The organism is Streptomyces sp. NPDC050743 (genome assembly GCF_044456925.1).
GTDB lineage: Bacteria > Actinomycetota > Actinomycetes > Streptomycetales > Streptomycetaceae > Streptomyces.
On record NZ_JBITGJ010000005.1, the window covers coordinates 239,661 to 289,440 of the forward strand.

44 protein-coding genes, 5 tRNA genes, 1 other RNA gene and 3 pseudogenes (1 of these 53 running past the window's edge) are annotated in these 49,780 nt (G+C 71.6%); 25 read left to right on the plus strand and 28 right to left on the minus strand.

Annotation, left to right across the window (positions count from 1 at the left end):
- The 4 genes from ACIBJF_RS08550 to ACIBJF_RS08565 form a co-directional block, all read left to right on the plus strand.
- Positions 1-559: the final stretch of a sensor histidine kinase gene (locus tag ACIBJF_RS08550; RefSeq protein WP_399172950.1), read on the plus strand. It extends 1,097 nt beyond the left edge of the window; 559 of the gene's 1,656 nt are visible here — the last part of the coding sequence; its start codon lies beyond the left edge, outside the window; it ends in the stop codon at positions 557-559.
- 14 nt (positions 560-573) lie between these two features.
- Entirely contained in the window at positions 574-2,067 is a 1,494-nt protein-coding gene (locus ACIBJF_RS08555) for a glycosyltransferase (protein ID WP_399172951.1), read from the plus strand.
- Positions 2,064-4,253 carry a glycosyltransferase family 39 protein gene (locus tag ACIBJF_RS08560; RefSeq protein ID WP_399172952.1) on the plus strand — a complete coding sequence of 730 codons (2,190 nt, stop codon included), beginning with the start codon at positions 2,064-2,066 and terminating at the stop codon, positions 4,251-4,253. The genes ACIBJF_RS08555 and ACIBJF_RS08560 overlap by 4 nt, the downstream gene beginning before the upstream one ends.
- 201 nt (positions 4,254-4,454) lie before the next feature.
- Positions 4,455-5,213, plus strand: a complete 759-nt coding sequence (locus ACIBJF_RS08565) for a TetR/AcrR family transcriptional regulator (protein ID WP_399172953.1) — start codon at positions 4,455-4,457, stop codon at positions 5,211-5,213.
- 33 nt (positions 5,214-5,246) lie between these two features.
- Here the strand turns inward: ACIBJF_RS08565 and ACIBJF_RS08570 are convergent, their stop codons facing one another.
- The 4 genes from ACIBJF_RS08570 to ACIBJF_RS08585 all read right to left on the minus strand — a co-directional run bounded on the left by ACIBJF_RS08570 (position 5,247) and on the right by ACIBJF_RS08585 (position 9,755).
- Positions 5,247-5,717 carry a PPOX class F420-dependent oxidoreductase gene (locus tag ACIBJF_RS08570; RefSeq protein ID WP_399172955.1) on the minus strand — a complete coding sequence of 157 codons (471 nt, stop codon included), beginning with the start codon at positions 5,715-5,717 and terminating at the stop codon, positions 5,247-5,249.
- 49 nt (positions 5,718-5,766) lie between these two features.
- Positions 5,767-6,588, minus strand: a complete 822-nt coding sequence (locus tag ACIBJF_RS08575) for a YceI family protein (protein WP_399172956.1) — start codon at positions 6,586-6,588, stop codon at positions 5,767-5,769.
- A gap of 94 nt (positions 6,589-6,682) precedes the next feature.
- The gene (locus ACIBJF_RS08580; RefSeq protein ID WP_399172957.1) at positions 6,683-9,226 is read right to left on the minus strand and encodes an MFS transporter; all 2,544 of its coding nucleotides are present in this window, start codon (positions 9,224-9,226) and stop codon (positions 6,683-6,685) included.
- A gap of 13 nt (positions 9,227-9,239) precedes the next feature.
- Positions 9,240-9,755 (minus strand): MarR family winged helix-turn-helix transcriptional regulator, encoded by a 516-nt coding sequence (locus ACIBJF_RS08585; protein WP_399172958.1) that lies wholly within the window; start codon positions 9,753-9,755, stop codon positions 9,240-9,242.
- Positions 9,756-9,961: 206 nt separating this feature from the next.
- Here ACIBJF_RS08585 and ACIBJF_RS08590 point away from each other — a divergent pair, with 206 nt between their 5' ends.
- A complete protein-coding gene (locus ACIBJF_RS08590) occupies positions 9,962-10,159 on the plus strand; it encodes a hypothetical protein (RefSeq protein WP_399172960.1) in 198 nt (65 codons plus the stop codon).
- A 46-nt stretch (positions 10,160-10,205) separates the two neighbouring features.
- Here ACIBJF_RS08590 and ACIBJF_RS08595 read toward each other — a convergent pair whose 3' ends face one another.
- The 8 genes from ACIBJF_RS08595 to ACIBJF_RS08630 all read right to left on the minus strand — a co-directional run bounded on the left by ACIBJF_RS08595 (position 10,206) and on the right by ACIBJF_RS08630 (position 15,317).
- Entirely contained in the window at positions 10,206-10,976 is a 771-nt protein-coding gene (locus ACIBJF_RS08595) for a hypothetical protein (RefSeq protein WP_399172961.1), read from the minus strand.
- A 191-nt stretch (positions 10,977-11,167) separates the two neighbouring features.
- Positions 11,168-12,106: an RNA polymerase sigma factor SigF gene (locus ACIBJF_RS08600; protein ID WP_399172962.1), complete on the minus strand. Its 939-nt coding sequence runs from the start codon at positions 12,104-12,106 to the stop codon at positions 11,168-11,170.
- Between the two features lie 326 nt (positions 12,107-12,432).
- Positions 12,433-13,341, minus strand: coding sequence for an RNA polymerase sigma factor SigF (locus tag ACIBJF_RS08605; protein WP_399173035.1), 909 nt, complete (start codon positions 13,339-13,341; stop codon positions 12,433-12,435).
- 174 nt (positions 13,342-13,515) lie between these two features.
- Positions 13,516-13,809, minus strand: coding sequence for a Dabb family protein (locus ACIBJF_RS08610; RefSeq protein WP_399172963.1), 294 nt, complete (start codon positions 13,807-13,809; stop codon positions 13,516-13,518).
- A gap of 10 nt (positions 13,810-13,819) precedes the next feature.
- Complete coding sequence (locus tag ACIBJF_RS08615) at positions 13,820-13,999, minus strand: hypothetical protein (protein ID WP_365720501.1); 180 nt, start codon at positions 13,997-13,999, stop codon at positions 13,820-13,822.
- Between the two features lie 163 nt (positions 14,000-14,162).
- Positions 14,163-14,247: transfer RNA gene (locus tag ACIBJF_RS08620), tRNA-Ser, on the minus strand.
- A 45-nt stretch (positions 14,248-14,292) separates the two neighbouring features.
- Complete coding sequence (tadA, locus tag ACIBJF_RS08625) at positions 14,293-14,724, minus strand: tRNA adenosine(34) deaminase TadA (protein WP_351802690.1); 432 nt, start codon at positions 14,722-14,724, stop codon at positions 14,293-14,295.
- 56 nt (positions 14,725-14,780) lie between these two features.
- Positions 14,781-15,317, minus strand: coding sequence for a hypothetical protein (locus ACIBJF_RS08630; RefSeq protein WP_356301262.1), 537 nt, complete (start codon positions 15,315-15,317; stop codon positions 14,781-14,783).
- A 540-nt stretch (positions 15,318-15,857) separates the two neighbouring features.
- Here ACIBJF_RS08630 and upp point away from each other — a divergent pair.
- Positions 15,858-16,493, plus strand: coding sequence for a uracil phosphoribosyltransferase (upp, locus tag ACIBJF_RS08635; protein WP_399172964.1), 636 nt, complete (start codon positions 15,858-15,860; stop codon positions 16,491-16,493).
- A 43-nt stretch (positions 16,494-16,536) separates the two neighbouring features.
- Here upp and ACIBJF_RS08640 read toward each other — a convergent pair whose 3' ends face one another.
- The 6 genes from ACIBJF_RS08640 to ACIBJF_RS08665 form a co-directional block, all read right to left on the minus strand.
- Positions 16,537-17,166, minus strand: coding sequence for a LytR C-terminal domain-containing protein (locus ACIBJF_RS08640; RefSeq protein WP_399172965.1), 630 nt, complete (start codon positions 17,164-17,166; stop codon positions 16,537-16,539).
- Positions 17,167-17,270: 104 nt separating this feature from the next.
- Positions 17,271-17,567, minus strand: a complete 297-nt coding sequence (locus ACIBJF_RS08645) for a type II toxin-antitoxin system VapB family antitoxin (protein WP_004943146.1) — start codon at positions 17,565-17,567, stop codon at positions 17,271-17,273.
- 287 nt (positions 17,568-17,854) lie between these two features.
- On the minus strand, positions 17,855-17,983 hold the full coding sequence (locus tag ACIBJF_RS08650) for a hypothetical protein (protein WP_399172966.1): 129 nt from the start codon (positions 17,981-17,983) through the stop codon (positions 17,855-17,857).
- A gap of 73 nt (positions 17,984-18,056) precedes the next feature.
- Complete coding sequence (locus tag ACIBJF_RS08655) at positions 18,057-18,377, minus strand: hypothetical protein (protein WP_399172967.1); 321 nt, start codon at positions 18,375-18,377, stop codon at positions 18,057-18,059.
- A gap of 97 nt (positions 18,378-18,474) precedes the next feature.
- Complete coding sequence (locus ACIBJF_RS08660) at positions 18,475-19,143, minus strand: HdeD family acid-resistance protein (protein ID WP_399172968.1); 669 nt, start codon at positions 19,141-19,143, stop codon at positions 18,475-18,477.
- A gap of 123 nt (positions 19,144-19,266) precedes the next feature.
- The gene (locus tag ACIBJF_RS08665; RefSeq protein ID WP_399172969.1) at positions 19,267-19,878 is read right to left on the minus strand and encodes an HhH-GPD-type base excision DNA repair protein; all 612 of its coding nucleotides are present in this window, start codon (positions 19,876-19,878) and stop codon (positions 19,267-19,269) included.
- A gap of 128 nt (positions 19,879-20,006) precedes the next feature.
- On the opposite strand from ACIBJF_RS08665, the pseudogene ACIBJF_RS08670 reads away from it, so the two are divergent.
- The 4 genes and pseudogenes from ACIBJF_RS08670 (at position 20,007) to ACIBJF_RS08685 (ending at position 24,960) form a co-directional block, all read left to right on the plus strand.
- Positions 20,007-22,144, plus strand: a pseudogene (locus ACIBJF_RS08670) (penicillin acylase family protein).
- On the plus strand, positions 22,141-22,737 hold the full coding sequence (locus ACIBJF_RS08675) for a GNAT family N-acetyltransferase (RefSeq protein ID WP_399172970.1): 597 nt from the start codon (positions 22,141-22,143) through the stop codon (positions 22,735-22,737). The pseudogene ACIBJF_RS08670 and the gene ACIBJF_RS08675 overlap by 4 nt, the downstream one beginning before the upstream one ends.
- Positions 22,738-22,816: 79 nt before the next feature.
- Positions 22,817-23,141: pseudogene (locus tag ACIBJF_RS08680) on the plus strand (SDR family NAD(P)-dependent oxidoreductase); the annotation flags it as partial.
- A 55-nt stretch (positions 23,142-23,196) separates the two neighbouring features.
- Entirely contained in the window at positions 23,197-24,960 is a 1,764-nt protein-coding gene (locus ACIBJF_RS08685) for a copper resistance protein CopC (RefSeq protein WP_399172971.1), read from the plus strand.
- A 450-nt stretch (positions 24,961-25,410) separates the two neighbouring features.
- On the opposite strand, the gene ACIBJF_RS08690 is transcribed toward ACIBJF_RS08685, so the two are convergent.
- Together ACIBJF_RS08690 and ACIBJF_RS08695 are read right to left on the minus strand one after the other, a co-directional pair.
- Positions 25,411-25,632, minus strand: coding sequence for a hypothetical protein (locus tag ACIBJF_RS08690; RefSeq protein WP_399172972.1), 222 nt, complete (start codon positions 25,630-25,632; stop codon positions 25,411-25,413).
- Between the two features lie 270 nt (positions 25,633-25,902).
- Positions 25,903-25,990: transfer RNA gene (locus tag ACIBJF_RS08695), tRNA-Ser, on the minus strand.
- A 108-nt stretch (positions 25,991-26,098) separates the two neighbouring features.
- Between ACIBJF_RS08695 and ffs the strand changes: the two genes are divergently transcribed.
- The 6 genes from ffs to ACIBJF_RS08725 all read left to right on the plus strand — a co-directional run bounded on the left by ffs (position 26,099) and on the right by ACIBJF_RS08725 (position 35,362).
- An RNA gene (gene ffs / locus ACIBJF_RS08700) (signal recognition particle sRNA small type) lies at positions 26,099-26,195 on the plus strand.
- 78 nt (positions 26,196-26,273) lie between these two features.
- Positions 26,274-28,598: a DNA polymerase III subunit gamma and tau gene (locus ACIBJF_RS08705; protein WP_399172973.1), complete on the plus strand. Its 2,325-nt coding sequence runs from the start codon at positions 26,274-26,276 to the stop codon at positions 28,596-28,598.
- Positions 28,599-29,102: 504 nt separating this feature from the next.
- A complete protein-coding gene (gene purD, locus ACIBJF_RS08710; protein ID WP_399172974.1) occupies positions 29,103-30,365 on the plus strand; it encodes a phosphoribosylamine--glycine ligase in 1,263 nt (420 codons plus the stop codon).
- A 265-nt stretch (positions 30,366-30,630) separates the two neighbouring features.
- Positions 30,631-32,625: a hypothetical protein gene (locus tag ACIBJF_RS08715; RefSeq protein WP_399172975.1), complete on the plus strand. Its 1,995-nt coding sequence runs from the start codon at positions 30,631-30,633 to the stop codon at positions 32,623-32,625.
- 240 nt (positions 32,626-32,865) lie between these two features.
- Positions 32,866-34,347, plus strand: coding sequence for a N,N-dimethylformamidase beta subunit family domain-containing protein (locus ACIBJF_RS08720; protein ID WP_399172976.1), 1,482 nt, complete (start codon positions 32,866-32,868; stop codon positions 34,345-34,347).
- A gap of 115 nt (positions 34,348-34,462) precedes the next feature.
- Complete coding sequence (locus ACIBJF_RS08725; RefSeq protein ID WP_399172977.1) at positions 34,463-35,362, plus strand: phosphoribosylaminoimidazolesuccinocarboxamide synthase; 900 nt, start codon at positions 34,463-34,465, stop codon at positions 35,360-35,362.
- Between the two features lie 45 nt (positions 35,363-35,407).
- Here the strand turns inward: ACIBJF_RS08725 and ACIBJF_RS08730 are convergent.
- The 5 genes and pseudogenes from ACIBJF_RS08730 to ACIBJF_RS08750 all read right to left on the minus strand — a co-directional run bounded on the left by ACIBJF_RS08730 (position 35,408) and on the right by ACIBJF_RS08750 (position 36,944).
- A tRNA-Gly gene (locus tag ACIBJF_RS08730) sits at positions 35,408-35,480 on the minus strand.
- Between the two features lie 23 nt (positions 35,481-35,503).
- Positions 35,504-35,926: pseudogene (locus ACIBJF_RS08735) on the minus strand (DNA-binding response regulator); the annotation flags it as partial.
- A gap of 269 nt (positions 35,927-36,195) precedes the next feature.
- Positions 36,196-36,268 (minus strand) — tRNA-Gly (locus ACIBJF_RS08740).
- An 82-nt stretch (positions 36,269-36,350) separates the two neighbouring features.
- Positions 36,351-36,422: transfer RNA gene (locus ACIBJF_RS08745), tRNA-Gly, on the minus strand.
- Between the two features lie 204 nt (positions 36,423-36,626).
- Positions 36,627-36,944, minus strand: a complete 318-nt coding sequence (locus ACIBJF_RS08750) for an Lsr2 family protein (protein ID WP_031164632.1) — start codon at positions 36,942-36,944, stop codon at positions 36,627-36,629.
- Between the two features lie 310 nt (positions 36,945-37,254).
- Here ACIBJF_RS08750 and purS point away from each other — a divergent pair, with 310 nt between their 5' ends.
- The 7 genes from purS to purM all read left to right on the plus strand — a co-directional run bounded on the left by purS (position 37,255) and on the right by purM (position 44,775).
- Positions 37,255-37,527, plus strand: coding sequence for a phosphoribosylformylglycinamidine synthase subunit PurS (gene purS, locus ACIBJF_RS08755; RefSeq protein WP_399172978.1), 273 nt, complete (start codon positions 37,255-37,257; stop codon positions 37,525-37,527).
- Positions 37,524-38,204 (plus strand): phosphoribosylformylglycinamidine synthase subunit PurQ, encoded by a 681-nt coding sequence (purQ, locus tag ACIBJF_RS08760; RefSeq protein ID WP_399172979.1) that lies wholly within the window; start codon positions 37,524-37,526, stop codon positions 38,202-38,204. Before purS ends, purQ begins: the two co-directional genes overlap by 4 nt.
- A complete protein-coding gene (gene purL, locus ACIBJF_RS08765) occupies positions 38,201-40,459 on the plus strand; it encodes a phosphoribosylformylglycinamidine synthase subunit PurL (RefSeq protein ID WP_399172980.1) in 2,259 nt (752 codons plus the stop codon). The genes purQ and purL overlap by 4 nt, the downstream gene beginning before the upstream one ends.
- Positions 40,460-40,650: 191 nt before the next feature.
- Entirely contained in the window at positions 40,651-41,448 is a 798-nt protein-coding gene (locus ACIBJF_RS08770; RefSeq protein ID WP_399172981.1) for a sterol carrier family protein, read from the plus strand.
- A gap of 56 nt (positions 41,449-41,504) precedes the next feature.
- A complete protein-coding gene (locus tag ACIBJF_RS08775; protein ID WP_399172982.1) occupies positions 41,505-41,942 on the plus strand; it encodes an META domain-containing protein in 438 nt (145 codons plus the stop codon).
- Positions 41,943-42,143: 201 nt separating this feature from the next.
- Complete coding sequence (gene purF, locus ACIBJF_RS08780; protein WP_399172983.1) at positions 42,144-43,673, plus strand: amidophosphoribosyltransferase; 1,530 nt, start codon at positions 42,144-42,146, stop codon at positions 43,671-43,673.
- Between the two features lie 34 nt (positions 43,674-43,707).
- On the plus strand, positions 43,708-44,775 hold the full coding sequence (gene purM / locus ACIBJF_RS08785; RefSeq protein ID WP_399172984.1) for a phosphoribosylformylglycinamidine cyclo-ligase: 1,068 nt from the start codon (positions 43,708-43,710) through the stop codon (positions 44,773-44,775).
- 78 nt (positions 44,776-44,853) lie between these two features.
- Here purM and ACIBJF_RS08790 read toward each other — a convergent pair whose 3' ends face one another.
- Entirely contained in the window at positions 44,854-45,111 is a 258-nt protein-coding gene (locus ACIBJF_RS08790; protein ID WP_071380680.1) for a DUF3073 domain-containing protein, read from the minus strand.
- A 291-nt stretch (positions 45,112-45,402) separates the two neighbouring features.
- Positions 45,403-46,509, minus strand: a complete 1,107-nt coding sequence (locus ACIBJF_RS08795; protein WP_399172985.1) for a Leu/Phe/Val dehydrogenase — start codon at positions 46,507-46,509, stop codon at positions 45,403-45,405.
- A gap of 199 nt (positions 46,510-46,708) precedes the next feature.
- Between ACIBJF_RS08795 and ACIBJF_RS08800 the strand changes: the two genes are divergently transcribed.
- Together ACIBJF_RS08800 and bldC are read left to right on the plus strand one after the other, a co-directional pair.
- Complete coding sequence (locus tag ACIBJF_RS08800; protein ID WP_399172986.1) at positions 46,709-47,551, plus strand: hypothetical protein; 843 nt, start codon at positions 46,709-46,711, stop codon at positions 47,549-47,551.
- Between the two features lie 540 nt (positions 47,552-48,091).
- Positions 48,092-48,298, plus strand: coding sequence for a developmental transcriptional regulator BldC (gene bldC, locus ACIBJF_RS08805; RefSeq protein ID WP_003949541.1), 207 nt, complete (start codon positions 48,092-48,094; stop codon positions 48,296-48,298).
- 459 nt (positions 48,299-48,757) lie between these two features.
- Here the strand turns inward: bldC and ACIBJF_RS08810 are convergent, their stop codons facing one another.
- Entirely contained in the window at positions 48,758-48,949 is a 192-nt protein-coding gene (locus ACIBJF_RS08810) for a DUF6274 family protein (RefSeq protein WP_399172987.1), read from the minus strand.
- Positions 48,950-49,780 lie beyond the last annotated feature (831 nt).

The window sequence follows — 49,780 nt, forward strand, 5'->3', positions numbered from 1 at the left end:
CGGCCGGCCGCTGCAGTTCGAGCAGACCGATCTCATCCCGCTCGTCGTGGACACGGTCAGCGACTCCCGCGCGGCCGGCATGGACCACAACTGGCGGCTCGACCTGCCCGACGAACCCGCGCTCGTGTCGGCGGACGCGGCGCGCATCCAGCAGGTGCTGGTCAACCTGCTCGGCAACGCCCGCAAACACACCCCGCCCGGTACGACCGTGACCGCGCGCGTGCAGCGGCGCGGGCCGTGGATGTGCGTCGACGTCGAGGACAACGGGCAGGGCATACCGCCGGATCTGCTGCCGCACGTCTTCGAGCGGTTCGCGCGCGGGGACTCCGCGCGCTCCAGGTCGACGGGGTCCACCGGCCTCGGGCTGGCCATCGTGCAGGCGGTCGCGGCCGCGCACGGGGGTGCCGTCACCGTCGACAGCGTGCCCGGGCGGACCGTGTTCACCGTCCATCTGCCCGCGCTCGCCCCCGCCGTTCCGCGGCCCGCGCCCGAAACCGACTGGCAGGCGCACTCACAGGCACAGCACAGTGCCACCACATGGGTGCGACAGGGGGCTTGAGTTGAGTCGGTTCCATGCGAACCGACTCTTCTCCCGGCACCCTGCCGGCGCGGGAGCACCTCCCGGCCGGAGACGCCGGTACGCCTGTCCTGGACGTAGTGATCCCCGTCTACAACGAGGAGGAGGACCTCCAGCCGTGCGTCCGCAGACTGCACGAGCACCTCACGCGCACCTTCCCGTACGCCTTCCGCATCACGATCGCGGACAACGCGTCCACGGACACCACCCCGCTGGTGGCGGCGCGGCTGGAGGCGGAGATCCCCGAGGTCACCAACTTCCGCCTGGGGCAGAAGGGCCGGGGACGGGCCCTGAGGACCGTCTGGTCCGCGTCCGAGGCGCCGATCCTCGCCTACATGGACGTCGACCTGTCCACCGACCTCAACGCCCTGCTGCCGCTGGTGGCCCCGCTGATCTCCGGCCACTCGGACCTCGCGATCGGCTCCCGGCTCGCCCGCGCCTCCCGGGTGGTGCGCGGCCCCAAGCGGGAGCTCATCAGCCGGGCCTACAACCTGATCCTGCGCGGCTCGCTCCAGGCCCGGTTCTCCGACGCCCAGTGCGGATTCAAGGCCATCCGGCGCGATGTGGCCCAGGTGCTGCTGCCACTGGTGGAGGACACCGGCTGGTTCTTCGACACCGAGATGCTGGTGCTCGCCGAGCGGGCGGGCCTGAGGATCCACGAGGTGCCGGTCGACTGGGTCGACGACCCCGACTCCACCGTGCACATCGTGAAGACCGCCACCGACGACCTCAAGGGCGTCTGGCGGGTCGGCAAGGCGCTGGCCACCGGTTCGCTCCCGCTGGACCGGCTCACCCGGCCCTTCGGCGACGACCCGCGCGACCGCGATCTGACCAACGTGCCCACGGGACTTGCCCGTCAGCTCGTCGGCTTCTGCGTCGTCGGCGGCCTGTCCACCCTCTTCTACCTCCTCCTCTACAGCGTCTTCCGGCAGTTCTCCGGCTCCCAGATCGCCAACGCGCTCGCCCTGCTGGTCTCCGCGATCGCCAACACGGCCGCCAACCGCCGGCTCACCTTCGGGGTGCGCGGCCGGGGCGGCGCCGTACGGCACCAGGCGCAGGGCCTGGTCGTCTTCGGCATCGGGCTCGCGCTGACCAGCGGCTCCCTGGCCGCCCTGAACGCGGCCGGCTCCAGCCCGGCGCACTCCACCGAACTGGCGGTGCTCATCGCCGCCAACCTCGCGGCGACCGTGCTGCGGTTCCTGCTCTTCCGCGCCTGGGTGTTCCCGGACCACGGCGAGTCCCACGCCGGCTCGACGGTCGTCGCCTCCCACCCCCTGTCCTCGCCGAACTACAGCACGAGCACGACCCCGCCGCACGGCACGACCGCTCCGTACGCACCGCTGCCCCAGCGCCCGGTGCCGTACCCGCAGCCGTATCCGACGGCCACCCAGGTCCGCGCCGGTGAAGCCGCGGACGGCAGCTGGAGGGACGCCACCATGCGACTGCAGCCGGTGCGCCCTCACGACACCGATCCGGGGGACCCCCGATGACCACCCATTACGACCAGCCGACCGCCCGGCACAGCGGTACGGCCGACTGGGGCCCGCCCCCGACCGCTCCCCCGCAGGCCCCCGAGGCCGGTGAGCCCAGGCAGCCGGTCCTGCGCGGGCTGTGGCGCGGCCGCCCCGAGGACCCCCGCTGGGTGCGCCCGGCCTTCCTCGCCCTGCTGGCCGCCACCCTCCTGCTCTACCTGTACGACCTCAGCGCCTCCGGCTACGCCAACTCCTTCTACTCGGCGGCCGTGCAGGCGGGCAGCAAGTCCTGGAAGGCGTTCTTCTTCGGTTCGCTGGACGCGGGCAACGCCATCACCGTCGACAAGCCCTCGGCCTTCCTGTGGCCGATGGAGCTGTCGGTGCGGATCTTCGGCCTGAACTCGTGGGCGATCCTCACTCCCGAGGTCCTCATGGGCGTCGGCACGGTGGCGGTGGTGTGCGCGGCCGTACGGCGCCGGTTCAGCCCGGCGGCGGGTCTGATCGCGGGCGCGGTGCTCGCCCTCACCCCGGTGGCCGCGCTGATGTTCCGGTTCGACAACCCGGACGCGATGCTGGCCCTGCTGATGGCGCTGGCCTGCTACTTCGTCGTACGGGCTGTGGAGGATGGCCGGACGAAGTGGCTGGTGTGGGCGGGGGCCGCGATCGGCTTCGCGTTCCTCGCCAAGACCCTGCAGGCCTTCCTCGTCCTGCCGCCGCTGGCGATCGTCTACGCCGTCTGCGGTCCGGTGCGGCTGCGCAGGCGCCTGGTCCAGCTGGGCCTCGCCACCGTCGCGCTCGTGGTCTCCGGCGGCTGGTGGGTCGCGATCGTCGAGCTGTGGCCGGCCTCCTCGCGCCCCTACATCGGCGGCTCGCAGAACAACAGCTTCCTGGAGCTGACCTTCGGCTACAACGGCCTCGGCCGGATCAGCGGCGACGAGACCGGCAGCGTCGGCGGCGGTGGCGGCGGGACCGGCTCCGGCCGCTGGGGCGCGACCGGCTGGGACCGGATGTTCAACTCCGAGATCGGCGGCCAGATCTCCTGGCTGCTCCCGGCCGCGCTGATCCTGCTGGTCGCGGGCCTGTGGGCGACCCGGAAGCTGCGCCGTACGTCCGTGACGCGGGCCTCGTTCCTGGTGTGGGGCGGCTCGCTGCTGATCACCATGGTGGTCTTCAGTTACATGGCCGGCATCTTCCACCAGTACTACACGGTGGCGCTCGCGCCCTACCTCGCGGCCGTCGTCGGCATGGGCGCCGGGCTGCTGTGGGAGCGGCGCCGGGAGACCTGGGCGTCGATCAGCCTCGCCGCCGCGCTCGTGGCGGCGTCCGCGTGGGGATACGTCCTGCTCAACCGGACCTCCGGCTATCTGCCCTGGCTGAAGTGGCTGGTGCTGATCGGCGGCATGGTGGCCGCGCTGGGCCTGATCTTCGCCGGGCGGATCTCCCGGCAGCCGGCCCTCGGGGCGGCGGCGGTGGGCCTGGTGGCCGCGCTCGCCGGTCCGACGGCGTACACCCTCAGCACGGTGGACTCCGCGCACACCGGCTCCATCCCGACGGCCGGCCCGGCGGGCGCGAGCATGATGGGCTTCGGCGGCGGACGGGGGCCCGGCGGCGGCTTCGGCGGTGCGATGCCGGGGCAGCAGGGGCAGCAGGGCCAAGGCCAGCAAGGTCAGCAGAACGGCAACGGCTTCCCCGGTGGGGGCGGCTTCGGCGGTGGCATGCCCGGCCGGCAGGGCCAGAACAGCCAAGGTCAGCAGGGCCAGAACGGCAACGGCTTCCCCGGCGCCGGCCGGATGGGCGACGGCGGCATGGGCGGCGGCGGTGGCGCCGGCGGCCTGCTGAACGGCGCGAACGTCTCCTCGGCCGCCAAGAAGCTGCTGGAGGAGGACGCCGGCGACTACACCTGGGTCGCCGCGTCCATCGGTTCGCAGAACGCGGCCAGCTACCAACTCGCCACCGGCGAGCCGGTGATGGCGATCGGCGGCTTCAACGGCACCGACCCGTCGCCGACGCTGGCGCAGTTCAAGAAGTACGTGGCGGAAGGGGAGATCCACTACTTCATCGCCGGCGGAGGCATGGGCGGTGGCATGGGCGGCAGCAGCAGCGGTACGTCGTCCCGGATCACCTCGTGGGTCGAGAGCACCTTCAAGAAGGTCACCGTCGGTTCGGCCACCTTCTACGACCTCACGCAGAAGGCGAGCGGCTGAAACAGGGGGACCGGCTGACGGAACACCCGTGGTGTGCACCGCACGGCGATCGCTGTGCGATGCACACCACGTCAGCGGTCTGATCAGCGAACTGCTGGACCTGACGGCCTGAAGCCTCCCCGAGACGGGCGCGGTCCGCAGGCCGGCGCAGGCCCGCGCCTAAGGTTGGACCAGTGGCCGGAGTCTCAGGAGGATGCGCCGATGGTGAAGGCAGCGGGTCGGTCGGCGCGGGACAGTGTGTGGCTGCAGGAGAAGCCGCGGCGCGGCGGACGTGCCGGCCAGCCTTCCGGACTGGACCGGGAGCGGATCACCGCGACGTCGGTGCGGCTGCTGGACGCCGAGGGGCTGACGAAGGTCTCCATGCGACGGCTGGCCGCGGAGCTGAACGTCACCGCGATGTCCCTGTACTGGTACGTCGACACCAAGGACGACCTGCTCGAACTCGCCCTGGACGCGGCCTTCGGCGAGCTGCGGCTGCCGGATCCGGACGCCCAGGGCGAGGACTGGCGCGAGCAGCTGCGCGGGCTGGCCACCGAGTACCGGGCGCTGCTGGTGCGCCACCCCTGGCTGTCGCCGCTGGCGGGGCGCTATCTCAACATCGGCCCGAACTCGCTGGCGTTCTCCCGCGCGGTCCAGCGGGTCGTCCGCCGGGCGGGGCTTCCCGCGCACGGGGTGACGGGGGCGATCTCGGCGGTCTTCCAGTTCGTGTACGGCTTCGGCACGATCGAGGGCCACTTCTTCGCCCGGATCGCGGACACCGGGCTGAGCCCCGACGAGTACTACGAGCAGGCCATGGCCCTGGTGACCGAGGCCCCGGGGACCGCCGAGGCCGTCGAGGAGTCGAAGGACCTCATGGCGGCCCGGGGCGGGGACACGGTCGACGAGATGCTGGACCGCGACTTCGCCTTCGCCCTGGACCTGCTGATCGCAGGCATCGAGGCGATGGTCAGCCGAGGCTGACCACTCCGCCACCGATCCCCACACCTCCGGTGTCTACCGGTCCTCGGCCAGCCGTGCCGGAAAGCCGCCGGTCGCCACCGGTCCCCACCGTTCGGGTGTCACCCGGATGATGGACTTGCCCTGCTTGACCATCGCCGCCCGATACTCGTCCCAGTCGGGGTGTTCGCCGGCGATGTTGCGGTAGTACTCGACCAGGGGTTCCACCGAGTCGGGTGCGTCGATGACCTCGGCCGTGCCGTCGATCTGGACCCAGGGGCCGTTCCATTCGTCGCTCAGGACGAGCACGCTGACCTGCGGATCCCGCTTGGCGTTGCGGGTCTTGGCGCGCTCGGGGTAGGTGGAGACGACGATCCGCCCCGAGTCGTCGACCCCGCAGGTCAGCGGGGAGGCCTGCGGTCCGCCGTCGGCGCGTCGGGTGATCAGCAGGGCCCGGTGACGGGGCCGTACGAAGTCCAGCAGTTCGTCCAGCGATACGCGGGTGTTGGTAGCGATGTTCGGTGCCATGGGGGCAGCCTAGGGGCAGAGCGCGCCCCCGTGGCTGACCCTGCTGTGCCTACGCCTGGGGCAGCGAGTCGCCCTGGACCGCCTGGATGTCCAGCTCCACCTTCAGCGTCGTACCGACCGCCGCGATGCCCGCCTGGAGGACCTGGTTGTACTTCATCGCGAAGTCCTCGCGGCGCAGTTCGGCCGTCGCCCGGAACGCGGCCCGCGTGCCGCCCCAGGGGTCGGCGCCGGTGCCGAGGTAGGCGAGGTCCAGGTCCACCGGTCGTACGACCCCGTGCATGGACAGCTCGCCGTGCACGGTCCAGCGGTCGGAGCCGGCCTGGGTCAGGCCGGTCGAGCGGTAGGTGATCTGCGGATGCTGCTCGACGTCGAGGAAGTCCGCGGACTTCAGATGCCCGTCGCGCATGCCGTTGCCCGTGTCGATGGACGCGGCCTTGATCACCGCCTCCACGCGGGACTTGGTGACGTCGTCCGGCGCGATCTCGATCGTGCCGCCGAACTCGGTGAACCGCCCGTGCACGCTGGAGATCCCCAGGTGCTGGGCGACCGCGGCGACGGAGGAGTGCACCGGGTCGATGGTCCAGGGCCCGGGCGGCGGCAGCTCGGTGCCGCCCTGCCGGGCCAGCGTGACCGTGCCGACCTCGGCCCGGCCGCTGGCGGTGACAATCGCGGAGGAGGCCGCGGGCGCGTATCCGACGGCCGTCACGATCACCGTGTACGCCCCCGGCGCCAGCTCGGTGGCATCCCGTACGGCCCCCTCGGCGTCCGCCTCGGCGCGCAGCACCTGCGTACCGGTCATGTCGGTCACCGTGACGACCGCGTGCGACACGGCCCACCCGTCCCGCGTGCGGATCTTCGCGGTCAGTCCCATCCCGTTTTCTCCCTGCAAAGCCTTACAAATTGGTCGTATGAAACCGGCCCGTGGCGCACACACGACGGTATGTGTGCCACGGGCCGCGAGTGAACTACTCGCCGGGGTGGGCGAGTTCGATCTGGTGGCCGTCGACCCCGGTGCCGGCGACGGTCAGGGCCGTCGCCACCGGCGGGTAGCCCGTCGCGATGACGGTGTACTCGCCGCTGTCCAGGTCGGTGAAGGCGTACGCCCCGTCCGTGCCGGTGGTGGCGGTGCCGACCACGTTGCCCGCCTGGTCGACGAGCGTCACGCGGGCGTCGGCCAGCGGACCGTGCGGGGCCTTGACGACACCCTGGAGGCGGGCGCCGGCGTCCAGGTCGATCTCGACCCGGGTGACCCCGGTGGCGCCGATCTCGACCGGCAGGGCGCGCGGCCGGAACCCGCTCGCGTTGACGGCCAGGGTGACCGTGCCCGGCACCAGGTCGGTGAGGGCGAAGTCGCCCTGCTCCCCGGTGGCGGCGGTGGCCAGCAGGTCACCGCGCACGTCGGTGACGATCACCATCGCGCCCTTGACCGGCAGCGCGCTCCCGGCGGCCCGGACCACACCGGTCAGCCCGCTGGTGCCGCTGAGCAGGATGTCGTACGCCAGCGGTTCCTCGCCCACCACGACGGTGGAGGCCTGCGGCTGGTAGCCGTCGGCGGAGGCGATCAGGACGTACGAACCCGTGCCCGGGGCGTCGACGGAGTAGGAGCCGTCGGCCTGGGCGACCGCGCGGCCCAGCTGGCGGCCGGACAGCGAGATCAGGGTGACCGCGGCCTGCGGGACCGGGGCGCTCTCGGCGCCGCGGACGAAGCCGTGGACCGGGGTGCCGCCGCCCGCGCCGGTGCCGGGCTCGGCGACGGTGGCGACGGCGGTCATCTGCCGGGTGGCGGTCGCGGTGGCCGGCGCGCCCTGGAAGCGGTCCGCCGCGACGACGGGCTCGGCCCAGCCGGGCACCTCCTGGGCCGGAGCCTCGGCGGCGGCCTCCGCGGTGGCGGCCGGGACCTCGGCCGGAGCCTGCCCGTCGGCGGCCTGCGCGAGCGCGCCCTTGGTCTTCAGCGGGACCTCCTTGATGAACAGCGTGATCAGGAACGCGACGGCGGCGAGGCAGCCGGCGATGAAGAAGACGTCCGCGATGCCGTGGCCGTAGGCGCTCTCCAGCAGCGTCCGGATGGGCGCCGGGAGCTTGTTCATGTCCGGGATGCTGTCGGTGGAGCCCGAGCTGCCGGCCAGGGCGGCCTGGTACTTGGGGCTCAGCGCGGAGACGCCGTCCTGGACGTAGTGCGTGATCCGGCGGGACATCACCGCACCCAGCGCGGAGACGCCGACCGCACCGCCGAGGGAGCGGAAGAAGGTGACCGTGGAGCTGGCCGAGCCGAGGTCGGAGGGCGCCACCTGGTTCTGCGTGGCGAGCACCAGGTTCTGCATCATCATGCCGATGCCGAGACCCAGCAGGGCCATGAAGATGGCCATCTTCCAGTAGTCGGTGTCGTACCGGATGCCGCCGAGCAGCAGCAGGCCGGCCGTCACCAGGACGCCACCGCTGACCAGCCAGGCCTTCCAGCGGCCGGTGCGGGTGATGAACTGACCCGAGACGGTCGAGGAGACGAACAGACCGCCGATCATCGGGATGGTCAGGACGCCGGACATCGTCGGGGACTTGTCGCGGGCCAGCTGGAAGTACTGGCTGAAGAACACCGTGCCGGTGAACATCGCGATACCGACGAACAGCGAGGCCAGCGAGGCCAGCGTGATCGTGCGGTTCTTGAACAGGCGCAGCGGGATGATCGGCTCGCCGGCCTTGGACTCGATGAGCACGAAGATCGCGCCGAGCGCGATCGAACCGCCGACCATCGCGTACGTCTGCCAGGACACCCAGTCGTACTTGTCACCGGCGAAGGTGACCCAGACCAGCAGCAGGGAGACGGCGGCGGAGATGAAGAACGCGCCGGCCCAGTCGACCTTGACCTCGCGCTTGACCACGGGCAGGTGCAGGGTCTTCTGCAGCACGATCAGCGCGATCACGGCGAAGGGGACACCGACGTAGAAGCACCAGCGCCAGCCCAGCCAGGAGGTGTCGGTGATGACACCGCCGAGCAGCGGGCCGCCGACGGTGGCGACGGCGAAGGTAGCACCCAGGTAGCCGGAGTAACGGCCGCGCTCACGCGGGGAGATCATCGCCGCCATGACGATCTGCGCGAGGGCGGACAGACCGCCGACGCCGATGCCCTGCACCACGCGGCAGGCGATCAGCATGCCCGGGTTCTGCGACAGGCCGGCCGCCATCGAGGCGACGACGTAGATGACGAGGGCTATCTGGACGAGAGCCTTCTTGCTGTACAGGTCGGCGAGCTTGCCCCACAGGGGAGTGGCCGCGGTCATCGACAGCAGGGCGGCGGTGACCACCCAGGTGTAGGCGGACTGGCCGCCGCCGAGGTCCCCGATGATGTGCGGCAGGGCGTTGGAGACGATCGTGGACGACAGGATCGCCACGAACATGCCGAGCAGCAGCCCGGACAGGGCCTCCATGATCTGCCGGTGCGTCATCGGGGCGTTGCCTGTGCCTTCCCCGTGCTTGGCGTGAGCCCGCACACCGGCTGGTGTGGTCGTTGCCATGGGCTTCCTTTTCTTACGTGCTTGCGGGTGTACGGGTGGTCTCTTCGACTACGGGAGTGCTCTCCTGGACCAGGGCCGCGGGGATCCGGACCGGGGCGGACCGGCAGTCGCCGAAGGACGCGCGCAGCCGGGTCATCAGCCGGATCAGCTGGCCGACCTCGTCGTCGGTCCAGTCGGCGAGCCGCTCGGCGAGCAGATGCGTGGTCCGCCGGGACAGCTCCCGGAGCTCTTCCAGGCCCGCGGGCGTCAGCCGCAGGATGCGCGAGCGCTTGTCCGCGGGGTCCGGGTGCCGCTCGATCCAGCCGCGCGCGGCGACGTGCGCGACATGCCGGCTGGTGACCGACATGTCCACGGCGAGCAGCTCGGCGAGCTTGCTCATGCGCATGTCTCCGTGGCGGCCGAGCAGGGTCAGCACGGCGGCCGAGCCGGCCGGACAGCCGGGCGGCAGGATCCGCCCCAGGTCCCGTTTCACGGCTCCGACGGCACTGAGCTGACGCGCCAGCTCCTCAAACTGCGCCTGCCCGGCCATCACACCTCCCGTATCGTTGCTTGAGGCAACCATAGCCCTGTTTGGTTGCTGCAGGCAAATAAGCAGGGGATTCAGACGCGCAAAAACTTGGCAAAGGCAAGTATTGCAGTCGTAAATATGCAGGCCGGTGCGGGTGAGGTGCCCCCCTCTGTCCTGGTGGCCCCCCACTTGGGCGGCCCGGCCCGTCTTCGCTAAGGTCTCGGGCCATGGCTAACACCCAGGGCCCCCAGGGCAATTACGACCCCGCCGGCAGCACCCAGATGTTCCGCGCGTTCGTCGACGAGGCCCCCCAGGGCCGCCAGCAGCAGGCCGCGGCCCCCTCCGGGCCCCGGATCGGCCTGATCATCGGCGTCGTCGTCGCCATCGCCGTGGTGGCCGGTGTCGCCTGGCTGGCGATGAAGTAGGACCGCCTGAAGGAGAACCGGCCGAAGCAGGGCCGGCCTCCGGCGATCACTTCCACTGGACGGACACGTCCCGCGTCTCGATGTGCATGCCCAGCGGCACGCGCCAGGCGTCGACGCACACCGTCCAGGTGTGGTCCTCGTGCGCGCCCGGCGCGATCGGCACCGGGAGGTCCACCGTCGAGTCGACCGTCCCCCAGTCGATACCGAGCGCGCCGATGACGTGCGTCCCGAAGGTCACCGAGCCCGCCCGCACCGCCGTACCCCCGGAGTTCTCGAACCCGACGGTCACCTTCTGACACCAGCGCCGGTCCGCCGGCTGTGTCGTGGGGTCGCCCCAGGTGAGATCGGCGGGGGTGGGGGGCTTGCCGTTGCCGTTGCTGTCGCCGGGCGTGGGCCTGGGCGCCGGGGCGGGCGAGGTGGCGGGCGGTGTCGTACGACTGTCCGTGCCGGTCGGACCGGGGGTGGCGGGGGAGCTGTCGCCGCCGGGACCGGTGGCGGTCCGCTCCGGAGCGTGCGGGCCGCCCGAGGCAGCGGTATCGCCGGAAGCCGGCGCATCGCCAGGGGAGTTACGGCCGCTCCGCTTCCCGCTCGTGCTCCTGCCTCCGTCGAGCGGCACCAGCGTCACGGATCCCGACGGAGTGACCGAGCCCGGCCCGCGCTGCCCCGAGCCGACCGCGACGTAACCCCCGCCCGGGCCGTCGCCCTCGCACGCGGCCAGCACCCCGCCCAGGACGACGACGGCCGCCGACGCTGCCGTAACGGCGCCTCGGCGGCCACGTGTCCATGTCGCCCACGCATGCCCTGTCGCTCGCAGCATCGGGCCATGGTGGCTGACGTGTCGTCAGATGGGAACCCCTGAGGCGGCACCCGATCAGGGCCCACGCTTGGGGTTGCGATGGGGGCTACGCGCCCGCGGGGCGGGGGGAACCGCGCGACCGGCCTCGACGATGCCGCAGACGAAAGACGGCAGATCCCGGCACTTCCCCACTCGCCACCACCCGCGCAGCGCTAGTCGGAGATCAAGCCCTCCCGCAGCTGCGCCAGCGTCCGGGTCAGCAGGCGCGAGACGTGCATCTGGGAGATGCCGACCTCCTCGCCGATCTGGGACTGGGTCATGTTGGCGAAGAAGCGGAGCATGATGATCCGGCGCTCCCGGGGCGGGAGCTTGGCCAGCAGGGGCTTGAGGGACTCGCGGTACTCCACGCCCTCCAGGGCGGTGTCCTCGTAGCCGAGACGGTCGGCGAGCGAGCCCTCGCCGCCGTCGTCCTCGGGGGCCGGGGAGTCCAGCGAGGAGGCGGTGTAGGCGTTGCCGACCGCGAGGCCGTCGACCACGTCCTCCTCGGAGACGCCGAGCACGGCGGCCAGCTCGGTCACCGTCGGGGAGCGGTCCAGCTTCTGGGACAGCTCGTCGCTGGCCTTGGTGAGGGCCAGGCGCAGCTCCTGGAGGCGGCGCGGGACGCGCACCGACCAGGACGTGTCCCGGAAGAAGCGCTTGATCTCGCCGACGACCGTCGGCATGGCGAACGTCGGGAACTCCACGCCCCGTTCGCAGTCGAAGCGGTCGATCGCCTTGATCAGGCCGATGGTGCCGACCTGGACGATGTCCTCCATCGGCTCGTTGCGCGAGCGGAAGCGCGCCGCCGCGTAGCGGACCAGCGGCAGGTTCAGCTCGATCAGGGTGTCCCGGACGTAGGCCCGCTCGGGGCTGTCCTCGCCGAGGGTGGCGAGCCTCAGGAACAGGGAGCGGGACAGGGTCCGGGTGTCGATGTCCCCGGAGGCCGGCGGGGCCGGGAGGTCTGCGGCCGCCGGGGCGGTCGGGGACGGCACGGCGTCGAGGGCCGTGACGCCCTCGATGCCGTCGAGGACGTCGAGTGCGTCGAGCTCCTTGGGCGCTGCCTCGCTGGTCGCGGGCGTCAGCACCTTCGAGCTGCCCTGGTCTGCGGACATGCCACCCCCTTTGGGTCGCGGGACGGTCGTGGCGGCGCTGTCTTGCGAGCAACGCAGCCTTCACCTGAATACCGGCGCCGAAGGCCCGGCAAACGCGTCTCCCGCAGAATGTCACATGTCGGCAACACGCTGTAGTGACATGTCGACATGTGAGAAGTGAATCAGCCCTGGAAAGGCGGGGTCTGACGCTTTATAAGGGTCCAACTGTCGGCATCTGCGCTGGTGAGCGATTCGCTCTCGATGGTGATGCATCGATCGCGTTTGCGATGCAAGCGGTGATCCCACGCGTGCTTCCGTGCGCCTGCCGTGCTCCGCCCCGGGAGCCTCTACGCGTCGATGCGATTCGCCGAGCGCAGCCGCTGGAAGCTGCGGGCGAGGAGGCGGGAGACGTGCATCTGGGAGACGCCGAGTTCCGCGCTGATCTGCGACTGGGTGAGATTGCTGTAGTAACGCAGGAGAAGGATGCGCTGTTCACGTTCCGGTAGTTGGACGAGGAGGTGGCGGACCAGGTCGCGGTGTTCCACGCCGTCCAGGGCCGGGTCCTCGTAGCCGATCCGGTCCAGCAGGCCGGGCAGCCCGTCGCCCTCCTGCGCGGCCTCCAGCGAGGTGGCGTGGTACGAACGGCCCGCCTCGATGCAGCTCAGCACCTCCTCCTCGCTGATCCTGAGCCGCTCGGCGACCTCGGCGGTGGTGGGGGAGCGCCCGAAGAGCGTGGTGAGGTCCTCGGTGGCGCTGTTGACCTGCACCCACAGCTCGTGCAGCCGGCGCGGTACGTGGACCGTGCGGACGTTGTCCCGGAAGTACCGCTTGATCTCGCCGACCACGGTCGGCATGGCGAAGGTGGGGAACTGCACGCCCCGGTCCGGGTCGAACCGGTCGATGGCGTTGATCAGGCCGATGGTGCCGACCTGGACCACGTCCTCCATGGGCTCGTTGCGGGAGCGGAAGCGGGCGGCGGCGTAGCGCACGAGCGGGAGGTTCGCCTCGATCAGCGCCCCCCGCACCCGGTGGTGCTCCGGCGTACCCGGCGTGAGGTCCTTCAGCTCGGCGAAGAGGACCTGGGTGAGGGCGCGGGTGTCGGAACTGCGCCGTTTCTCGGGGGGTACGGGGGCGGGGTCGGAGGAGGGAGCGGGGGCGGCGGAGGGGTCGTCGGAGGAGGGGACGGAGGCGCAGGAGGAGGCGGGGGCGGGCGGTGCCTCCTCCTGGGGCGGCGCAGTACTGGCCGACACGGTCAACGCCACCTCTTCATCGCTCAATCATCGGTCAAAAGCGGTCATAGCATCACAAGACATGTGCACTGTGTGCAAGCACCGCATAACCCCGTGTTGTGTTCAAACTCCACCAAGTTGGGGAGTAAGACGCACGAAAGCCCCCCGCCGTTCCGGCGGGGGGCTCCCAGGTGGAAGTGGTCAGAATTCGTAGTCGGCGATCACCCACGTGGCGAACTCGCGCCACAGCGCGACCCCGGCCTGATGGGCCGGGTACTCCAGGTACCGCTTGAGGGCGTCGGTGTCCTCGACCGCCGAGTTGATCGCGAAGTCGTAGGCGATCGGCCGGTCGGTGATGTTCCAGGCGCACTCCCAGAAGCGCAGCTCCTCGATCTGCCCGCCGAGTGCCTTGAAGGCCTCCACGCCCGCGACGACCCGCGGATCGTCGCGCTCGACGCCCTCGTTGAGCTTGAAGAGGACCAGGTGGCGGATCATGGGACGTACCTCAGCTCTTTCCTCCGTTGGCGAGCCAGGTCATGAAGGTGCCGATGGCCTTGGCCGCGTCCGATATGCCCTCGAAGCCTATCTGGACGTAGTCGGCCGCCTTGGCCGGATCCGTGATGATCACGTACAGCGCGAAGACCACGAGCACGTATACGGCGATCTTCTTGGCGTTCACCGCCACCGCGGCCTCCCCTGTGCGTGCGCCTTGCGAGCCCCTGTTGCCGGGCGCGAGTGTAACCTTCGCGCTCTTTTCAAGGGACCAACGGGCCGCCGCCCGAGGTCTTTTGCGTCCCGTCCTCTCGACGCACGAAGGGCCCCGTCTTTCGACGGGGCCCTTCTTCGAGCGGTAGCGGAGGGATTTGAACCCTCGGTGACTTGCGCCACACTCGCTTTCGAGGCGAGCTCCTTCGGCCGCTCGGACACGCTACCGAGGGAGACCTTACAGCACAGGGGGGCGTGGTCAGAAATCGGTATTCAGCGGTCTCGGAAAAACTCGGTGAGGACGCGGGCGCACTCCGTCGCGAGGACGCCCTCGACGACCTCCGGACGGTGATTGAGCCGGCGGTCGCGGATCACGTCCCACAGCGAGCCCGCCGCGCCCGCCTTCTCGTCCCGGGCGCCGTAGACGACCCGGTCGACGCGGGACTGGACGATCGCGCCCGCGCACATCGTGCACGGCTCCAGGGTGACCACGAGCGTGCAGTCGGCCAGCCGCCACTCCCCGAGCAGGGCGGCGGCCCGCCGGATCGCGAGGACCTCCGCGTGGGCCGTGGGATCGCCGGTGGCCTCGCGCTCGTTGTGCCCGACGGCGAGCACCGTCGTACCGTCCGGGGACAGCACGACGGCGCCGACGGGGACGTCCCCGCCCCGGACGGCCCGTTCGGCCTCGGCCAGGGCGAGTCGCATCGCGGCACGCCAGCGGTCGCGTACCGGGTCCGGTTCGGCGGCCGGGTTCCGGGCGGTCAGCGGACGGTCTCCAGCACCTCCGAGGCGCCCAGGGCCTCGGCGATCGTGCCCAGTGCGTCCTCGGCGTCCAGCGAGCGCAGCTCCTTCTCGCTGATGCCCAGGTCGTCGAGGATCTGGCTGTCGCCCACCGGGCTGTGCGGAACGGCGTCGGCGGCGGCGCCCTCCTCGTCGTCCTCGTCGGACTCGGACTCGCCGTCCTCCGTGCCGTCGAGGTCGAGGGAGTCCAGGTCCGGGCCGTCGTCGGCACCCGGCTCCCGGCCGAGCAGCTCATCGGTGAGCAGCAGCTCGCCGTACGCGCTGCGCTGGGCGGCGGCCGCGTCCGAGACGTAGATGCGAGGGTCGTCCTCGCCGTCCACGCGGACGACGCCGAACCAGGAGTCCTCCTGCTCGATCAGCACGAGCACCGTGTCCTCCTCGGGAGAGGCTTCACGGGCCAGGTCGGCAAGATCCGACAGGGTCTCCACATCGTCGAGCTCTGTGTCGCTCGCTTCCCACCCGTCTTCGGTGCGCGCGAGCAGTGCGGCGAAGTACACCGTGACTCTCCCACTGGTCATAGGCGTGCCGGTTGGGGGTCCCCCCGGCGGAGGTACATGGGCGGAGAGAGCTGGGCTCCGAGCCCCACCCACTCGGAATCGTGGCAGAAACAAGGCGTTCAGGGGACGTCTTCGGCGCCCTGTGTCTTGCAGCCACCTGCGGATCGTACGCGGCTTTTCCAGCCGCTCACGCACGCCCACCTTGCAAACACCGGTGTGTGCGCGGATCTTCCTCAGCCTGCACTTGCTTACCGGGTCTTGCCCCAGCGGATTCCCATGAGGATTCCCAAGCGTGTCCCTCCCGCAATCGGTCTACCAGCGGAGCGTCCGCGTGCGCATCGCGTGGCGCGGCGGGGCGTCCGGCTCCGGTACGGCGGCACCGCGCACCGCGGGCTCACACGTCACACCAACCCAGTTCCGTCCCTCCCACTTTCCCTCGGACGGCCGTGTCGACGCCAGGGCCAGAGGGGTGCCGGCCGGGGGTCCGGCCGCGGGTACGCCGGGACGGGCGGCGGCCACGGCGCGGGTACCGTTAGGGGCATGCGTCTCCATGTCGTCGACCACCCCCTGGTCGCCCACAAGCTCACCACGCTGCGCGACCAGCGCACCGACTCCGCGACCTTCCGCCGGCTCGCCGACGAACTGGTCACCCTGCTCGCCTACGAGGCCACGCGGGACGTGCGCACCGAAGCCGTCGACATCCGGACCCCGGTCGCCCAGACGACCGGCGTCAAGCTCGCCCGCCCGCGCCCGCTGGTCGTGCCGATCCTGCGCGCCGGCCTCGGCATGCTGGACGGCATGGTCCGGCTGCTGCCGACCGCCGAGGTGGGCTTCCTGGGCATGATCCGCAACGAGGAGACGCTGCAGGCCTCCACCTACGCCTCGCGCATGCCGGAGGACCTCTCGGGCCGCCAGGTGTACGTCCTGGACCCGATGCTGGCCACGGGCGGCACGCTGGTCGCGGCGATCCGGGAGCTGATCAAGCGCGGCGCGGACGACGTGACGGCGGTTGTCCTGCTCGCCGCTCCCGAGGGCGTCGAGGTCATGGAGCGGGAGCTGGCGGGGACGCCGGTGACCGTGGTCACCGCGGCCGTGGACGACCACCTCAACGAGCACGGGTACATCGTGCCGGGACTGGGGGACGCGGGGGACCGGCTCTACGGGGCGGCCGAGTAGAGCCGCACATCGATACGGCCCGGCGCCCCTGACGGGGCGCCTCTCAGCAGCTCTTCTTCGTAGAGGCCTTCGGTGCGGGTGCACTCAGCTCGGTCAGCGCCTGCTCCGCGGCCGCCGGCTTGTCCAGACCCTTGAAGCCGTCCCCCAGGATGAGGTCGAGGTCGGCGCCCTTGCGGGCGTCGGTGCGCTGTTCGGCGCCGGCCAGCTGGGTCGCCAGCACCTGCAGTGAGGTCTTCTGGGCGGCGGCCGGTCCGAGCAGTATCCCGGCGCTCTTGACCTTCTTGTCGAACTCGCCGGGCGCGTTGCCCACGTCACCGATCTTGAAGCCGCGCTTCTTCAGCTCGTCGGCGGTGGACTTGGCGAGTCCGGTGCGCTCGGTGGCGTTGTAGACGTTCACGGTGATCTGGCCCGGCTTCGGCAGGGCTTTCACCTGTGCGGCCGTGTCGGCCTTGGGGTGGCAGTCGGTCTTCGGGCCGGCCGCCGAGGCCTTCTTGCCGCCGGTGAAGACGTCGATGAGCTGCAGGGTGCCCCAGCTGATCAGGCCGAGCACGGCGACGGACGCCACCACGGCGACCACGAGCCTGGCGCGTCGGCGCGGTGGACGCATCCGAGGGTATTTGTCCCCCGTGATCCGGTACTGGCCGCCCATGCCAGGGGGAGTGAGCATGCTCATGGGCGCAGCGTAGTGCGCCTGGGCGGCGCTGCCTATTAGATGATCAGTCGATGCCGCTCAGGGGAACCCGAAAGGGTCAAGGGGCAAGGGCGGTGTCGCGCCGGTCAGTCGAGTTCGAGCACGCGTGCGTGCAGCACCTGGCGCTGCTGGAGGGCGGCGCGGACCGCGCGGTGCAGTCCGTCCTCCAGATAGAGGTCGCCCTGCCACTTCACGACGTGCGCGAAGAGGTCGCCGTAGAACGTCGAGTCCTCCGCCAGCAGGGTCTCCAGGTCGAGCTGCTGCTTGGTGGTCACGAGCTGATCGAGGCGGACCGGGCGCGGCGCGACGTCCGCCCACTGCCGGGTGCTTTCCCGGCCGTGGTCGGGGTACGGCCGGCCGTTTCCGATGCGCTTGAAGATCACACGGAAAGCCTACCGGTCAAGACGTTCCGGGCGCAGCCATGGCGGCGGAGTGCGGCGCTTGAAAAGATGCCGCAAATGGGTCATAGATGCTGTTACCAGGAAACAGCTCCTGCGAACAGGTGGCCGAGACCAGTGGCGGCGGGACCGGGACCAAGACCGTCCGGCCGATCGCCGAGCGGAGTCCGGCGCGGCGGATTTCCCCCGTACGGCGGCCGGAAGACCGCCCGTTCGTACTTCGGCACGGCACGGCCCGGCGGAGGCGGTGGTCCGCCCCCGCCGGTGCCGGTTCAGCGGTTGCGTTCCTCGGGCGGCCGCTGCGGTTCGTCCTTGTGCTTCTGCTCCGGCTTGGGCGCCGCCGACCGCCGGGCCTCCGCGCGCAGCAGGGCGCGCAGGACGGCGTAGGGATCCATGGGCATGACTGTGCTGCTCCTTGCGTCTGATCGTGCGTCTGACTGACCGGTGACCCGCCTTTCGCGGGGACGCGGTCGGTCAGCAGCGCAGGACCACCGTGCGGAGCAGGGGCGGGGCGTACGGCACCCGCGGTGTGCCGGGGCGGGTCAGTACCGCCGGCCGGGCGGGCGCCCGGTCGGGGAGGGGTGCGGGCCGCTCGGGTCCGTCGGCCCCGTGGACGGCGGGGGCGGGCGGCCGGAGGACCGTGTCGAGGACGTCGTGCTCGAAGGCCTCGGCGGGCGCGCCCGGCGCGTGGGCCGCCTGGGCCTGCACATGGGCGACGGGCACCCACAGGGCGAGGAGCAGCACGAGCATCCGCAGCCAGGCTCGGCTGCGGGGGACGCTCGCGGTCCTGCTCACGTCGGGTGTGTCCCCGGCGCGTGGGGGGTGTGCAGCACGCCGGGGCCGAGATCCGCCCGCTCGGCGTAGGCGGGGGCCGCGTGGTCGAGGCCGGTGTTCACAGCGTCCGCGGGATCGCCTTGGCCCGGCCGCGGATGCCGAACGCGGTGACGATCTCCGCGAGTCCCACGACGAGCAGCCAGATGCCGGCGACGACGGTCAGCACGGCGACCGACCGGAACGGCGAGTCGATGAGCACGATCCCGGCGATGAAGGTGAGCACCCCCAGGCAGATCTGCCAGGCCCGGCCGGGCATCCGGGAGTCCTGCGCGGCGGCGATGGTCTGGGTGATCCCGCGGATCAGCCAGCCGATGCCGATCCACAGGGCGAGCAGCAGGATCGACTGCATGGGCCCGCGGAAGCAGAGCAGGCCGAGCAGGATCGACAGGGCGCCGCTGATGAAGGCCAGCACGCGCAGCGAGGTCGTCTTGTGCGTGCCGAACGCGGAGACCAGCTGGAAGATGCCGCTGACCACGAGGTAGACGCCGAAGAGGACGCCGGCGACCAGCAGGGAGTGGCCGGGCCAGACGAGCACCAGGACGCCGAGGATCAGCGAGGCGATCCCGGTGACCAGGACCACCTGCCAGGCTGCCTGGGACAGGGCGTGCAGGGGACCCTCGAACGGCGGCTCGGGTTCCCGCCGGTCGCCCGGCGGTGCGGTCGCGTGCACGTTCCGGTCGTCGTACTCACGGCCCCACTCCGGACCGGTGTTCGGTGCCTCGGTCATGGTTCATGCTGTGAACGGCGGGGGCGGACCGGCCATCGGGGAGGGCCGGTCGAGTGATGTCCAGGGCGCTCTTTCCCGTCGGGCGACCGGTGCGGCCGAGGGCCACCGCACCCACCCCCGCGTCTACCGGCCCGACTTGCCGGGGGCTTTCGCCGTCTTCGCCGCCGCCTTCATCTCCTGCTTGTGCGCGCGGACCTTGGCCAGCGACTCCGGCCCGGTGATGTCGGCGACGGACCGGAAGGACTCGCGCTCGCCGTACGCCCCCGCGGCCTCCCGCCAGCCCTTCGGCGTGACCCCGAGCTGCTTGCCGAGCAGCGCGAGGAAGATCTGTGCCTTCTGCTTACCGAACCCGGGCAGGTCCTCCAGCCGCTTCAGCAGCTCGGAACCGGTCGGCACATCCCGCCAGACCGCCTCCGCGTCCCCGTCGTAGTGCTCGACGAGGTACTGGCACAGCTGCTGGATGCGCTTGGCCATCGAGCCCGGGTAGCGGTGCACGGCCGGCTTCTCGGCGAGCAGCGCGGCGAAGGTCTCCGGGTCCATCGCGGCGATGTCGTGCGCGTCGAGATCACCGGCCGCTCCGACGCCGAGCCGGTCGGCGATGGTCCGGGGCCCCTTGAACGCCCATTCCATGGGGACCTGTTGGTCGAGCAGCATGCCGGTGAGCGCGGCGAGCGCGGACCGCCCGAGCAGCGCGTCGGCGTCGGGGTCCTGGGCGAGGTGCAGGGTGACGTCCATGCGTCGATGGTGGCGCGCCGGCGCGCGCGGCGCAGCCGGGGTGGCCCGACAGCCCCGCCACCTCTCGCGTACGATCCCTTCACGGAAAAGTTAGGCAAGGCTAACCTAAAGTAGAAGAGGGCTTCCGGGTGACCATCGAGACGTACCGCGACGCCTGGGGCATCCCCCACCTACGCGCCTCCAGCACCCTCGAACTCGCCCGCGCCCAGGGCCGGGTGACCGCGCTGGACCGAGCCTGGCAGCTGGAGGTGGAACGCCACCGCTCCCAGGGCACCTCGGCCGCCTTCCTCGGCGCCGGCGCCCTCTCCTGGGACGTCCTCGCCCGCCGGGCCCGCCTCGACGACACGGCCCGCCGCTGCTTCGCCGCGCTGGAACGCCGGGACCCGGAGACGGCCCACTGGGTCCGGGCGTACGTCGACGGCGTCAACGAGGGCCTGCCGGCCGGTGCCCGCCGGGCGCCCGAATTCGCCCGCGCCGGTCTCACCCCCGCCCCCTGGCAGCCGTGGACCCCGCTCGGCGTCTGGCTCGCCACCCACCTGCTGTTCGCCGGCTTCCCGGCCAAGCTCTGGCGCGAGCGGGCGATCCGGCACCTCGGCCCCGACGCCGTCGGCCTGTTCGCCACGGACGGCCCCGGCACCGCGGGCAGCAACGGCTGGCTCGTCTCCGGCGCCCGTACCGCCACCGGGCAGGCCCTGATCGCCGGCGACCCGCACCGCTTCATCGAGGACCCCGGCGTCTACCAGCAGATCCACCTCTCCTGCCCCGAGTTCGACGTCGTCGGCCTGGCCGTGCCCGGCGTCCCCGGCATCGCCCACTTCGGCCACGCCGGCACGGTCGCCTGGTCCATCACCAACGCCATGGCCGACTACCAGGACCTGTACCGCGAACGCCTGCGCCGCACCGGCGCAGGCGTCCAGGCCCTCGGCCCGGACGGCCACTGGCACCGGGCCGCCCGGCACACGGAGACGGTACGGATCGCTGGAGAGCCACCGGTCGAGATCGAGGTGATCGAGACGGCGCGGGGCCCGGTGATCGCCGGGGGACCGGAGGGCCTTCAGGCGCGCATCACCGCTTCCGCAGAGGACGACGAAAGTGGTCCTGGTACTGGTGAGAACACCGCCCTGGCGCTGCGTTACCCACCCCGCGTCACGGAAGATCTCGGCTTCAGCGCCCTCCTCCCCCTCCTCAGGGCCCGCACGGTCCAGGACGTCGACCGTGCCCTGGACGCCTGGGCCGAGCCGGTCAACGTCGTACAGGCAGCCGACACCGGCGGCGGCACGCTCCACCGCGTCGCCGGCCGCGTACCGGTCCGCGCGGAAGCCAACCGCCTCCACCCGGTCCCCGCCTGGCAGCCCGGCCACGACTGGCACGGCTGGCACGAAACCCCGTACGCCCCGGTCGAAGACGGCATCGCGGTGATGGCCAACCAGCGCGGCCTCGCCACCCCCCTCGGCGTCGAGTTCGCCCCGCCGCACCGCGCCGACCGCATCCGCGCCCTCCTCGACACGCGCCGCACCTGGACCGCCGACGGCATGCCGGTGATCCACACCGACACCCACCTCGCCTCCGCCGCCCCGCTCCTGGACCACCTCGCCGCCCTCGACGACCTCACCCCCGCCGCGGCCCGCCTGCGCGACCGCCTGCTCGCGTGGAACCGCCGCATGGACGCCGACAGCACCGACGCGGCAGCCCACGCGGCGGTGCGCGGCGCGGTCGTACGCCACCTCGCCGCCCACCCGGTGTTCGCCCCGCTCGCCGAGCCCCGGCCTACCCGGAGGTCCTGCTCCCCTGGCTGGCCCTCGTCCCGCGCATCGGCCACGCCCTCGAACATCTGCTGCGCGCCGAGGAGTTGTACGGCATCGACCGCCCGGCCGCCGTCCGCGCCGCCCTGGAGGAGGTGGCCGCCCAGCCCCCGGCCGGCACCTGGTCCGACACCCACCGCCTTGCCCCCTGGCGGGCACTGCCGCACCCAGAAACACGACAGGACCCCGAACCCGGACTCGCCGGGGACCACGACTGTGTGCTGTGCACCTCCGCCGTCCCCGGTCTCACCGACCGTGCGGCCCGTGGCCCGGCCGCCCGTTACGTCTGGGACCTCGCCGACCGCGCGGACAGCCGCTGGGTGGTCCCCTTCGGCTCCGACGGCGTCCCCGGCGCACCCCACCACCACGACCAACTCCCCTTGTGGCTCAAGGGAGAACTGGTCCCCGTCGTCACCGACTGGACCCTGCTGACCCCGCTGGAACCCACCGAGGAGAGCCGATGACCGAGCCCACCGCCCCGTACAAGCAGCACGTCGACGGCTTCGGCACCGTCCGCATCCGCCCCCTCGACCCGGCGTCCGACGCGGCCGTGATCCACGGCTGGGTGAGCGAGGAACGCGCCGTCTTCTGGGGCATGAACGGCCTCACCAGCGACCAGGTCGCCGAGACTTACGCCCACATGGCCGGCCTCGACACCCACCACGCCCACCTCGTCACCAAGGACGGCGTGCCGGCGGCCCTGTTCCAGACGTACGAGCCGGCCGCGGACAGGGTCGGCGCGTGCTACCGCGTCCGCCCCGGCGACCTCGGCGTCCACGTCCTCCTCGGCCCGGCCGGCCCCGACGGCCCGCGCCCCGGCTGGACTTCGGCGCTGCTGACCGTGATGACGACGTACGCGCTGCGGACCCTGGACCGGCGCCGGCTCGTGGCCGACCCGGACGTACGCAACACCAAGGCGATCGCCCGCTTCGAACGCCAGGGCTTCGTGCGCGGACCGGCGGTCGTCCTGCCCGAGGTGGACCTCCCCGACGTGTACCTGCCCGAGAAGCACGCCCAACTGGCCTTCCTGGACCGGGAGGTGGCCTTCCCCGGGTGACGGCGACCTCCGAGAACCTGGCCGCGCACTACGGCCTCGAACCCATCCCCCGCGAGGGCGGCCTGTTCCGGCGTACCTGGGAGTCCAGCCGATCCAGCCCCTGCCCGGCATGACGGCGGCCGAGTGGCGCACGGTCGTCGACACCGACCTCACCAGCGGATTCGCCTGCACTCAGGCCGCCGCCGCGCATATGCGGGCCCACGGTGGCGGCACCATCACCCACATCGCCTCCGTCGAGGCCGCCCGTCCCGCTCGCCAGGCCTCATCGACCGGGCGGGCCTGGCCGGAGGGCGTACCTCGCCGGCCTGCCGCCGCCTGCGTTTTCGTGGCCTCGCCGCCCCCGCTGGGGCAGCGGCCACGACCTGACGGCGGACGGCGGCGTCTCGGCCCGGCCGACCTGGTGAGCAAGGCGGCCGGTCTGTCCGTACGTTAGGGAACGCGGGCAAGGGAGGGGACGACGTGCAGCGCGACCGACACCGCCGGTCCAGGCGGCTGATCCTGCTCTGTGCGGGCCTCTTCCTCCTGTTGCTCGGCACGGCGGCCCCCGCGTCCGCCCACGCGGCCCTGCGCACGACCGACCCCGCCGACGGAACCCTGCTGCGCACGGCCCCCCGGCACATCACGCTGACCTTCACCGAATCGGTCGGCCTGCTCACCGACACCTTCCGCGTCTACGACCCCACCAACCACCGGCTGCGCACCGGCCCCGCCGAGCACGCTCCCGGCCGCTCGGACACGGCCCGCGTCTCCCTGCCCGGCAAGCTCGCCAGGGGCACCTACACGGTCGCCTGGCGGGTGGTGTCCGCGGACAGCCACCCGGTGTCCGGCGCGCTCACCTTCTCGGTCGGCACCCGCACGGCTACCGCCGCGAGCCCGGCCCCCGACGACCCGGAGAACCCCGCCACGGCGGCCCTCTACAACATCGCCCGCTACCTCGCCTACCTCTGCCTGGCCCTCCTGCTCGGCACGGCGGCGTTCGTGGCGTACTGCCGCCCGCCGACGGCGGCACCGCTGCGCGTCCCCGCTCTGGCCGCCGCCTGGACCCTCCTCGCCACGACGGCCGCCCTCTACCTCCTGCGTGCCCCCTACGAGGAGGGCACGGCACCCGCCCTCTCCCTGCGCTCCCTGACCCACACGGCCACGACCCGCCCCGGCGGCCTCCTGCTCGCACGCCTGGCCCTGCTCCTCCTCGCGGCGGCCGCCGTCGCCCTCCTGAGGGCCCGCCGCAGAAGGCTCCCGCGCCGTACGACGCTCGCCGTGGCGGGGGCCGTCTCCCTCCCGCTCGCCCTGACCTGGACCGCGGCCGACCACGCCTCGGCGGGCGTCCAGGTCCCGCTGGCCATCACCGCCGGCACCCTCCACCTGCTGGCCATGGGGACCTGGCTGGGCGGCCTGGCGGCCCTCCTGCGCACGTTGCCGCGTACCTCCCCCACCACCCTGGCCCGCTTCTCCCGCCTGGCCTTCGCCTCGGTGACGGTCCTGGTCGTGACCGGCGTCTACCAGTCCTGGCGGGGCCTCGGCTCCTGGCAGGCGCTCACGGACACGACGTACGGCCGCACCCTGCTGGCCAAACTCGCGGCGGTCACCGCGCTCCTCCTGGCGGCGGCCTGCTCCCGCACCTGGACGACCCGCCTGACCCGAGCACCCCGGGTCGCCGTCGCCCGCGTCCCCGAACCGGCCACGGTCCCCTCACTCCCACTGCCCCCGGAACGGCCCACGCCGCCGCCACCCCCGCCCTTCCACACCCTGCGCCGCTCGGTGCTGGCGGAGGCGGCCGTCGGCGTGCTGGTGCTGGCCCTGACGACTTTGCTGACCAGCACGGTTCCCGGCCGCGCGGCCACCGATGCGGCGCGGACGGGGACACCGACGACCGGCATCCCGACGGCCTCCGTCACCACGATCCCTTTCGACGTCGGCACCCCCGGCGGGCACGGCAAGGTGCAGATCACCCTGGACCCGGGCCGCGTCGGCCGCACCTCCGTCCAGGCGGTGGTCTACGGCCCCGACGGCGGCCTGTCCACGGTCCCCGAACTCCGGGTCACCCTCACCCTGCCCGCCCGGCACCTGGGTCCTCTCGACACCCGCGTCACCGACCGCGGCGGCTACTGGTCCACCGACTCCTTCGACCTCCCCCTCCCGGGCACCTGGACGATGAAGGCGACGGTGCGGGTGTCGGAACTGGACCAGGTGACGGTGTCGGCACCGGTGCGGGTGACACGGTAGGCAGGACGCGCCGGGCCCCGCGGGTCAGGGAGGGCCACCGGTCCGCCTGCGGCGAACCGCGACCAAACCGCGGCGACGACACGACGAGGGCCCCGACCAGGATCTGGTCGGGGCCCTCGTTCCGCCTGGTCAGCCCTGCCGGAGACAAGTCTGTCGGCGCCTGGTCGGGAGCGCGTACAGGGCCGTTCGCCTGCCGCGTGGCTAGGCCGCCTTGGGCCGCGCCGCACGTGTGCCCGGGGCGGGCTCCTGTGCGTCCTCGGGCGGCAAGGTCTCGTCTTCCCCGAAGTCAGGGGCCTGGAAGGGGTTGGTCGCCGGAGGCGGCGATGCCGCGGTGGAGCGGCGGGGTTGCCCTTCCAGGGCGGAGAACAGCGACGTCAGATCGATGAGGGGACTCTCTTTCGTTACAGGTCCCTGAAGGGGCCTGGTGTGCCGTGACCGGGCACAGCGGTCCTACAGCTTGGTCATCTTGGCGTAGGGGCTCAAGACACGTACTTGCTCCGAGCCGAAATCCACGAGCGCCGCGACTCCGGACTCGATGCCGATCACTCGGCCGAGGCCGTACATGTCGTGGGTGACCTGGTCGCCCACGGCGAAGTGCTTGGGAGCCGGTGTGACGGGGGCCTTGAAGGGGCTGGTAGGCAGATGACGCTTCGGCGCAGCAGGCTTTGTCATGACTCAGTATGAGCGTACGTGGATCCCGTTTGCTGTGGCCGTCGGCACAGATCCATACGGGAACACCTGCTTCATGCCACTGACCTGGGGTTCCGCGACCCGGTGAGACGAAACTGGAATCTCCCCCCTTCGCCCGGAGGGATCCTCGGCGTCCCGGACGCCCGCCCGCCGCATGCGTATGACGCGAGTCATGCCCCGGCAAGTCGCTCGGCAAGTGAGACCGACGAACGCCAGAGGGCCGGACCACTTTCATGGTCCGGCCCTCTGGGCTGGCGGAGGATACGAGATTCGAACTCGTGAGGGGTTGCCCCCAACACGCTTTCCAAGCGTGCGCCCTAGGCCTCTAGGCGAATCCTCCGCCGGAAACATTACATGACCGAGGGGAGTGCTCGCGAACTCGTTCCCGCCTCGTTCCCGCAGGCCCGCATCCGTTACAGCCCACGGGCCGCGATCGGGTACTGTGGAGCGCAGCCCCTCACGCGGCGCTATCTGACTGAACTCCCCCAGGGCCGGAAGGCAGCAAGGGTAGGTCGGCTCTGGCGGGTGCGTGGGGGGCCCTTGCGTTTCCGGGCCGCCGCGGACTTCGCCGGGGCGCCCGCGGCCGGGACCGGTTGTCAGTGGGCGCCTATAACCTCGTATGCGTGTCGTCTCTCGCGCTGTACCGCCGCTATCGCCCGGAGACCTTTGCCGAGGTCATCGGGCAGGAGCATGTCACCGACCCGCTGCAGCAGGCGCTGCGGAACAACCGGGTCAACCACGCGTACCTGTTCAGTGGTCCGCGCGGCTGCGGCAAGACGACCAGCGCGCGGATCCTCGCCCGCTGTCTGAACTGTGAGCAAGGTCCCACCCCGACCCCGTGCGGCGAGTGCCAGTCGTGCCGGGACCTGGCGCGCAACGGCCCGGGCTCGATCGACGTCATCGAGATCGACGCGGCCTCTCACGGTGGTGTGGACGACGCCCGTGAGCTGCGCGAGAAGGCGTTCTTCGGCCCCGCGAGCAGCCGGTACAAGATCTACATCATCGACGAGGCCCACATGGTCACGTCGGCCGGCTTCAACGCGCTGCTGAAGGTCGTCGAGGAGCCGCCGGAGCACCTCAAGTTCATCTTCGCGACCACCGAGCCCGAGAAGGTCATCGGCACGATCCGGTCGCGGACCCATCACTACCCCTTCCGGCTCGTGCCGCCCGGCACCCTGCGGGACTACCTCGCCGAGGTGTGCCAGAAGGAGGACATCCCGGTCGAGGACGGCGTGCTGCCGCTCGTCGTGCGCGCCGGCGCGGGTTCCGTGCGTGACTCCATGTCCGTCATGGACCAGCTCCTCGCCGGCGCCGGCGAGGAGGGTGTGACCTATGCCATGGCCACCTCCCTCCTCGGCTACACCGACGGCTCCCTTCTCGACTCCGTCGTCGAGGCCTTCGCCACCGGTGACGGGGCCGCCGCCTTCGAGGTCGTCGACCGCGTCATCGAGGGCGGCAACGACCCGCGCCGTTTCGTCGCCGACCTGCTGGAGCGCCTCCGGGACCTGGTGATCCTCGCCGCCGTGCCGGACGCCGTGGACAAGGGCCTCATCGACGCCCCGGCCGACGTCCTGGAGCGCATGCAGGCCCAGGCCTCCACCTTCGGCGCCGCCGAGCTGAGCCGCGCCGCCGACCTCGTCAACGCCGGCCTGACGGAGATGCGCGGCGCCACCTCGCCCCGCCTCCAGCTGGAACTGATCTGCGCACGCGTACTGCTCCCCGCCGCCTACGGCGACGAGCGCTCGCTGATGGCCCGCCTCGACCGCATCGAGCGCGGCGTCCAGTTCTCGGCCGGCGCCGGTACGCCCGCGATGGGCTACGCCCCTGGCCCAGAGGTCCACGGCGCCGCAGCCTCCGTACCGCCCGGCACCGGCCCGGCAGTGGCCCGCGCGGCGGTGCGGGCGGCGAATGGGCCGGGGGGTGCCGGGCCTGCCGCCGGCGGGCAGGGCGTTGCGGCTCCGGGTGTCAGTGGTCCTGGCGACGGTGGTCCCGCTGGCCCTGGTGGTCCAGGCGGTCCTGGCACAGGTGCTCCGGCTCCGGCCGCCCCCGCGCCTACGGCACCCCCGGCCCCGACGGCACCTCCTGTCCCGACAGCACCCCCCGCACCGGCTGCCCCAGTTGCCCCGGCCGCTGCCGCTCCCGGCGCCTGGCCCACGGCCGCTACGGCAGGAAGCGGCCGACGCCCCGGTGGCTGGCCCACGGCCGCGGCACCGGCGGGCGGCGCACCGCAGGGCCACACCGCTCAGGGCCACGCCCCAGGCCGTCCCTCGGCCGGCCAGCAGCAGCCCCCGGCGTCCTCGGCGGCCCCCGCGGCCCCGGCAGCGCCCGCGGCCGCCCCGACCGGTGGCCTCGACCCCCGCATGCTCTGGCCGAACATCCTGGAGGCCGTCAAGAACCGCCGCCGCTTCACCTGGATCCTGCTCAGCCAGAACGCGCAGGTGGCCGGCTTCGACGGCACCACCCTCCAGCTCGGCTTCGTCAACGCCGGTGCCCGTGACAACTTCGCCGGCAGCGGCAGCGAGGACGTGCTGCGGGCGGCGCTGGCCGAGCAGTTCAACGTGCAGTGGAAGATCGAGGCGGTCGTCGACCCGTCCGGTGGCGGTTCCGCGCCCTCGCCCGCCGGGGGCTCGGGCTTCGGCGGCGGAGGCGGTTACGGCGCTCCCGCCGGAGGCGGCGGTGGCCACGGCGCCCCGTCCGCACCCCGCCCCGCGGCTCCCCAGCCGACCCCGCAGGCGCCCGCGTCACCGCAGTCCGGCCCCGCGGCCACCCCCACCGCACCCACCCCCGCGCCTCAGCCCACGGCCGCCCCCGAGCCGCCCTCCGTCGCCCCCGAGGACGACATCCCCGAGGACGACGACCCGGACCTCGACGAGTCGGCCCTCTCCGGCCACGAACTGATCGTGCGGGAACTGGGGGCGACGGTGGTGGAGGAGTTCTCGAACGAGTAGCCGACGGGCGGGGCGCGGCGGTGCCAGTGGCCGACGGTGTCGGGGCGGCACGGCGAGTGGCCGACCGTGTTGGAGACGCGGCGGTGCCAGTGGTCGACCGGGTTGGGGCGGCGCGCGAGTGGCCGACGGGATCTAGCAGGGAGCGCGTGGTCGACCGGGATGGGCCGACGCAGAGAGTGGCCGACCGGGCCGAGGCGACTCCCCCCGCCCGGGCCTGCACCACACCGCACTGAGCCACGCACGCCACACTCCACCCCGAACGGCACCCTTCCAGCCGACGGAGCCGATTCCCCCGCCTCGCCCCGGCCCGCACCGCACCACGCACGCCGCACCCGCTCCCGAGGGCACCCCTCACAGCCAACCGAGTCGGGTGGGCGGCTGGGCAAAAACGGGGGTCTGGGGGCGGAGCTCCCAGGGACGGCCGCCCCGACACCGCCCCCTTTGGAGGAAACCCCAACAAACCCGCCCCCCAACCTTCGGCAACCTTGCCATTAGGCTGACCCCGTGAAGGTCCTCGTCATCGGCAGCGGCGCCCGCGAACACGCCCTGTGCCGCTCCCTGTCCCTCGACCCCGACGTCACCGCGCTGCACTGCGCCCCCGGCAACGCCGGCATCGCCGAGGTCGCCGAGCTGCACTCGGTCGACGCGCTCGACGGCAAGGCGGTCGCCGAGCTGGCCGCCGGCCTCGGTGCCGACCTGGTCATCGTCGGCCCGGAGGCCCCGCTGGTCGCCGGTGTGGCCGACGCCGTCCGCGCGGCGGGCATCCCGGTGTTCGGCCCGTCCAAGGAGGCCGCGCAGCTGGAGGGCTCCAAGGCCTTCGCCAAGGACGTCATGGCGGCGGCCGGAGTGCCGACCGCCCGCTCCTACGTGTGCACGACGGCCGAGGAGGTCGACGAGGCCCTGGACGCCTTCGGCGCCCCCTACGTCGTCAAGGACGACGGCCTCGCCGCCGGCAAGGGCGTGGTCGTCACCGACGACCTGGAGGCCGCCAAGGCCCACGCCGCCGCCTGCGAGCGCGTGGTCATCGAGGAGTTCCTCGACGGCCCCGAGGTGTCCCTCTTCGCGATCACCGATGGGGAGACGGTCGTACCGCTCCAGCCCGCCCAGGACTTCAAGCGCGCCCTGGACGGCGACGAGGGCCCGAACACCGGCGGCATGGGCGCGTACTCGCCGCTGCCGTGGGCCGAGCCGAAGCTGGTCGACGAGGTGCTGGAGACGGTGCTGCAGCCGACCGTGGACGAGCTGCGCCGCCGTGACACCCCCTTCTCCGGCCTGCTCTACGCGGGCCTGGCCATCACCAGCCGTGGCGTCCGGGTGATCGAGTTCAACGCCCGCTTCGGCGACCCCGAGACCCAGGTCGTGCTGGCCCGGCTGAAGACCCCGCTGGCCGGCCTGCTGATGGCCGCCGCCACCGGCAACCTCGCCGATCTGCCGCCCCTGCGCTGGAGCGAGGACGCCGCCGTCACGGTCGTCGTCGCCTCGCACAACTACCCCGCCATCCCCCGCACCGGCGACCCGATCACCGGTCTGGACGAGGTGGCCGCCGAGGACGCCCCGCACGCGTACGTGCTGCACGCCGGGACCAAGCGGGACGGCGACGCCGTCGTCAGCGCGGGCGGCCGGGTGCTGTCCGTCACCGCCACCGGCAAGGACCTGACCGAGGCGCGCGAACGGGCGTACCGGGCGGTGGACCGGATCCGCCTGGACGGCTCCCAGCACCGCACGGACATCGCCGCGAAGGCGGCGGCCGAGGCTGCGAACGCCTGATCTGACCTCCCCTGACGCAGGCCCCGGATCCCCTGATCCGGGGCCTGATCTTTGCTGTCTGTCACCCACCTCTGACCAAAGCCATTCCATCGAGTGAGCAATCGTCTATACGGCTGACGTGGGGCGGGGCCCCAACTAGGGTGCCGCGCAAGCGTTCCGGCACTTGGCCCACCGGCATTGCGATGTCAGTGGCGGGTGCCACAGTGGGGGAGTGAGCACCACCAGGACAGCACGTACATCGGCAGCGAGGCGGTGAGAGCGGGACGTGACCGGAATCGGTGCGGAGATGGGCGCGCAGGCCGCGCGCAGCCGGGCCCTCGCCGTACTGAGGGTGCGGGGCCGGGCGCTGGCCGTGGCCGTGCTGCCCGCTGCGGCCGCGGTGATCCTGCTGACCGGCGGCCCCACCGGCCACTTCGTCGGCCAGGGCTGGGACGTGGCCCGCTGGGTCGTGGGCCTGCTCGCCGTGCTGGTGCTGCTGGCCGCCACCGGTATCGCCCTGGTCGTGGCCCGGGCCCGCCCGGCCGTCAGCCCGACGGTGCCGATCCCGGAGGAGTCCGCCCCGGACCTGTACCGGATGGTGCGCGACCTCGCCGACCGGCTGGACGTGCCGGCCCCCTCGGCCATAGCGCTGACCCCGGACTGCGACAGCTGGCTGGAGGACCGTACGCACTCGGCCCACGGCCCCCCGCCGCGCCCCGCGTTCGACGAGGACGAGCTGTCGGGCCCGGGCCGCCGCCGCCCGCCCGTCTCCCCGGTGCTCGTCATCGGCTCCCCGTTCCTGTGGTGGATGCGGGTCGGCGAGCTGCGCGCGGTCCTCGCCCCGGTCATCGCCGGTACGGGACCTTCGGCACACCCGGACATAGCCGCCGCCCGGCGCTTCGTGCGCGGTCTGGACGCGGCGGTCGCGGTCGCCTCGACACGGGCCCGCTGCCCGGCGACGCGCGGTCTGTGCGCGGCCCTCGGCTGGGTGGCCCGCCTGCTGCTGCGGAGCTGCCGGGAACACGCCACTCAGATGGAGCGCGGGGTCGCCGCGGCGGCGGCCGAGCGGGCCCAGGCCGTCGACTACGGCCTGCGGATCGTCGCCCAGGAACAGGTGGGCCTGGCCTACGCAGGCTGGGACCGGCTGCTGACCAGGGTCGCGCTGCCCGCCTGGCGCATGGGCCGCTGGCCCTCGCGGCTGGACGCGGGCGTGGTGGCGGCGCTCACCGAGCTGTCCCGGCGCGACCGCCTGGCCGAGGGCTTCACCTCCCGGCTCGGCGAGCGGCCCGCGTGCGACCTCCTGGAGGAGCCGGGCGTCGTGGACGAGGCCGCCTCCCTCCTCGCCGCCCGCCTCTTCCACGGCGGCCCCGCGGAGTCCGGCCCGGACTGGGCACCGGTGGACTGGCAGGCGTATCCGGAGGAGGTCGTGGACCGCACCTGGCGCACCGACGCGGCCCGTCTGCACCGCGTCCTGGACTCCCTGGGCGTCCGCCCCTCCCTCGACCCCACGACCCCCGACCCCGGCGGCCCCACCCTGGCCCGAGTGCTGGACCACCTCACCGAGCCCGCCCCGGAGGCCCCGGAACCGAGGTCGCCGCAGGTCGCCGCCCACCCCACCGACGCGGCCCCGGACCCCTCACGCCCACCCGCCCCAGCGCCCGACGCGCAACTCACCGACGGCGAGCCCGCCCCCCAGGAGCCCCCCGCCCCGACGCCCCACCCGCAAGCCGCCGACGGCGAGCCCGCCCCCCAGGGGCCACCCGCACCCGACCACGAAAGCCGCACGGGTGATGCGGGCGGGGACGAAATCCCCGCCGAGGGCGAAGCCGAGGCGGAACCGGCGCCGCCCTACGCCCCCGACGCTCCCGAGGACCCGGGTACGGAACGCAGCGCCGCCCTCGCCGCAGGCCTGACCGCCGCGCTGGCCCGCGAGGAGGCCGGCGCGCCCAGATTCGGCGCGACCGCCACCGGCCGAAGCCCCGAGAGCGCCCTGTGGGACGACGCCGGCCTGCCCCTCTTCCCGCTGCAGCCGCCCCGCACCGCCCGCGACCTGCTCACCGATCACGTCACGGCCATGGTGTGCTGCGCCGCCGTGGACACCGCCGACGCGGTCCCCGCCCTGGACTGGCTGGACGGCCCCTCCCTGCTGCTCGGCGGCGAGCGCGCCGCCGACCTCGCGCCCAAGGTGCTCCGTCTCATCGAGGAGGGAGACCCGGGCCCGCTGCGCGACTGGCTGGCCGCGTCCGGGATACGCCCCGAGAAGCCCGTACGGCTCGTCTAGCGGCCCGCGGCAGTCCGTGCGGCTCGCCGAACGGGAGCTCTGTCTTCCACTTCAGGTCAATTCGCAACGACTAGTGACCGAGCCCGTGCGTTATGTGATGTGCTGGGAGCGACCACGCACCTGGCAAGGGCGTGCGACATGCGACAGCACGCCCGAGGACCGCGGTACCAACCGAGCACACCGAGCACGGCGAGCACCACCGAGACAGGACGACACGGGGGCAGAGGGAGGGGAGCGACCATGGCCTCGGACCACATCCGCCGCTGGGAGTCCGGAGCACTCGCGCACGCCGTCACGGACCCCTTCGGTCAGGGCCCGGTGCCCTGGCTGCGCGGCAGTGAGACCTACTTCGACGACACCGGTCATGTCGTGCCCTGGTACGTCGACCCGAGCCCGCAGCCGCTCAAAGGGGTCGGCACCGCCCCGCGCGTGCCCGGGCCCCGCTCGGCCGACGACGTGCACCGCCAGATCAAGGGCTTCACCGCAACCGGCGCGGTCACCCCCGGCGCGGCGATCGACTTCCACATCACGGTCGACCCGCCCCAGGAGTTCGGCGTCGACATCTACCGGATCGGACACTACGGCGGCGACGGCGCCTCCAAGATCACCACCAGCCCGCGCCTGTCCGGCATCGTCCAGCCCGCGCCGCTGGCCGTCGACCGCACGGTCTCCTGCCACCACTGGTGGCTGTCCTGGCGCCTCCAGGTGCCCTCCCACTGGCCCATCGGCGCCTATGTGGCCGTCCTCACCACCGCCGACGGCCACCGCTCCCACGTGCCGTTCACGGTCCGCGACGACCGCCCCGCCGACCTGCTCCTCCTGCTACCGGACATCACCTGGCAGGCGTACAACCTGTATCCGGAGGACGGCCGCACCGGCGCCAGCCTCTACCACGCCTGGGACGACAAGGGCCGGCTGCTCGGCGAGGCCGACGCGGCGACCACGGTCTCCTTCGACCGCCCCTACGCGGGCGCCGGCCTGCCCCTGCACGTCGGGCACGCCTACGACTTCATCCGCTGGGCCGAGCGGTACGGCTACGACCTCGCCTACGCCGACGCCCGCGACCTGCACGCCGGCCGCGTGGATCCGGCCCGCTACCGGGGCCTGGTCTTCCCCGGCCACGACGAGTACTGGTCCGTGCCGATGCGCCGCGCGGTCGAGCAGGCGCGCGACCGCGGCACCTCACTGGTCTTCCTCTCCGCCAACACCATGTACTGGCAGGTGGAGCTGGGCCCCGCCCCGTCCGGCGTCCCGGACCGGCTGCTGACCTGCCGCAAACGCAAGGGACCCGGCAAGCCGGTCCTCTGGCGCGAGATCGACCGGCCCGAGCAGCAAGTGGTCGGCATCCAGTACGCGGGCCGGGTGCCCGAGCCGCATCCGCTGGTCGTCCGCAACGCCGGTCACTGGCTCTGGGAGGCGACCGGCGCGCACGAGGGCGACGAGATCGAGGGCCTGGTCGCCGGCGAGGCCGACCGGTACTTCCCGCGCACCCCGCTGCCCGCGCACGAGGAGCGCATCCTGCTCGCCCACTCCCCGTACACCGACAACGACGGCGTCCTGCGCCACCAGGAGACCTCCCTCTACCGCGCGCCCTCCGGCGCCTGGGTCTTCGCCTCCGGCACCTTCGCCTGGTCCCCGGCCCTGGACCGCCCCGGCCATGTGGACCCCCGTATCCAGCGCGCCACGGCGAACCTCCTGGACCGCATCTGCAAACGCGACTGATCCCCGACCCGCGAACCCGACTGATCGCCGAGCCGGGACACACGACCCCTGGCCGAAACCGATCGCCCCCATAAGGGAGAATCGAGGCACTTGGACAGAACCACGGGGAGGAACCGTGTCCGGATTCGTAGAAAAGCCCGAGCCGATCCAGGTTCCGGGCCTGGTGCACCTGCACACCGGAAAGGTGCGCGAGCTGTACCAGAACGAGGCGGGCGACCTCGTGATGGTCGCCAGCGACCGCATGTCCGCGTACGACTGGGTGCTGCCCACGGAGATCCCCGACAAGGGCCGTGTCCTCACCCAGCTCTCCTTGTGGTGGTTCGACCAGCTGCGCGACCTGGCCCCCAACCACGTGATCAGCACCGAGGTGCCCGAGGGCGCCCCGGCCGACTGGGCGGGCCGCACGCTGGTCTGCAAGCGGCTGAAGATGGTGCCGGTGGAGTGCGTGGCCCGCGGCTACCTCACCGGCTCCGGCCTGGCCGAGTACGACGAGTCCCGTACGGTCTGCGGCCTCGCCCTCCCCGAAGGCCTCGTCGACGGTTCGGAACTCCCCGCCCCCATCTTCACCCCGGCCACCAAGGCCGAGGTCGGCGAGCACGACGAGAACGTGTCCTACGAGGAGGTCGCCCGTCAGGTCGGCGCCGACACCGCCGCCCAGCTCCGCCAGGCCACCCTCGCCGTGTACTCGCGGGCCCGGGATATCGCCCGCGACCGGGGGATCATCCTGGCGGACACCAAGTTCGAGTTCGGCTTCGACGGCGACACCCTGGTCCTCGCGGACGAGGTCCTCACCCCCGACTCCTCCCGCTTCTGGCCGGCCGACCAGTGGCAGCCGGGCCGCGCCCAGCCGTCGTACGACAAGCAGTTCGTCCGGGACTGGCTGACCTCCGCGGCCTCCGGCTGGGACCGCAAGAGCGAGCAGCCCCCGCCGCCGCTGCCGGACGAGGTCGTCCAGCAGACCCGGCGGAAGTACGTGGAGGCCTACGAGCGCCTCACCGGCCTGAGCTGGAGCTAGCAGCACGAAAAGACCCCGGTCCGATGGACCGGGGTCTTCTTCCCGAGCGGACGACGAGGCTCGAACTCGCGACCTCAACCTTGGCAAGGTTGCGCTCTACCAACTGAGCTACGTCCGCCTTGCGCCGTGGCGCGAGAGCAACTATACCCAACCTCGCTCGTGTGTGAGACGCACCGCCGCACGGCGATTCTCGGCGTCGGGTTTCGTGACGGCCGAGGAGAGGCGATTCCGCACGGTCCCGCAGGACGGCGCGGCCCGTCGGACGATCTTTGCGACCGGCGCGCCGCCGGCGGCCGGCTCGACCGCCGCGGCCTCCCCCGAGGCCGGCGGGGAATCTCCGGCGGAGATCGCGTCGGCGGCCAACTCCGAGGCTGCACAAGCGGTTTCCGGCGTGCACGGTCTGGATGATCCCGGCGAGCCGCTGGGCGCCGACCTTCTTCGGGCCGAACCCGCGCACACCGGCCGCGAGCGCCGCTTCAGGCGGCCGGGCCGCCCGTACCCGGTGACGATCGGCAGCCGGCGGGAAGGCGGTCCGGCGCGCGGAGATGTGGCGGCCTTCACACCTCGGCGAGCCACAGCGGCACCGGTGAGCTCATGAGGTGACTACGCTCACTTTCTTTCCCAGCGGCACCTTTGTCACCAGGGTTCGAGGTCACTGGACGCTCCGCTCGGACCTCGCCATCGATCCCGGCCGCCGTCAAACGCACCCGGCGCACCCGTGAGTTCAACCCGGGGCCGGCATCCGGCGGTGTCATCGCTCGGCACGACAATGGCCGGCGCGGACCACGGGCAACGAAAAGACCCCGGTCCAGTGGACCGGGGTCTTTCTCCCGAGCGGACGACGAGGCTCGAACTCGCGACCTCAACCTTGGCAAGGTTGCGCTCTACCAACTGAGCTACGTCCGCACTGCTCCCGACCGGCTCCCACCGATCGGTGCGAGCACCAGCCTACCTGATCCACAAGAGTGGTCGTGACAACCGGTGCCGGAGCGGGTGACAGGAATCGCACACTGCGCCTTCCCCCTGGAAGGGGGATGTTCTGCTACTGAACTACACCCGCACGCTCCTCGGGGTTTCGGCCTTTTGGCCTCGCCCCTCGGCGTGCTCCAAACATTAGCTGATCAACAGGGGGGTGGCGCAAGTCGGCTTCCCCCTGGCGCCCGGTATGCCCAAGTGCGCGGCCCTCAGGGTCCGCTGACGGACCCTGAGGACTGCCCCTTCGCGGGCTGGTGCGGCCGGCCGCTCGTCACGGCTCCCCCGCGCCTCACTGCGCGGCGCTGAACGCCTCGTAGACCTTCTTGGGGATGCGTCCGCGGGCGGGGACGTCCATCTTGTTGGCCTGGGCCCAGGCGCGGACAGCCGCCGGGTCGGGGGCGACCTCCGTCTGCTTGTACGCCTTGCCGGACCGCGACCTCTTGCGGCCGGCCTCGACGTAGGGCGCGAGTGCCTTGCGCAGTTTCTTGGCGTTGGTTTCGTTCAGGTCGATCTCGTACGACTTCCCGTCGAGTCCGAAGGCGATCGTTTCCGCCGCTTCCGAGCCGTCGATGTCGTCAAAGAGCGTGACCACGACCTTTTGCGCCACGAATATCGGTCCCTTCATGCGGCACGTCGATACAGCTCACCGGCGATGACGTGCCGAGTATCGGCTATTGCCAATTCATTTGTACAGTGCTCGGCAATGCAAAGTGAAGCCCGACTAAATCCGTCCGCGTGTCCGAAGACAATAGGTGAACGGGGCGGACTGGGGAACTTTCCCAGAACTTTTCACGGCAGTACGGCTTCGACACCCGATCGTGATGCGCCTCACGTAGTTTCCTACAACTCTACTCGCGTAGAAATTTTGTGCGGGTAGTCTGAAGGAACCTGCTCAGCACCACACACCGGGAGTGCCAGTGGCACGCGTCGTAGTCGACGTCATGCTCAAGCCGGAGATCCTCGACCCCCAGGGCCAGGCGGTCCAGCGTGCGCTGCCGCGCCTGGGTTTCGAGGGGATCTCCGACGTACGTCAGGGAAAGCGATTCGAACTCGAAGTTGACGGGCCGATCGACGAGGCCGCGCTCGCCCGCATCCACGAGCTTGCGGAATCCTTCCTCGCCAACACCGTGATCGAGGACTTCACCGTCAAGGTCGAAGAGACCGCGGAAGTCGCGGAGGCGGCCAAGTGACCGCTCGTATTGGCGTCGTCACTTTCCCGGGCAGCCTCGACGATCAGGATGCCCAGCGCGCGATCCGCCTCGCGGGCGCGGAACCGGTCGCCCTGTGGCACAAGGACAGGGACCTCAAGCAGGTCGACGCCGTGGTCCTTCCCGGCGGTTTTTCCTACGGCGACTATCTGCGCGCCGGTGCCATCTCCCGGTTCTCGCCGGTGATGGAGTCCGTGATCGAGCAGGCGAAGGCCGGCCTTCCGGTCCTCGGCATCTGCAACGGCTTCCAGATCCTCACCGAGGCCCACCTCCTCCCGGGCGGGATGCTCGGCAACGACCACCTCCACTTCATCTGCCGCGACCAGAAGCTGCGGGTGGAGAACGCGGAGACGGCCTGGACCAGCGACTACCGCGCCGGCCAGGAGATCCACATCCCGCTGAAGAACATGGACGGCCGGTACGTCGCCGACCGGTACACGCTGGACAAGCTGGAGGCCGAGGGCCGGGTGGCGTTCCGGTACCTGGACTTCAACCCCAACGGCTCGCTCAACGACATCGCCGGCATCACCAACGAGGCCGGAAACGTCGTAGGCCTCATGCCGCACCCCGAGCACGCCGTCGAGCCGCTGGTCGGTACGGGCCGTACCGATGGGCTCCCGTTCTTCACCTCGATCCTCAAGAAGCTGGTCAACGCATGAGCCGGACGCCTCTGGACACGGTCGAGCACGCGGCCGCGACCCCCGACGTCGAGCTGCCCTGGGCCGAACTCGGCCTGAAGAAGGACGAGTACGAGCGGGTGGTGGAGATCCTCGGCCGCCGCCCGACCGGCGCCGAACTCGCCATGTACTCGGTCATGTGGTCCGAGCACTGCTCGTACAAGTCCTCCAAGGTCCACCTGCGCCAGTTCGGCGAGAAGGCGCCCGAGAGCGACGCCCTCCTCGTCGGCATCGGCGAGAACGCGGGCGTGGTGGACGTCGGCCAGGGTTACGCCGTGACCTTCAAGGTCGAGTCGCACAACCACCCGTCGTACGTCGAGCCCTACCAGGGCGCGGCCACGGGCGTCGGCGGCATCGTCCGCGACATCATCGCCATGGGCGCGCGGCCGGTGGCGGTCGTCGACCCGCTGCGGTTCGGCGCCGCCGACCACCCCGACACCAAGCGGGTGCTCCCGGGCGTGGTCGCGGGCATCGGCGGCTACGGCAACTGCCTCGGCCTGCCCAACATCGGCGGCGAGGTCGTCTTCGACGCCTGCTACCAGGGCAACCCGCTGGTCAACGCCGGTGCCATCGGTGTGATGCGGCACGAGGACATCCACCTCGCCAAGGCCTCCGGCGCGGGCAACAAGGTCATCCTGTACGGGGCCCGCACCGGCGGCGACGGCATCGGCGGCGCCTCGATCCTCGCGTCCGAGACCTTCGACGACGCCAAGCCGAGCAAGCGCCCGGCCGTCCAGGTCGGAGACCCCTTCCAGGAGAAGCTCCTCATCGAGTGCACCCTGGAGGCCTTCAGGGAGAAGCTGGTCGTCGGCATCCAGGACCTCGGCGCCGCCGGTCTCTCCTGCGCCACCTCCGAGCTCGCCTCCAACGGCTCCGGCGGTATGCGCGTCACCCTGGACGACGTCCCGCTGCGCGACTCGACCCTGTCTCCCGAGGAAATCCTCATGAGCGAGTCGCAGGAACGCATGTGCGCGGTCGTGGAGCCGGAGAAGGTCGACCGGTTCCTGGAGATCTGCGCGAAGTGGGACGTCATCGCCACCGTCATCGGCGAGGTGACCGACGGCGACCGTCTGGAGATCTTCTGGCACGGAGAGAAGATCGTCGACGTCGACCCGCGCACGGTCGCCCACGAGGGCCCGACGTACGAGCGCCCGTACGCCCGCCCCGACTGGCAGGACGCCCTCCAGGCCGACGACGCGAACAAGCTGCCCCGGCCCGCCACGCCGGAGGAGCTGAAGGACCAGGTCCTGAAGCTGGTCGCCTCTCCCAACCAGGCCTCCAAGAGGTGGATCACCCAGCAGTACGACCACCTCGTGCAGGGCAACACCGTCCTCGCCCAGCCGGAGGACTCCGGCATGATCCGCGTGGACGAGCAGACCGGTCTCGGTGTCGCGATCGCGACGGACGGCAACGGCCGGTACGCCAAGCTCGACCCGTACACGGGCGCGCAGCTGGCCCTGGCCGAGGCGTACCGCAACGTGGCCACCACCGGTGCCAAGCCCCTCGCGGTGTCCGACTGCCTGAACTTCGGCTCGCCCGAGGACCCGGCCGTGATGTGGCAGTTCGCGGAGGCCGTGCGCGGTCTCGCGGACGCCTGCCGGCAGCTCGGCACGCCGGTGACCGGCGGCAACGTCTCGCTCTACAACCAGACGGGCGAGGCGGCCATCCACCCGACCCCGGTGGTCGCGGTCCTGGGCGTGATCGACGATGTCGCGCGCCGCACCCCGGTCGCCTTCCAGGAGGAGGGCCAGCTGATCTACCTCCTCGGCGACACCCGTGAGGAGTTCGGCGGCTCGGCCTGGTCCCAGGTGGTCCACGACCACCTCGGCGGTCTGCCCCCGCAGGTCGACCTGGAGCGCGAGTGGCTGCTGGGCGAGATCCTGATCTCCGCCTCCCGCGACGGCATGATCGACTCCGCGCACGACCTGTCCGACGGCGGCCTGGTGCAGGCGGTCGTGGAGTCCGCGCTGCTCGGCGGCAAGGGCGCGCGGCTGGTCGTACCGGACGGCCTGGACGCCTTCACGTTCCTGTTCTCCGAGTCGGCGGGCCGCGCGATCGTCGCGGTGCCGCGTTCGGAGGAGGTCCGCTTCAACGACATGTGCGGTGCGCGGGGCCTGCCGGCCACCCGGATCGGTGTCGTGGACGGTGACGCGGTGGAGGTCCAGGGCGAGTTCACGCTCACCCTGGAGGAGCTGCGGACGGCTCACGAGGAGACCATCCCGGCGCTGCTGGCGTAAGCGCATCCGCAAGCACACCCGAAGAAGGGCCCCGTCCGGATACCGGGCGGGGCCCTTCTCATGCGGCTACGGGTTCATGCGGCGGGCCGCGTTCGCCGAGCCGCCCGGTGCCGGTGCCGACCGCCATCAGGCCCGCCGCCTGCTCGAAAACGGCCTGAAGGTCTACGCGGTCAGGGCATAGGCTCACCGCCATGCCACCGGCCAAGAAGCGCGCCCGCAGCTACGACCCCGGCAGGACCCGCGCCGCGGTCCTGGCCCAGTTCGCAAACGTCCGGGAGGCCGTGCGCGGCCTCACCGAGGAGCAGCTCGCGCTGCCCACCCGGCTCGGCGGGTGGGCCGTACGGGACCTGGTCGTGCACATCGGCATGGCGCTCACCGCCGTCCACCGCTCGCTCGCCCTGCCCGAGCCGGCCAAGGCGGACGCCGTGCTGCTCGACTGGCCGTTCGCCACGGCGGCCAACGCCGCCGCCATCGACGAGTTCACCCGGAACCTGTCCGCCGAGCACCCCGACCTCGACGCCTACCTCACGGACATCGACCGGTCCCTGCGCGCCCTGCTCGCCGAGCACTCCGGCAGCCGGATCCTGCAGACGAGCGCCGGTGCGCTGCCCCTGGACGACTACCTGGTCACCCGCACCGCCGAACTCGTCGTCCACACCGACGACCTCAACGCCGCCGTGCCCGGCCTGGAGGTCCCGTACGACCGTCAGGCCCTGGCCGCCGCCACCCGGCTGCTCGCCGACGCCCTCGCCGTGAAGGCGCCCGGCGGCTCCACCGAGGTGCGGGTGCCGCCGTACGCCGTGGTGCAGTGCGTCGAGGGACCCCGGCACACCCGCGGCACCCCGCCCAACGTGGTGGAGACCGATCCGCTGACCTGGATCCGGCTCGCCACCGGCCGCCTGAGCTGGCAGGACGCCCTGGAGGCGGCCAAGGTGAGCGCCAGTGGGGAGCGGGCGGACATCGGGGGGCTGCTGCCGCTGATGGCGTAGCGGAACCGACCCGGCCGGTCTACCGTCGAATCGCCATGAACCGGTACAAGCAACGCTTGATCCTCGCACCGGCGGCCGCCGTGCTCGCGGTCCTCACGATGGCGTGCGGCAACGGGAGGACGGACAGTGGTGCGGTGACCGTGCCCCAGCCCGTGACCGGCATCGACTGGCGGGTCGACAGCCTCACCGTCGGCGACACGACCCGGCACGCGCCCGCGTCCGCCCGCCTGCGCATCGACGAGAACGGCAAGGCGGCCGGCAACCTCGGCTGCAACCAGTTCAGCGCGCGGGCCACCGTCCACGGCGACCGGATCACCTTCGGCGACCTGCGCACGACCCGGATGGCCTGCGCCCCGGACCGGATGGACTTCGAGCGCGCCCTCGCCCGCGCGCTGACCACCGGCACGCTCGTCGCCGAGACGCAACACGCGAAACTGACGCTCACCGACGGCGACGGTGACCGCATCCACCTCAGCCGCAACGCGCCCGGATGATGTGCGACACCTCACTCACGCACCCGGCGAACGGGCCCGCGGCCGCCGCCCTGATCGCCGCCGCCGACCCCCAGAGCGCCGGGCGCACCTCGCTGACCTGGGCAAACGTGTAAACCGACAAGGTGATCGACGGGCCCGGGCTTGTTAAGGGCACGTATCCCCAATTCGGACCAGTGGTCGACCTCGCCTACACTCGGTGGCGTGCCACGTGGTGACGGTCGACTCAATCACGATCTGCTTCCCGGCGAGAAGGGCCCCCAGGACGCTTGCGGCGTCTTCGGTGTCTGGGCTCCGGGTGAAGAGGTCGCAAAGCTCACGTACTTCGGGCTCTACGCCCTCCAGCACCGGGGTCAGGAATCCGCGGGAATCGCGGTCAGCAACGGCTCCCAGATCCTCGTCTTCAAGGACATGGGCCTGGTCTCCCAGGTCTTCGACGAGACCTCGCTCGGTTCGCTCCAGGGTCATATCGCGGTCGGACACGCCCGCTACTCGACCACCGGCGCCTCCGTGTGGGAGAACGCCCAGCCGACGTTCCGCGCCACCGCGCACGGCTCGATCGCGCTCGGCCACAACGGCAACCTGGTCAACACGGCGCAGCTCGCCGAGATGGTCGCCGACCTGCCGAACGACAACAACAGCCGCTCCACCCGGGTCGCGGCCACCAACGACACCGACCTGCTGACGGCCCTGCTCGCCGCCCAGGTCGACGAGGACGGCAAGCCGCTGACCATCGAGGAGGCGGCCCACCAGGTCCTCCCGAAGGTGCGGGGCGCCTTCTCCCTCGTCTTCATGGACGAGCAGACCCTCTACGCCGCCCGTGACCCGCAGGGCGTCCGCCCGCTGGTCCTCGGCCGTCTGGAGCGCGGCTGGGTGGTCGCCTCCGAGACCGCCGCCCTGGACATCTGCGGTGCCAGCTTCGTCCGCGAGATCGAGCCGGGCGAGTTCGTCGCCGTCGACGAGAACGGCCTGCGCAGCTCCCGATTCGCGGAAGCGAAGCCCAAGGGCTGTGTCTTCGAGTACGTGTACCTGGCCCGCCCGGACACCGACATCGCCGGCCGGAACGTGTATCTCTCCCGGGTGGAGATGGGCCGCCGGCTGGCCAAGGAAGCCCCCGTCGAGGCCGACCTGGTCATAGCGACCCCGGAGTCCGGAACCCCGGCCGCAATCGGCTACGCGGAGGCCTCCGGCATCCCCTTCGGCGCCGGTCTCGTGAAGAACGCCTACGTCGGCCGGACCTTCATCCAGCCCTCGCAGACCATCCGCCAGCTCGGCATCCGCCTGAAGCTGAACCCGCTGAAGGAAGTCATCAAGGGCAAGCGCCTGGTCGTCGTCGACGACTCGATCGTGCGCGGCAACACGCAGCGGGCCCTGGTCCGCATGCTCCGCGAGGCCGGCGCCGCCGAGGTCCACATCCGGATCTCCTCGCCGCCCGTGAAGTGGCCCTGCTTCTTCGGCATCGACTTCGCCACGCGCGCGGAACTGATCGCCAACGGCATGACCATCGAGGAGATCGGCACCTCGCTCGGCGCCGACTCGCTCGCCTACATCTCCATCGACGGCATGATCGAGGCGACCACCATCGCCAAGCCGAACCTGTGCCGCGCCTGCTTCGACGGCGAGTACCCGATGGAGCTGCCGGACCCCGAGCTGCTCGGCAAGCAGCTCCTGGAGACCGAGCTGGCGGCCGGTCCCGCCGCCACGGCCGCGGCCGACGCGATCCGTCGCCCGTAACACCCTGCAGTACGACACGAAAGCTCTCACAGTCATGTCTGAGACAACTGGTGCCAGCTACGCAGCGGCGGGCGTCGACATCGAGGCGGGCGACCGCGCGGTCGAGCTGATGAAGGAGTGGGTGAAGAAGACCCAGCGCCCCGAGGTCCTCGGCGGCCTCGGCGGCTTCGCCGGGCTCTTCGACGCCTCCGCCCTCAAGCGCTTCGAGCGCCCGCTGCTCGCCTCCGCCACGGACGGCGTCGGCACGAAGGTGGACATCGCCCGCCGCATGGGCGTCTACGACACCATCGGCCACGACCTGGTCGCCATGGTCATGGACGACATCGTGGTGTGCGGCGCCGAGCCGCTGTTCATGACGGACTACATCTGCGTCGGCAAGGTCCACCCCGAGCGCGTCGCGGCCATCGTGAAGGGCATCGCGGAGGGCTGTGTGCTCGCCGGATGCGCCCTGGTGGGCGGCGAGACCGCCGAACACCCGGGCCTGCTGGGTGAGGACGACTTCGACGTCGCCGGGGCCGGTACGGGCGTCGTGGAGGCCGACCGGCTGCTCGGCGCGGATCGCATCCGTAAGGGTGACGCGGTGATCGCCATGGCGTCCTCCGGGCTTCACTCGAACGGGTACTCCCTGGTCCGCCACGTCCTGCTGAACACGGCCGGCCTGGCCCTGGAGGCGGAGGTCCCGGAGCTCGGCCGCGCGCTCGGCGAGGAGCTGCTGGAGCCCACCAAGATCTACTCGCTGGACTGCCTGGCGCTGACCCGCACCACGGACGTGCACGCGTTCTCGCACATCACCGGCGGCGGACTCGCGGCCAACCTGGCCCGCGTGATCCCCGACGCGCTGCACGCGGTCGTCGACCGCTCCACCTGGACCCCGGGCGCGATCTTCGACCTGGTCGGGAAGACCGGCGACGTCGAGCGCCTGGAGCTGGAGAAGACCCTCAACATGGGCGTCGGCATGATGGCGATCGTCCCCGCGGAGTCCACCGAGGTGGCCCTCGCGACCCTGGCCGACCGCGGCGTCGAGGCCTGGGTGGCCGGCGAGATCACCGACCGCGGCGACAAGGAGACGGGCGCGGAGCTGGTGGGGGACTACGCCGCCTGATCCTGCGGGCGACGACCGTGCGGACAGCACAGAAACCGGTCGGTGGCATAGCCACCGACCGGACTGGTCACTGCAAGGTCAAGCGCCGCGACGGTGCTGTTGGTGAGGATCGTTGTCGTCCTCTTCCTCGTCGTCGTCCTCGTAGAGGTCGGCGTAACGAGAGTAGAGATCGTCCTCGTCGTTCTCATCGTCCTCGAACGGCTCGCCGTTCGGCGGCTGGCTCGAAGTCGATGCGCCCAGTTCACTGGCCAGACGTGAAAGGTCAGTCCCACCGCTGTTGTACTTCAGCTGGCGGGCGACCTTTGTCTGCTTGGCCTTGGCCCGGCCGCGCCCCATGGCTCGACCCCCTCGGTGACAGGGGCTCAACGGCCCCAGAGTCTGACACGCGTTCATGATCCGGAACGGACCCTCCGTGGAGAGGCCGGTCCGTAGGGCTTCCACGGTACCTGAGCCCGCGCCCATACGGTACGTCGCCCGCAGCACGCGCGTGTGCCCAAGACCTTCGAGGCGCCCCGTCCTCGCTGGTCAGTGGCGATTTTAACCACTTATCGGGGAACGACCCGCCGATGGAAGTGAGAGTTGTCTCCAAGCCCCCACCGGCGGGTACCGCTCACCTGTGCGACGGACTCAGTGCGCAGCGTGGCCGGCGCGCGCCTCGGCCATCCGCTGCTCGGCGATCCGGTCGGCCGCGGCGGCAGGCGGAATCCCGTCTTCCTTCGCACGTGCGAAGATTGCCAGGGTGGTGTCGAAGATCTTCGCCGCCTTGGCCTTGCACCGGTCGAAGTCGAACCCGTGCAGCTCGTCGGCCACCTGGATCACCCCGCCGGCGTTCACCACGTAGTCCGGCGCGTAGAGGATCCCGCGGTCCGCGATGTCCTTCTCCACGCCCGGGTGCGCGAGCTGGTTGTTGGCCGCGCCGCACACCACCTTGGCGGTGAGCACCGGCACGCTGTGGTCGTTCAGGGCGCCGCCGAGCGCGCAGGGGGCGTAGATGTCGAGCCCCTCGACCCGGATCAGCTCCTCGGTGTCGGCGACCGCCGTCACCCGTGCGGGGTACTGGTCGACGATCCGCTGGACGGCGTCCGCGCGCACATCCGTGACGACGACCTCGGCGCCCTCGTCCATCAGGTGCTTCACCAGGTGGTGGCCGACCTTGCCGACGCCGGCGATGCCGACCTTGCGGCCGCGCAGCGAGGGGTCGCCCCACAGGTGCTGGGCGGAGGCGCGCATGCCCTGGTAGACGCCGAAGGCGGTGAGCACGGAGGAATCGCCGGCGCCGCCGTTCTCCGGGGAGCGGCCGGTGGTCCAGCGGCACTCGCGGGCCACGACGTCCATGTCGGCGACGTACGTACCGACGTCGCACGCGGTGACGTAGCGCCCGCCGAGCGAGGCGACCATGCGGCCGTAGGCGAGGAGCAGCTCCTCGGTCTTGTCGCGCTCCGGGTCGCCGATGATCACGGCCTTGCCGCCGCCGTGGTCGAGACCGGCCATGGCGTTCTTGTACGACATGCCGCGCGCGAGGTTGAGGGCGTCGGCGACGGCCTCGGCCTCGGTGGCGTAGGGGTAGAAGCGCGTACCGCCGAGGGCCGGACCCAGGGCGGTGGAGTGGATGGCGATCACGGCCTTGAGGCCGGTGGCGCGGTCCTGGCAGAGCACGACCTGCTCATGACCCCCCTGGTCCGAGTGGAACAGGGTCTGCAGTACATCGGCAGGTGCGCCAATTACGTCGGTCACTGTGGTGACTCCTGTGTAAAGAGCGGCGAGTGGGGTGGACCCCGTACGGGTGGCGGGGTGCCGTGGCATGAGCGTAGAGCCTTGGCACGACCACCATCCGTGCAGTGTTCAGGATCACTCTCCCGCGCCTCTTGCGCACGCATGACCATGGCACGATTTGCAGTGGTTTCGAGCCGGGCCCGATGGGGAGGGAGCAGGCGTGCCGAAGGTGTCCTCCGTGGTGGTCCCCTATGCCGCGTACTTGCGCGTGTACGAGCCGCTGGGCGCCTTCCCGGAGCCGGAGCGCGGCCACTGGGCCCGCTACGCCCGCCGCCCCGACCGCCCTTCCTACCAGGACGAACTGCGCCGCTCCCTGGCCGACTTGCTGCCCACCCCGCCGGTCGCGGTGCCGGTGCACGAGAGCAGCGACGCCTTCGTGCTGGAGGTCGAGGGCGTGGTCTGCGTGTGCCCCTGGCGGACCCGGCTGCGCGGCTGGCAGGCGCTCGGCGAGCTGGCGGAGGAGCTTCCGGCGCCGGTGCTGGACGCGGTGCTGCCCCCGGTCGTACGGCGCCAGGCCGCCCAGGACTACGAGCGCTGGCTCGCCCGCAACCCCGACGCCCGCCCGTGGATCCGTACGGCGACCTGGCAGGTGCCGCTGAACTGGTTCGTGCTGGTGTCCGACGAGGAGCGGCGCTACGAGAAGGGCACCGCCGAGGTGCCGCCGCTGCTGCGCTACCGCACGCCGATGGTGCAGGCCCGGCGGCGGGTGGCGCGGGCGCTGCGCGCCCTGAAGGACGCCGTCGAGGAGAGCCCGCTGATCGACGGCCTGGTGGACGTCGGCCGCTGGCTGGAGGAGTTCCACCCGCGCTCACTGGTCGAGCTGGACTACGGCGGCCTGGTGCATGTGCTGCCGGCCGGTGAGCTGGAGGGCGACCACTCGGCGGCGGACGTGGCCGAGGGCATCGCGGCGCTGCGCCGGGGCGACGGCGAGGCGGCCGGGGAGGCCTATGCGCGGGTCGTGGAGCGGTGGCGGGCGGTCCGGGACCGGCGTTCGGCGAACTGAAGTTCCCGAAACGCTGGACGAGTGACGTACGTCACGGCCCAAACCACGCCGAACGACGTACGGTCTAGGCCACTTGACCATGTGACGGGACGTTGGTCCCGATCTGGACTTTTGTCCCAAGGGTGATGGACGGCACTTACACGGCCCTTGCGCCTCTTGCCGCCCCTCATGCCAAAATAGGACAAGGAGTCCGGGGAGGGCTCCGTCCGTCCAACTGTGCTCCATTGTGGGCGGAATCTCAGCATTGCACGCTTTGGGGGGTCTTGTGACTCCTGATCGCCACTGTGACTGATCGTCACAGTGGCGTGACTGTCCGCTATGGCATGGTCCATCGGCTTCCGTCGCTGATGAACACCTGGGAGGGCAATTCCATCGGTTTGGCCGACGCGGCTGGACAGATGGTGTAGTTGTAGTGCCGAGGACAAGCCGTTCGTCCTATAACCGACTCGACTCGCGTCCGCCATTTCGGGCAACGCGGGTCAAGGTGCAGAATTTAGAGGAAAGAACCGAGAAGGTTCGGTTCTCCCGAGGAGGCCGCTCATGACCGCTCGCACCCCTGATGCCGAGCCGCTGCTGACCCCGGCTGAGGTCGCCACGATGTTCCGCGTCGACCCGAAGACGGTCACGCGGTGGGCGAAGGCCGGCAAGCTTACGTCCATCCGTACGCTCGGCGGGCACCGCCGCTACCGCGAGGCCGAAGTCCGCGCACTGCTCGCGGGCATCCCGCAGCAGCGCAGCGAGGCCTGAACAACCGAATAAGCGGGCAATCCGGCAGGTCCCCCACCGGCCGAGGCGCCCGAAACCCTAGCTCCAAGCGACGCGGGACCTGCCCCAACAGGGCCCTCGCCCAAGCCGAAGAGAACGTTGTAGGCAGCGACACAGGGTGCGTCGTAGATCGCGCTGGACTCCGCCGGGTCCAGCGCGATCTTTTTTGTGCGCTGGTCGGGGGGTGCGGTGGGCCTCTGTGAGCGGCCTTGTCGGAGTCTGGGCAGGGCTGTCGGAACCGCTGTGCATGTCCCCTGAGGCGGGTGCAATTGCACATATTAAATTGACCAGTTGTAGGAAGGGGGTAAGTACCGCCCTTTCAAAAACTCATGCGGTGACTCCCGTCACACATCCCGGCGGTTGTTGCCGACGGCACGGGTGCGCTAGTGGAGCGATCGGTTCCAGCGTCCCACGGAGGCAAGGTTGTTGGGCCGGTGCTGCTCACGCGCTGCGCGGACTTTCGTCCTCGGCTTCCTCGTCGCTCGCTTCGGGGACCAGCGGGCCGGCGTCCATCGCCAGCCGGAGCAGGCGGTGACAGATGGGGCAGTGGCGGGTGAGATGCCGGTAGGACGAGGCGGCCGACAGATGGGCCCTCAGCAGCGCCCGCGTCTCGTGCCTGACCGATGCCGCCATACGCCACCTCCGCGGACCGCACAGGGGAACGGACCCTGTCTTCTGGGTACCGACGGAATGTGACGCCGTCAAGGCCGAGCGGCCCCGCGTGCCGCTGCCGCCCGCTCCCGCTGCGCTCGGCTGGGGTGGTGTCCGGCAATCCCGCCGCCCGTCCCCTGGGGCTGCACCGCCCAGTCCCGCCCCGGCCCTGTGAACGGGCCTTGTCCTCCATCACCGGTCGCCGAGTGCACCGACCGGCGCGGGAGGAGCCGACGGCATGCGGAAGAGGCTGCTTCCGCTGCCGGGTGCGGGCCTTTCTCTGTGGGGGTCCTGAGGGGAGGGAGGCAGGGCTCCTGTGTGGGGCCTCTCCGTGGCGGCCCTGGCGGGATTGCTGTGTCTGGTTGCGGCCCGTGCTGTGGGCCCGGCCTCCGGCTTGGCCCGGTGCCGGGCCGGACGTGGCCGCGTAGGGAGGCAGGGCTCCTGTGTGGGGCCCTTCTCTTGGCGGCCCTGGCGGGGTTTGCGTCTGGTTGCAGCTTCGCCGCGGGGGCGGGCCTTCGCCTCGACGGGGTGGTGGGCCGGGTGTCGTCAGGCGTGGAGGTGGGGCTCCTGTGTGGGGCCCTTCTCTGCGGGGTCACGACGGGGTTTGCTGTGCCTCGTTGTGGCTCCGCCGCAGGCGCCGCTTTCGCCTCGACGGGGTGGTGGGCCGGGTGTCGGCTGGCGTGGAGGTGGGGCTCCTGTGTGGGGCCCTTCTCTGTGGGGTCACGACGGGGTTTGCTGTGCCTCGTTGTGGCTCCGCCGCAGGCGCCGCTTTCGCCTCGACGGGGTGGTGGGCCGGGTGTCGGCTGGCGTGGA

Coding starts and splice junctions, on each gene's coding strand:
- ACIBJF_RS08555 (WP_399172951.1), top strand. CDS start 574: ATGCGAACCGACTCTTCTCCCGGCACCCTGCCGGCGCGGGAGCACCTC.
- ACIBJF_RS08560 (WP_399172952.1), top strand. CDS start 2,064: ATGACCACCCATTACGACCAGCCGACCGCCCGGCACAGCGGTACGGCC.
- ACIBJF_RS08565 (WP_399172953.1), top strand. CDS start 4,455: ATGGTGAAGGCAGCGGGTCGGTCGGCGCGGGACAGTGTGTGGCTGCAG.
- ACIBJF_RS08570 (WP_399172955.1), bottom strand. CDS start 5,717: ATGGCACCGAACATCGCTACCAACACCCGCGTATCGCTGGACGAACTG.
- ACIBJF_RS08575 (WP_399172956.1), bottom strand. CDS start 6,588: ATGGGACTGACCGCGAAGATCCGCACGCGGGACGGGTGGGCCGTGTCG.
- ACIBJF_RS08580 (WP_399172957.1), bottom strand. CDS start 9,226: ATGGCAACGACCACACCAGCCGGTGTGCGGGCTCACGCCAAGCACGGG.
- ACIBJF_RS08585 (WP_399172958.1), bottom strand. CDS start 9,755: ATGGCCGGGCAGGCGCAGTTTGAGGAGCTGGCGCGTCAGCTCAGTGCC.
- ACIBJF_RS08590 (WP_399172960.1), top strand. CDS start 9,962: ATGGCTAACACCCAGGGCCCCCAGGGCAATTACGACCCCGCCGGCAGC.
- ACIBJF_RS08595 (WP_399172961.1), bottom strand. CDS start 10,976: ATGCTGCGAGCGACAGGGCATGCGTGGGCGACATGGACACGTGGCCGC.
- ACIBJF_RS08600 (WP_399172962.1), bottom strand. CDS start 12,106: ATGTCCGCAGACCAGGGCAGCTCGAAGGTGCTGACGCCCGCGACCAGC.
- ACIBJF_RS08610 (WP_399172963.1), bottom strand. CDS start 13,809: ATGATCCGCCACCTGGTCCTCTTCAAGCTCAACGAGGGCGTCGAGCGC.
- tadA (WP_351802690.1), bottom strand. CDS start 14,724: ATGCGACTCGCCCTGGCCGAGGCCGAACGGGCCGTCCGGGGCGGGGAC.
- upp (WP_399172964.1), top strand. CDS start 15,858: ATGCGTCTCCATGTCGTCGACCACCCCCTGGTCGCCCACAAGCTCACC.
- ACIBJF_RS08640 (WP_399172965.1), bottom strand. CDS start 17,166: ATGAGCATGCTCACTCCCCCTGGCATGGGCGGCCAGTACCGGATCACG.
- ACIBJF_RS08650 (WP_399172966.1), bottom strand. CDS start 17,983: ATGCCCATGGATCCCTACGCCGTCCTGCGCGCCCTGCTGCGCGCGGAG.
- ACIBJF_RS08660 (WP_399172968.1), bottom strand. CDS start 19,143: ATGACCGAGGCACCGAACACCGGTCCGGAGTGGGGCCGTGAGTACGAC.
- ACIBJF_RS08665 (WP_399172969.1), bottom strand. CDS start 19,878: ATGGACGTCACCCTGCACCTCGCCCAGGACCCCGACGCCGACGCGCTG.
- ACIBJF_RS08675 (WP_399172970.1), top strand. CDS start 22,141: ATGACCGAGCCCACCGCCCCGTACAAGCAGCACGTCGACGGCTTCGGC.
- ACIBJF_RS08690 (WP_399172972.1), bottom strand. CDS start 25,632: ATGACAAAGCCTGCTGCGCCGAAGCGTCATCTGCCTACCAGCCCCTTC.
- ACIBJF_RS08720 (WP_399172976.1), top strand. CDS start 32,866: ATGGCCTCGGACCACATCCGCCGCTGGGAGTCCGGAGCACTCGCGCAC.
- purL (WP_399172980.1), top strand. CDS start 38,201: ATGAGCCGGACGCCTCTGGACACGGTCGAGCACGCGGCCGCGACCCCC.
- ACIBJF_RS08770 (WP_399172981.1), top strand. CDS start 40,651: ATGCCACCGGCCAAGAAGCGCGCCCGCAGCTACGACCCCGGCAGGACC.
- purM (WP_399172984.1), top strand. CDS start 43,708: ATGTCTGAGACAACTGGTGCCAGCTACGCAGCGGCGGGCGTCGACATC.
- ACIBJF_RS08790 (WP_071380680.1), bottom strand. CDS start 45,111: ATGGGGCGCGGCCGGGCCAAGGCCAAGCAGACAAAGGTCGCCCGCCAG.
- bldC (WP_003949541.1), top strand. CDS start 48,092: ATGACCGCTCGCACCCCTGATGCCGAGCCGCTGCTGACCCCGGCTGAG.
- ACIBJF_RS08810 (WP_399172987.1), bottom strand. CDS start 48,949: ATGGCGGCATCGGTCAGGCACGAGACGCGGGCGCTGCTGAGGGCCCAT.